Here is a 57671-nt window from a genome sequence, read left to right as displayed (position 1 = left end):
TATTATCGGTCATTTGCCGATGCTTATACGCAGAAGGATCAATCCTTATTCAAATTTACGCTGCGCAGTGCAGTTGAAGAAATTGCTGAAGCAGAAAATGAACACCTCTGGACAGAATGGATAGCTCCCCATCAACTAGGATTGCTGTATAGGACAGAGGGAGCTGATCGTGAGAGACAAACGATTCTCAAGATCAAAACGATGGCCGAACGGGCGAGGGCCTGGATTGAACAATATTTGACCTTTACGGTGACCATCGGTATTGCGAATATCGTGAAACAAACGGAAACACTACCCGTTTCCTTCCTTGAAGCACGCAAAGCATTGGACCGTAAAATATCGGTAGGTCCAAATGGCGTACATATCTATGATTCTCGCTGGGACATGCTTACCGAAGGAAGAGGTTTGGATACGTTGCAGATGGATTTGCGCGAGGCTGCGCAGCTATTCCGCATTGGTAATCCAGAATGGGAGATGCTGCTGCAGCAATCGTTCGACACCATGGTAGCTGGTTTCTACACCAAAGCAGAAATGACGAGCTTACTGCGTAATTTCAAAATGCAGTTGCATCGCGAGATGCAGGAGCTCCCGCAGGAGTTTCAGGAGAAGTGGCGCGCAGGAGGCTTCCTACAAATGAATGCCTTAGCAGATGATTTCGAATGGATCGGGGAAGCTCAAGCAAAGCTGTTGCCGCCTCTTAGAGAGTCGCATAGTGAACTGCAAGATTTGCGTATGAATCGTGAACAATATACATTAGCTTCTAACGTACAAGCTTACTTAAGCGCTCATTACGGCAATCCTGATGTGTCGTTAGCCCAAGTTAGTGAAACTTTTGATGTCAACACGAAGACATTAAGTCGTATTTTCAAAGAAGAAATCGGTGAGAAGTTTGTCGATTACTTAGCAAGGATTCGAACCGAACATGCGAAGCAGCTTCTTGAAGAAACGGCTGATCCCGTTCAAGTGATCTCCGAAAAAGTAGGTTATCTGTACCCGATGTCCTTTATCCGTGTATTCAAGAAAATCGTGGGGACGACACCTGGTGATTATCGAAAAGAGTATGAGGAACGTAAGGGGATTTCGACCTAATTATCCTAATCAACTTTCTTATTTATATCTTAGAAACCCGGCCAATGGCTGGGTTTCTTTGCATTTACCGCAGTTATGTATACGAGAAAAGTGAATATTGCTCGGAGTGGTTGAGAGAAGGTATGTTGGTGTCAGCCAAAGGCATAACACAATTGACACAAGGAGGTATGACATTGGAGACAAGTCCAATACTCGAAACACGAACGAATGCCAACATGAAAGCAAGTCAGAAGCCATCATTGAAAGCGCGAACCTTTTGGATGAGCCGCCGAGTTCGGCAAAACATTCCGCTCTGGATCATGTTTCTACCGATCGCGGCCTTTTATCTCATTTTCAAATATACGCCGATGCTTGGACTTGTGATTGCGTTTAAAAACTACAATTTCTATGAAGGGATTTGGGGAAGCCCGTGGGTGGGCTTGCAGAATTTCCAACATCTCTTCACACAAGCACAATCCGTTCAGATTATTCGCAATACGCTTGTTTTAAGTGTGCTGACCGTGTTCGTGAGCTTTCCATTTCCGATTATACTTGCCATTCTATTGAATGAAGCACGCAAGATGTGGTTCAAACGCATGGTGCAGACGCTCGTCTATTTACCTCACTTCTTTTCATGGGTCATCGTTGGGGGAATCGTCGTGACCTTGTTTTCGCAAAGCGGGGTTATTAACGCGGGAGTGACAAAGCTGTTCGGAGAATCCTATGCTTTTCTTTTTCATGAATGGTCGTGGGTTTCCATCTTTCTTGGTTCGGGCATTTGGAAGGAAGCGGGCTTCAGCGCCATTATTTATCTAGCCGCATTGACCACCATTGATCCGAGCCTCTATGAAGCAGCAAGTATGGATGGCGCGAATAAATGGAAGCAAACGTGGCACATTACCATTCCAGGTATTAGTCCAACGATTATCCTCATGCTCATTCTGGCAATGGGACATGTCATGGAAGTTGGATTTGATCAAGTCTACGTGTTGCAAAATTCAATCGTTTCCAATGTTTCGGATGTGATCTCAACCTTCATTTATCAAACGGGTTTGCAGGGCGGCCAATTTAGCTTAACAACAGCTCTCGGTTTGTTTGAATCTCTAGTAGGACTTGTGCTTGTTGTGATGACTAACGCAATCGCGAAACGGTTCAACCGTCAATTATGGTAAAGGGAATGATGTGTGCATGAAAACGACTTCAGGTGAAAAAGTATTTTATGGCATTAATTATGTGATTTTGGCTGTAGCCGGGCTGCTCTGTCTACTCCCCTTAATACATTTGGCTTCGCTATCCTTAAGCGGTAAAGATGCGGTATTGTCAGGTTTCGTAGTGCTCTGGCCGGTAGATTGGTCTACGGAATCGTATTCTCTTCTGTTCAAAGGGACGCCGATCATCCAAGCTTTTACGAATAATGTGATCATTACGGTTGTTGGTGTTGCTCTGAGCATGATCTTTACAGTGCTGGCAGCATATCCGTTATCTAGAAAAGTATTCTATGGGCGTAAGTATCTAACGCTAGCTATCGTGTTTACGATGCTGTTTCAAGGTGGATTGATTCCAACCTACTTGGTCATTAAGCAAATGGGGCTCATTGATTCCTACGGCGCCTTATGGCTGCCATCTTTGGTTAGTACGTTCAATATGCTCATCATGCGATCCTTTTTCGAAAATATTCCCGAAGAGCTGGAAGAAGCGGCTCGGATGGATGGCTGCGGCGAATGGAAGCTGCTGCTTCGGATCATTTTACCGCTGTCGATGCCGATGATTGCGACGATCGCGCTCTTCTACGGCGTACAGTATTGGAACTCTTTTTTTAATGTGATGATCTATGTAAACAGCCCTGAGAAGTTAAATTTAACTGTGTTGATTCAGCAAATGATCAAGAGCCAATCGCTCGTGACAGATATTAATAATCTGGGTCCTGAAGCTGTCGTTAATGTGACACCGGAAGGGATGAAGGCAGCGGGCGTCATCATCATGATCATTCCAATGCTTATCGTATATCCGTTTCTGCAAAAGTATTTCGTTAAAGGGGTGATGATCGGCGCCATCAAAGGGTAATGGCAGTAATGGACAAGACGTATTAGAATGTAAACAGCGATACTAATTCGGGAGGTCACCACCAATGAGACAAAGAACATGGACAAAACGGAATACAACGGCAACAGCAGCGATCGCGACAGCGCTTGCTCTGGTTGTCGTAGGCTGCAGCACGAAAGATGATAAAACGTCAACGACGAGTCCAAGTGCGGCAACTCAAGCTACACCGGAAAAGCGTGGTTCCATCACTGCCTCACTTTATGATCGCGGAAATATCCCAGCAGAAGAGGGGACAATTATTAACAATCGTTGGACGAAATGGGTGAACGAAAAAGGACCCGCAGATGTGAAATTCGTTCCGATTCCACGGTTTGAATCACTGCAGAAATATAACGTATTATTTGCCTCAGGTTCAGCACCAGATCTTATTTTCGAATTCGATAAATCGTATTTAGGTCAGTTATATAACCAGAAGCAATTGATGCCGCTTGATGACATCATTAATAAATATAGTAAAGAGTACAAAGCGAGACTTGAGAAGTATCCTGCTCTGAAAAAGGCAACAACGATGCCAGATGGCAAAATGTACTTCTTAGGCCGCCCTTATAACTTGGATCCGAATCATTACTTGTTCGTTCGTGCCGATTGGCTCAAGAAGCTGAATCTGCAAGTACCGAAGACAACGGAAGAGCTGTTAGCTGTCGCGAAGGCCTTCACTGAAAATGACCCAGATGGCAATGGGAAGAAAGATACGCAAGGTATCGGACTTAGCTTCATTTCAGGTATCGTTTTGAACCATATGTTTGGCAATGGCTTCACACTCTTTGGAACGGATCAATATCCGTGGAATCTGAAGGATGACAAGGTTGTTCATGATTGGGACAGCTTGAAAGCGGCGATTGCTTATCAGAAAACGATTTATGAAGCTGGCTATACGGATAAGGATTTTGTGACAGATAAAAATGGGGCCAAATCCGCGCAAGATTGGATGGCTGGTAAAGTGGGGATCATCGGAAGCTCCCTTCCAACGAAGAACTATGAGACTTTGAAGAAAAATGTGCCGGATGCCGAAATTATTTCGATTGCCTTGCCGAAGAGCGAGTTCGGTCAATTCAGTCCGTTATTGAATAATCCAATTGCTGTCACTGGTGCTGTGAACGCTGCAGCTAAGGACCCAGCAGCCATTGTGAAAGAAATTGATTTCATGTCCAGCGACGCGTTCAAAACTACCGTGAATAATGGGATTGAAGGCGAACAGTACAAAAAAGGAGCGAACGGCTGCCCAGAGCCAATAGATGCGGAGAAAACGAAGAAAGAAGTGAGCTACATTGCTGACTTGAACATGCTGGCGTCGTTAGCGAAGGATTCCTGTACAGGTCTTGAAAATAAAGCGAATCCAACGCCGATTGAGAAAGACATGCTTGAGGTACTGAAGCAAGGACGCATCGCGTATGTCGATCCGAGCCGCCCAATGCCAGGTGTGACGCATCGTGATTTTTTACCGCTTCTCCCGCAGGATTTGGTAGCGATTAATACGAATGCGAATAAAACGATTGTCGATTTGGCGACCAAAGTGATCGTAAGCGGGAACAGTTACACGATGGATCAATTCATTCAAGAAGCGAAGGCTGTATGGGAAAAAGCAGGCGGACCGAAAGTCGATGCTTTCTATGATGAGTGGTATCAAGCTAACAAGAAAACAGCCTTGTTGATGAAAGATTTGTATGAGATCAAATAAGATCATCTCCTGAAAAGTGGATAAGGAAAGTGTCTCCTTTGAGGCACTTTCCGTGTTTTCAGGCGGTGTGGAGGAGAAGCGAGATGAAACAAATGATGGCGTTAAAAGATGTCGCAAGTCGTGTTATTCATCAAATGAAGACACTTGGCAATGAAACCCAAATAGCGGAAGAATGTCCCATTAGCATCATTGATATGGGGACCTGGGAATGGGCTCAGGGAGTAGGTTTGTACGGATTACTTCGCTACTATCAGGAGACTAGTGAAGGTAATGGTTTAGCGTTCTTGATTGAATGGTTTGACCGTAACATAGCGGATGGTCTCCCCGAGAAAAACGTCAATACGATGTGTCCCATGCTGACATTGACATATGTCTATGAACTTACAGGGAATCCGGCGTACTTAGCGCTCAGCCAGGAGTGGGCCGAGTGGATTATGACGGATATGCCAAGAACGGAAGAGAACGGACTTCAGCATATCGTGTCTGGTCAAGCCAATGAGCAACAACTGTGGGACGATACATTGTTCATGACGGTATTATTTTTGGCGCGAATGGGTACTTTGCTCGGTAGACAAGATTATTTGGATGAATCCGTGCGGCAATTCCTCGTGCATATCAAATATTTGACGGATCGTAAGACGGGTTTATGGTATCACGGTTGGGCGTTTGAAGGCCGGCATCACTTTGCGAACGCACTTTGGGCACGTGGCAATTGCTGGTATACAGCAGGCATTGTCGATTATCTCGACATCATCCAAGATCTGAACGGCGGGGTGAAGATGTTTCTGTTGGATGCGTTATTATCACAGGTTGAGGCACTGGAGAAGCTTCAACATGAGAATGGGATGTGGCATACACTTCTGGATGATCCAAACTCGTATATAGAAACATCGGCTACGGCAGGCTTCGCGTATGGGATTCTGAAAGCCGTTCGATTGGGATATTTACCTCCGCGATTTAGAACAATGGGAGAGTCTGCTTTAAGGGCCGTCCTTGCAAGGACGAAAGAGAACGGTATCGTTACCGAAGTTTCATATGGGACGGGGATGGGATTAACGTTGGATGCTTATCGGGAAATCCCGTTATGTCCGATGACGTATGGTCAGGCGCTTACGCTGATGCTTATAACAGAGGGGATTAAGCTTGAATCCAGCCAATCGTAGACATGGAGAGGTGAGAGAATTGATTAACATGAAATCGAATATACACAAATTGATGAATGAAACTTTTTTATACGAAAATAACGGGGTCATTCTGGAAGACGGTATGGTTAGATACAATAAACCTGGGCATACGCGAGAAATTGCTCATCTAGGCTATTGCCATGAAGGCAGGCAAACCGCGCAATATTATACATTTGGCATGCTGTTGGGACAACTGGATGAGCAAGCTGGGTTACACATTCTTCAATCACTTTCCAAGCTGCAACGGACAAATAAATCGGATCCGCACTATGGCGGTTTCAGGTGGTATCAGGAAGAGCAGCACGTGAATGATACGAATGCCGCTTTCTTCATTCTTAGACCGCTTGTCATGTTGTATATGTGCCATCCAGATGTTATACCGGCCAGCCACCGGACGGTTATTCATGAGATGTTGCACCATGCGGCTGAGTGGTTCCGTAAGGAATGCGAAAACCCGATTCTGTATTACCCGAATAAAATCGTGAGTGATGGGGCGCTGCTCCTAGCGATTTCGTCTTTACTTAATAATCCTGTTTATTTGGAAGAAGGCATCCGTTTCTTTGAACGGTGGGAGGCGTATACGACAAGTAGAGGCTGGGGCTGGGGTGAAAATATCAGCTTGGTTTATCTGTCTGTGATCTTAAATGCGCTTCAAATTTCGATTAAAGTGTTAGCAGGACAGCAGCATCCGCTTGAGGGGCAACTTCGCAATCGAATCCAGAACATCTACCAGTTTCTTAGGTTTCAGGATGGCGAAGAATTCGTCCCCACGATCCGCAGTTATAACTTTAGCGGTGAAACCACACGTGATGATATGATTTGGACCATTGCGGGCATTGTGGACGTAGAGGCGTTACAACCACAGAAATTAACGATGACTCATTTGCTAAGCTTACTTTTATTTCAAGACGAGTTATCCGAGTGGGCGGGAGAGGGTACCCCTCAACTAACTCCCAGGATATGGGAAGAACCCATTTTCGATAAGAGTTCCGCATACTATTGGATTGGCACTAGCTCGCGACTCGGCAGCATTAATCGCTTTCCCGTCATCCCTGGCAGCTATCAGTGGCCCGATTGGGGGCTTGGTTGGCAATCTTTCCCTGTCAGCTTCAGTGTTACAGCTGAGCAGGTTTCATTCTTGCGCTGGTATGTTGATCTGGGTGATGAGGTTCGCACACATCCAGGAGAATCATACCGAACGTCATATTTAGCACCGGCGTTATTCAAGGAATCGTTCTTTCCCGACATTCAGACGCGTTCGGCGCAGTTTGAACATTGTTTGCTCACGGTTCGCAATATGTCGAATGTGAATCACTGTGTAGCTGAGATTGCTGATGAGTGGGTAATTCATCGCTATGCTGGCGCCATCGAAGAAATCGTTACAACGGTAGAAGCGAGACATTGGCTACTGGTGAGATATGCACATATGACCATTGCGATCACAGCTTTGAATGGAATTACGAGTGATGCTGCGGAGAGACAGGCAATGACAGTAGAGATTGTGCACGAATCGGAACGAGTTAAGTTAAGACAGGTACTGCACACAGGTGAGGCAGGTCTTGTTCAACAAACCAGGTTGGAAACGGGATGGGCCGTTCTTTCCCTTGAGCACCTTACTCATCAAGATGACATTCTTGATTACTTGGAAGAAGTACGAATTGAAGATCTTAGTTATGCAGATGGCAAAGTCCCACGCACGAAATTCACAGAAATCAGACAGATCCAATTAAGCATTGCAGGCATGGAAAAGGTCCATTTACACATAGATCCTCATGAATAGAGCCTAGTTGGCCTCCTTAAGCGATATACGGGAAAGTTGAATATTGCTTAAGGGGGGCTTTGCGTCTTATGTTTACTTCCAGAAACAACATTATACTTGAAAAGGTGGAGAAATAATGAGAAGAGTCATCCTGAAATCCAGATTTGTATGCGCTTTCTTAGTATTCGCATTACTGGCAGGACTTTGTCTGCCAGCAGCGGTACCTAGCGTCATGGCAAGCTCGGACGATGTATTATTCGAAAATTTTGATACAAGTACGCTGGGTGTAAAACCCGCCAATTGGACAGGAAACCCGCCAGCTGCAGATGTTTCTGCGCCAGTACCTTATATCGCTAAAGCATCTGTCGAGAATCTGGCTGATTACTCAACGCCATTGCTGAAATTCGAGAAGAACGGCAAATCTACAGGCAATCTACTGATAGAGCGAGCATTTGTAAATACGAACAGTCAATCTGTGTTTACCTACAAAGTGAGAGCTGAACAAACGACAGGAGCCGTATACTTGCCCACTCCCAAAAGCGGCAATGTGATGGCTAAATTCGCGATGAATGGCGGAAATTTCCAATATATGAAGAAAGGAGCGTCAACTTGGACGACCATTCAACCTTATTCAAGTGCCACTTGGTATGAGGTAAAGCTGCTGCTGAATTCAGATGTGGATACATTTGATTTATTCATTAACAATGAGAAACGACTTACGAATGAACCGATGATGGAAAGTGGAGCCGTAACTTCCTTTTATTTGGGACTCTATAAGGATACGATCGGAACTGCTTACTTTGATGACTTTCATATTTATCCTTTTATACCGGTGCAATCCATTGCAGTCACACAAGCGGTGTATGAGGTAAATGTAGGTGCTATTCAACCACTTAACGTGATCTTCACACCACCAACAGCAACCAATCAAACTTTGATTTGGTCATCGAGTGATACCGCGATTGCAACTGTCACGCAGACGGGCGTCGTTACCGGAGTCGCTCCCGGCACAGCGATCCTTTCTGCCAAAGCAGTGGGCAATATTTCGGATGCAACGGTTGTTGTGAACGTGAGTGCTGTTACTCCGGTTGGCGGGGAAGTTGGAGATCTCTTATCCGTTTCATTTGATGGGGAAACAACGGGAACGAAGCCTACGGGGTGGAAAGTACCAGCGCCTTCAGCGGCGGTTAGTCCGGCACCAGTTCCTTATATATTGGCAGCAACGATAGGGGAAATAGCAAATTACCCAGGTAAATTGTTAAAGATTGAGAAGAACGGAAAATCAACGGCCTCCTACAGTATTGATAAAACGATCACAGGTGCAAGTTCGAAAGTAACCATGACGTACAAATTTCGTGCGGAACAATCAGATGCCGTCATTTATTTGCCCTCTCTGAAGGGGGCGGATACAGGGGGGACTGCATTGAAATTCGCTATATACACAGGGCAATTTAGTTATATGAAGCAAGGGGCAACCGCTTGGACAAGTATCCAGCCGCTCACCAGTGGTGAGTGGTACCAGGTTAAGCTGATGATGGACACGGATGCGGCTATATTCGATTTCTACATTAATGGAAATCAGAAATTGTCTCGTGAGCCTTATGATATCGGTGGCGTGCCATCTGTGATGTATTTGGGGATTTATAAAGACAGTATCGGTACTGCTTTTTTCGATGACTTTCAAATGTATTCGTATCATGCTGCTGTGAGCGCATCCATCAGTCCAGATGACATCCATTTGGTGAAGGATGATAGTCTACAACTGCCACTAACGTTTACACCTGCAAATGCAACGATACAGAGCGCTGTATGGTCCTCCAGTGAACCGACTGTTGCTTCGGTGGATAACAATGGGGTTGTACAGGGGCTGCAACCAGGAACGACACTCATCTCAGCACAACCTTATGAGAATATTCCACAAGTAACTGTGACTGTCCATGTCTATGAGGTACCAATTACCGGGATTTCTGTTGCTGCTGTCCCTGGCGATGTCCCCGTTGGATCCAGGTTATTTCTTGATGCTACGCTCACACCTCCTGATACAACTGAGCAGCAAATTATATGGGGAACAACGAACGCTGCTATAGCAACGGTAGACACCTATGGGGAGTTGACTGCGATAGGTGCCGGCACAACGAGCATTTATGCGACCAATAAGGAGGGTACGATACAAGGACAGACAATTGTGACTGTTGTGAACAGGTCCGTCGCACACGAACTGTATATCTCGCCGGATGGGAATGATACGAATCCAGGTACATTGCAATCCCCTTTTAAGACGATTACCAAGGCACAGACAACTGCAAGAGCGTTAAATGCCAGTATGCAGGGCGATATCAATATTTATTTGCGTGGGGGAACTTACACCTTAAGCGATACACTTCGATTTGATGAGTCAGACTCGGGCAGCAATGGCTACTTTGTGACGTATCATAATTATCCAGGTGAACATCCTGTCATTAGCGGTGGGCAAGTGATTACAGGCTGGAACGAGTTTGACAGTGAGCGGCACGTGTTTCGGGCATTCGTCGGAACGGAATTTCAAACGAGACAGCTTTATATTAATGGGGTACGTGCGATCCGAGCAAGAAGTGCAGGCGGGTTGATTAATGCTAAAAAGACAGCTACAGGGTACACGTCCGATGATACTTTCCTTGCTAATTATCATCGGATAAGTGATCTTGAAATGGTTTTCAATGATTTATGGTCTAATTCACGAGTGAAAGTGGAGTCAGTGAATGTGAGTGGCAGCAAAGCGCAGATTACGATGAAAGATCCAGGCTGGACAGCATCTTCGGTGCGCGGTTTATCTTCTATTACCGTTCCTGTGTATTATGAGAATGCATTTGAATTACTGGATGAAGCTGGAGAATGGTACTTCGACTCATCGGACGGTTATCTCTATTATAAGCCGAGAGCTTGGGAGGATTTAACTACGGCTGAAGCCATAGCGCCTATTTTGGAACAATTAGTAGCGGTCATTGGGCAATCAGTGGATCAACCGGTGCGCAATCTTCAGTTTGAAGGCCTGCAATTTATGTATACGACTTGGATGAGACCGAGCACAGATAAGGGACATTCGGATGCCCAGAATAACTATTTGCGTTATGCGGGAACGTCAGATGAGCTTCCAGATGCGGCTATCGAAGTAGAGCTTGCCAATACGGTTAATTTCATTGGGAATGACTTTGCTAAGTTAGGAATTACAGGTCTAATCCTGCAAAATGGCGTACAGAACAGCCTGATCGAAGGGAATCGCTTCTATGATATTTCTGGCAGTGCGATATCGGTAGGTCAGCCGAGTTCGAAGGATCGTCTATATTATAACCCAACAGATCACGGCATGGTGATGAAAAATGATGATATCCTTAACAATCTGATTTATGATATCGGCGTTGATTTCAAGTCGGCATCTGCTATTTCCGCCGGTTTTCCGCTTGATATGGACATTAGCCATAATGAGATTTACAACATTCCGTATAGTGGAACGCATATTGGGTACGGGTGGGATAAGGATTTTGACCCGATTACCAAAAATATCAAGATTCAAGATAACATGATATATGATCTTATGGGCAAAGGTATTCGCGATGGCGGAGCCATCTACAGTCTAGGCACGAATGGTGCCAATCCGCAGGATAAGAACATAGTATCCGGCAATTATATCCGCAATCAAATGGACGATAGTGCCGCATTGTATGCGGATCAGTCATCTGCTTATTGGCGATACGAGAACAATGTCATCGATTTGAAGGAATCGAACCCGTGGCATGGTTCCAAGCGGTGGGCGCAGGCATGGACGAATTTAATCCATGATCTAGATTTTGTGAATAACTATACGACAGAATCATATTACGTCAATAACGGGATCAACAATACGTTTGAAGGAACGACGGTCGTTCCTGACGCTAACTGGCCAGCAGGTGCCAAGGCGATTATTGCACAAGCGGGGATAGAGCCAGCTTATCAGGATATACAGGCAGGTATTGTCAGCCGTTGGTCGACAGAGCATCTAAGTCTCAATGTTGGCTCCACAAGTACGGTGAGCGTAAATGCGCAAAACGGGAAAGATCAGCAGCTTAGTTTGGAAGGCAGTCAGTTGTATTACGAAACCAAGAATCCCAACATTGCTACAGTGGATGCACAAGGGCATGTTACAGGCATTTCTTCAGGTAGTACCCAAGTTGTTATCTATATCGTGAATGGTACGGTTATGCGTGAGCTTGAAGCGGATATTTATGTCGGTGATGTCTTAACGGATATCCGACTGACAGACACAACGGGCAATATTCTCCATGTCGAGCAAGGGACGACAACCGAGCTTCATGCGTACGGGAACACGTCATTCGGTAATCGTACAGAGCTAGATCACGTGTCATTTACTTCATTAACACCTGAAGTTGCTACAGTGAGCAGTGATGGCACGCTAACAACGCTTCAAGCGGGTTCGGCGATTCTCTTACTGAAGGGAGATTTTTTAGGACAGCAGCGAGAAGGTTATTATCATGTGAGGGTGTGGAATCATACAACCACGGATAATTACAAGTTGCGCAAAGAAATCAACGATATAGAGGGCTGGTATGTGTACCCGACTGCTTTGAATAACGTGTCTAGTGATACTGACAGTATCACAATTACAACACCTAATAGTGGTCACGCCGTGTATCAAGGACGTACTTTCATGAACGAGTTTATCGATTTCAATCTAAAAATCAATGCCACGACAAGCTGGTATGCCCTTCTCTTCGGAAAGCAAAGTAATACCCTTGGTTATAGTCATGGAGATGAAGACAATTACCTGATGGTTGTTTCGGAATCAGGCATTGAGCTTCAGCGATACAATAAGGGACAAAGAACGGTGATCTACGGCACGATCGCTAATTATACAAGCTTAGCAGGGCCTGCGATCCCGAATACGACGATACTTCCTTTCAATCAGGAGCGCCATCTTCAGCTCGGGACTTTCAACGAGGAGAATGGGGTCCGCATTATTCTGAAAGTGGATGGCGCAGAAGTGTTCAATTATTTGGATACAGCTCCGGAAGCCATTCGCAAGCCAGGTTACTTAGGACTTATTTCGAGGAACGGCAGTATGACATTCTCTAAAACCGATGATTCCGCTCAACCGATTGTTGGACTCATCATGAGTGGGGTAGCAGATATGGTGGTTGGTGAGACAACGATTGCTACAGTGAAGGCGATGGATGACACTGGAGAACTGATCGAGCCAATTACAGGGGTTACTTTCGAAAGTGACCAACCTGAAGTTGCAGGTGTTGGCACGGATGGAACGGTTGAAGCCATAGGGCAAGGCACTGTGCGTATTACAGCTTCTTATGCGGGGTCAACTGTGACAATTGAGCTTGTGGTTCGTGCGGGGGATGATCCGACGGAGTCGTAAACAGTTGCTTCTACAGCTTACCATTACAGCTTCTTGATCTAGATGAGCTTATTACAGTTTCGCTGGATTAAAATTAAAATGCTTGTTCCCTTGAATTCTCCTTTTCTAATCAAGTAAAATTAGTGTTTCTAAAGAAAATTTAGATTCTTGAGGAGCAAGCAATTTTGATAAGAGATGAGAAGAAATTAAACGCGACCCAGAATCCTTTTGTACTCATGCCCATCTTGTTGTTGATCTGGGGTTCAGTTGCAGCAGTTAGCAAGCTTGTATTAAATCGATTGGATAGCTATCAGGTTTTATTTTATATGTACGGCATGGGTGTGGTCATATTTGCAGTCATTTTAGTTATCAAAACGTGGGGGAAACCATTCAAGATTTGGAGGCTTTCGGAGTGGCTGCTTGTGCTCGCCTGCGGAGTATGTACGTTCTTATATGACTTTCTCTATCTAAAATCATTAGAGCTCATTCCAGCCGTTGAAGCGTCCATGCTAAATTATTTATTTCCTATTTTCATCGTTATCTTTGCTATTCCAATCCATAAAGAGAGGTTGAATACATTTAAAATCCTCTCCATCTTCATGGGTTTTGCGGGAACAATTCTACTGATTACGAAGGGCAATATCAGTAATTTCAGTTTTACGAGCCTGAGAGGCGATGTGTTGGCCATTCTTGCAGCCGTGTGCTGGGGATTATTTACGAATCTTGTGAAGAAAAACAAGAAAGACATGCTCACGAGTACCTTTGTGATGACCTTCATAGCCTGGCTATTGTCCATTGGGGGGATGCTGGTTTATTCACATGGAAAGCTGCTTCAGTCGATGGATTTTTATGGTGTTTTATGGTTATGCCTGAGTAATATCGTTTTCGGATTCTTCTTATATTTCAGGGCATTGAAGTACTCGTCAGCGTCATTAATCGCGAGTTTTACTTTTTTTGCCCCATTTGTAACACTTGTGTTTATTATGATTTTGTTGGGAGAGCGGCTGACTTGGCTGGATGGCCTTGCAGCTGTTCTCATCTTATTCAGTGTACCGGTACAGAAGCTAGGGGATGTCATTAAGAGGCGAAGGGGAGGACTTTTATGAAAATAAGCTGCCCACAACCACCTTAATCAAATAAATGGAAAACCTCCCGTTAATTTCAGCAGAATTAGGCTATTGCGCACTTTAGATGGATTAACTACAGCTAATTCTGCCATATTCGACGATTTCGATAGTATTATGGCGAATTAGCTACAGGAAATCCATTTATTTGTGAATTTCGCAAGGAAGGGATGAAATTAACTACATGAAATCCATTTATTTGCCTGGAGTGAGTCAATTCGGAGCAGGCAACATGGCCAGAAATGACTTCGATGCCGCCGAAAGGGGGACTCCGCGAAGTGTGGCTATCCCTATTTGACGCGCAGGGGGTGGGGAAGCTAGCGGAATTTCGATTAAATCGCCAGCAGCGAGTTCCTCGGCTACATAATTGCCGATGACGAATGCAAGGCCAAAGCCTCGTTTGGCGAACTGGACAAGGAGATCGATGCTACCCAGCTCGAACTCAGGTGTGAGAGTTACGCCTTCAGAGGTGGCGAAGTCATCGAGATGTCGCCGTGTACTTGCTCCATTTTCCAATAATAATAAGGGATAGTTGTGTAAATCTTCTAGCGATAACGAAGTTCCTGCTAGATGCGCATAGCTTTTTCCGCCGACAAGGCAGTCTTGAATGGCAGAACTCTCGCGAAAGTCGATTTGTTTGTCCGAAGCGGGAAGGCTGACGATTCCAAAGTCGATTTTACCCTCTTTAAGAAGTGCAATGGTTTCAGGTGTTGTACGGTTCGTTACGCGGATTCGCACGCCAGGAAATTGCTCGTGAAAAGCCTCTAGATACGGCAAAAGATAATACTTGCACAACGTATCGCTCGCCCCAATATTGATTTCCCCGCTATGTAAGCTATGCATGTCTGCGATGGCTTTTTCGCCAATTTTCATGAATTGAAATGCTTGCTCGACGTAACGAAATAATACTTCACCTTCAGCGGTAAGCGTGACACCTTTGGCCGTACGAAAAAAGAGTTGCCCGCCGAGCGCTGCTTCCAATTGCTTAATCGTATGACTCACCGCGGGTTGTGTAATATGCAGTACTTCTGCCGCTTTCGATAAACTTCCCGTATGGGTTGTCCAATAAAAGACACGGTACCACTCCAAATTAACATCCATTCACATTACCTCACTTTATATCTGGTATAACTTATATCAATTATTCTAATGTCATATGGGCAATTATAATAAGCATTGTCAGGTAAAACAAGTGTAGGAGGCGTTCGATGTGACTGTAACTGCGATAGTTGGTGCGAATTGGGGAGACGAAGGTAAGGGGAAGATGACGGATGTCTTAGCGGCACAATCATCTTATGTTGTTCGATACCAAGGAGGGAGCAATGCAGGTCATACGATCATTAATGACTATGGTAAATTTGCGTTGCGGATGCTGCCTTCAGGTGTGTTTTATTCCCATGTGACGAATGTAATAGGGCCGGGAACGGCACTTGATATCGATATCATGCTAGGCGAATTAGAAGAACTTGCAGCAAGAGGTGTCCCTAAACCGAAGTTGTTCATCTCGGAGCGGGCACAGGTTGTATTGTCTGTACATCGACTTTTCGACGAACTTGAAGAAGAGCGGCTCGGCGCTAGAAGTTATGGATCAACGAAGCGTGGGATTGCGCCATTTTACGCGGATAAATATGCAAAACTCGGCATTCAAGTTGCTGATTTATTTCATAAATCTCGCTTGAAAGAACGACTCGAGCATTTGCTTACGGCGAAAAATGTGCTACTCCAACATCTATATGGACGTGAAGCCATCCAGGCCGAAGAACTGTTGACACAGCTGTTGAGTCAGGCTGAGCGAATAGCACCTTATGTGTGTGACACAACAACGCTGCTTCAAAATGCCAATGCAAATGGAGACCTCATCGTAGTGGAAGGTCAACTCGGTGCTTTACGGGATCCGGATCATGGGATTTATCCGTATTCAACATCGTCATCGACGCTTGCTGGTTTTGCCTCTGTTGGGGCAGGGCTGCCAGCTAGATCTATCTCAGAGGTCATCGCGGTAGTCAAAGCCTACTCGAGCTGCGTTGGTGCAGGACCCTTCGTCTCCGAACTTGTGGGCAGCGAAGCCGAGGAATTACGTCGTCGCGGAGGCGATGCCGGTGAATATGGTGTAAACACGAAGCGTCCGAGACGTATGGGCTGGTTCGATGTCGTTGCAACCAAGTATGGCTGCATGATTCAGGGGGCGACAAGTGTCGCTTTAACAAATCTGGATGTGTTAGGTTACTTGGATGAAATTCCAGTCTGTGTCGGTTATGAATTGGCGGAGGGTACCATTGTTGATCAGTTTCCAGTCAATGCGTTGATGGATAAGGCTAAACCTGTTTTGTCGCGATTACCAGGTTGGAAATGTGATATCTCTCAGGTTAAACGGATGGAAGACCTTCCAGATGAGGCAAAGCACTACATTCAATTCGTCGAATCTGCCATCGGTTTGAAGATTTCAACGGTTTCTGTCGGGCCTAGACGCGAGCAAGTGATTCAGCGATAATTTCAGCAAGTATACTTTTAGCCGCCGCGAGGTAGCTCTCTCATAAATCGCGAAACATTGGGAAAAATAACCACCAAACATGTTTCGGAGGGGTTTTATGAAGAAGATGATGGTGGTTGTGTGCATGGTTGGGAGTGTCGTGGTTCATCCCGTTCAAAGTGATGCTGAAGTACTGATGCCGTGTAGTGCCGTTCTTGAATCTGTCGTTGCGGATCAAGTGAATGCCAAGGGGGCAGCTCTCGTTTACAAAGTGAAGCTAACGCCAAGTTTTCCGCGAACAAGTATTAGCATCCATGCGAATCATTTACCAGTGCTATCTGCGACTGGAGAATATGATGGGTATGAAGGGTTTGCTTTTATTCCAAATGAGATCAGCTGGCGATTCAAACTGTTCCCAACCCCTGAAGAAGGCGGTCCGACGTGGGCTGGAAGGATTGACGATATAACGGCTGATGTAACGAATAGTACGATGGAAGTTCGTTTATCGAATTCCAAAACGGGGAAATTAGGGCCAGTGATTTTAAGGAATAGGATGAATGCTTGTAAGTAATGGAAGGGTACACGAAGAATAGATTCATATAGGGGGATTTTACCATGCCGGAACATACCATTGAACAAAGATTAGAGTCACTTGGAATCACGCTTCCTAAGGCAAGTGAACCCTCAGCGAAATATGTGAATGTTGTGAAAGTGAACGGATTACTATATGTTTCTGGCAAGGGTCCATCCGGCAGTCCTAAAGGAAAATTGGGACAGGCGTACACAACACAAGAAGGTTATCACTTTGCTAGATTAACTGGTATCGAGATTCTTGCTGTTCTGCAATCTGCCTTAGGTTCTCTGGAGCACGTTAAGCAAGTTGTCAAACTGCAAGGATTCGTGAATGCTGTTCCTGAATTTGAAGAGCATCATTTGGTGCTGAATGGATGTTCGGATCTGATGCTGGATGTGTTCGGTGAAAAGGGGAAATCTGCCCGATCGGTCTTCGGAGCAGTTTCACTTAGAGATAACCTGCCGATTATTGTGGATTCTATTTTTGAAATAACGGATTGAGAATTCGAATACCTTACTATGAATGAGCGGGCGGTCCCATGATAAATCATGGATCGTGCCGCTCTAATTTATTTAGTGAAGCATAATGGTGGAATCAATGATATCATTGGGATAAGCAGTTATTGACCGTTGGGAAATTAAATGAACATCTCTATTTATTTTTCAAATAAAGTTTGGAGGTATTAAGAATTGAAAAAAGCAAGATGGAAGCTACTTACTTATGTACCTTTTCTAGCAGTTATCGTTATCATTGGCATCATTCAGTCTTTCATGTTAGCTAATGAAAATGTGAAGCCATATCCAGAACCATTCGGGCGCGCAACGGAATTACCACAGTTGGCCACCTATGGTGAATCTGTACAAATGTTTGATGATAGCAGTTTCACCTATATGGCCGGGAAAACACTAGAATTCGTCACGATTGATGAAGAGGGACGTAATCGTACGGAGAGTCGTCCTTTACCAGATGTTGGCAGTGTCCGTGACTATAAGATGATAGATAAGGATCATATGATTTGGATCGGGGACGGCAATAAACTGTATGAGAGTGAATGGAAGAGTGGTTCATGGAGTTCGAAGAACACACTCATGGAGAACGAGATCCTTCGTGTGCAAACAGTGGTTGGTCCCAAAGGGAATAGCGTTATGCTAGCGTACAATGATTCAACGCTGTATGTCGGTGAATTTCATCCGAATACCCGGCTTAGCTGGACGAAACTTGATATAGCGAATGTGAAGCAAGTTCATGGTGTATGGGATACCTCTGGGAGTAGCCTATCTCTTGTTTACGCCGTCAGTAAAGATGGCAGCGAATCCTTTCACTACGTGAAACTAGCAGAGACATCCTGGAAGCCACTTGTGCAGATGAAACTGAAGGACGTGGATTATGCAACGAGCAGCTTGGATGATATGGCGCTAGGTGTAGATGGTTCTACATTTATTACCGCGTATACAACGAGCTCACGCAAATCTGGTAAAAGCACCTTACATATGCTCACTTTCCCAGCGAATCAACCGGATAAGATACAGGATGAGGTCCTTAATCTGCCTGTTACAAAGGGGAACGATTCCGATACCATTTTGCATCCTACATTTACGCAATCATCTACTGGTGAAAAAACGCTTGTCGTTTCGTCCGTGTATGAGAAAAATAGGCGTCAAACGAGTCAAGAGGTGTACACGATTGGCTTTCAGGATGGTAAAATGTTGAATGCTACGCGGATTAGCCAATTCGGTGGTTTTGCCGTATATCCGATGTTTGCTTCGAACAAGGGGAGTTCACTAGCCATATGGCTCGATGCTGTAAACGCAGAGACGTTTCGTGTCTACTATGCTACTGATCAGCTTCCTTATGCGGAGCGAATGAACAGGATTCATACAGAGGACATTCAACAAGCTGCTGGGAATTTACCGTTGTTTTGGGGGATTGGCGTACTCACAGCACTAATTAGCTTAAAATGGATCCTATTGCCTGGCCTTTATTTAATCGTGCTCAGTGTATTTTGGCAATATCATTATGACGAGCATGCGAAGCGGCACTTTGGCCTATCTATGGCGATGTATCTCGTTGTCAAAGCGTTATTTATTGGCGATTATCGGCAACCGATTGCGCTGCAGGTAATGCCGGATTTCTTGCAATCAGTTTGGGTTAGCTTGATTTTACTTGTTCTGTTAGCTGCAATTTCTTATTGGTTGACCCGCTTATGGAGAAAAGGTTTGACCGAACGGAATGTTGGACTTGAGATGTTTTACTTCGTAGTTCTTGATGTTTTCATGACGAATATGTGGTATTCATTCTTTATGTCACCTGCAACCCTTTCATGATGTTCGTGTAAAAGAATTGAAAATAATGGCATTCATTGTTATGATAGAGGAACTAATAAACGATGTGTGACTGGCGGAGCATGGGGAACCATGAGGGAGCATATCGATAATGGCCGTACGCCTGGGCAAGAGGTAAGGGGAAATCCCCTTACCTCTTTATGTTTGAACTTAACTTGAGAGGGATGATAAGATGAGCGCGGAAACCGTAATCTTGGATGGTAATCGAGTGGCAGCAGACATGAAAGAGGCGCTGAAAAGTAGAATTGATCAATTAGCCGGGAAGGGGATCACTCCTTGCTTGGCTACGATTCTGGTCGGTGGAGATCCATCGTCAGCTACTTATGTGAAAATGAAAGGAAACGCATGTAAACGACTTGGTATCAGGTCGATTCGAATTGAACTTCCCGAGCATACTTCGACAGCAGATTTGATTGCTGAAATTCAGAAGCTGAATGTTGACCCAAGCGTTCATGGAATTTTATTACAACATCCAGTACCTCATCATATTGACGAAAGGGCTGCGTTTGAAGCGATTGGTATCGAGAAAGATGTTGATGGCGTAACAACGCTTGGATTTGCTCAAAATGCCTTTGGCTTTGCCGATTTCCCTTCTTGTACACCGGCGGCGATACTTGCTATCATGGATTATTATCGCATTTCAATGGAAGGCAAGCACGCTGTTGTTATAGGGCGAAGCCCCATTCTCGGAAAACCCGTTTCCCTGATGTTACTCAATCGGAATGCGACAGTAACGACATGCCATTCGAAGACGGCGAATTTATCAGAGATGGTACAGTTAGCTGATATTGTGGTAGCGGCAGTTGGGAAACCGAAATTTGTGCAAGGGAATTGGATTAAACAAGGGGCCGTCGTGTTGGATGCGGGGTATAACGAAGGCAACATTGGGGATGTTGATTATGAGGCCTGTAAGGATAGAGCATCAGCAATTACCCCTGTTCCTGCAGGAGTAGGACCTGTCACGATAGCCACCTTGTTGAAACATACCGTCGATGCGGCAGAAAAGTTAGCGTAATTGAAGTCGAGAAGGGGGAGCAAAATGAAATTGTTTCACGTCAGTGAAGAAAAAGCTATTTCTATTTTCAAACCTAGACTGCCTTCAAGAAAAGATCTGGACCCAACCAAAGGCTTAGTGTGGGCGATTGATGAGAAATGTTTCCCCAATTTCCTAACGCCTCGGAACTGTCCGAGAGTTACTTTTTATGCCAATGAGGCAACTACAGAGGAAGATAAAAAGCACTATTTGTCTTCAAATGTCATGCAACACGTCGTGGCAATTGAGCATAAATGGTTTGAAATCATGAAGAATACAACATTATATATCTATGAATTTGATTCATCAGATTTCTATGAGCGAGATCTTGGAGCGGGTTACTATGTGAGTGAACAATCACAAGTTCCCATACGTCAATTTGAAATAAATGATCTATTCGGTGAGCTTTTTAAAAGGAATATCGAAGTCCGGATCCTAGCAAATTTGTGGGATTTATCGGATAAAATACAGCAATCGAGTTTTCAGTATTCGATGTGTCGGATGGGCTTTGCCGAGCAGAGGTCATCTTGAATTCGGAGCAGATTTATGAAAATTGTGTAAGAACATATGGGGGGATTATTTTGACTTTGACAATCTATGTTGTGGATGCTTTCACGGATCAAGTATTCAATGGAAATCCGGCTGCTGTTTGTTTAACTTCTGATCCTCTTGATGATGAGTTAATGCAACGAATTGCTTCAGAAATGAATTTGTCAGAAACAGCTTTTTTATTTCCTCTTCAAGACGGGTATTCCCTTAGATGGTTTACGCCTAATTCTGAGGTTGATTTATGCGGACACGCTACATTGGCTAGCGCGCATATGTTGTGGGCAACGGGCATTATACCACTGAACCAACAAGCAAGTTTCTTTACCAAAAGTGGATTATTAACTGCAGTAAAACATGATTCTTGGATTCAACTCAATTTTCCGTCAGAACCTGTAAACGCATGTGAATATCCTTCCGAATTGGTGGATGCACTTCAAATTGATCCTCTATATGTTGGACGGAATAGATTCGATTACTTCATTGAAGTTGAGTCTGAAGACATCATTAAGCGTCTAAGTCCTAATTTCTCTTTGTTGCGGACGATTCAAACAAGAGGGATCAATGTGACAAGTCGCTCGAAAGAGTATGACTTTGTTTCGAGATGTTTTTTCCCAGCAGTCGGTGTAGATGAGGATCCTGTAACCGGTTCTTCACATTGTGGTCTTGCGCCATATTGGGGCGAAAAATTAAATAAAACAGATTTGTATGCGTATCAGGCATCCGCAAGAGGCGGTATACTAAAAATTATTTTACATGAAAACAGAGTTCTACTGTCAGGCCAAGCAGTAATGGTTATGAAGAGCGAGTTGTTCATCTAGCATAAGGAGAGGTAGAAATGGCGCGCATTTTATTTATAAATGGTGGATCCGAGGGACATATCAATCCAACGATCGGAGTCGTGCAGGAGCTGATTTCCCGTGGCGAAGAGGTTGTGTACTTTTGCATAGAAGCATTTAGAGAGCGAATCGAGAAGACGGGGGCTACCGTACGAACATTTGACGACCAAAAGTTTATAAAAGCCTTCATCTCAGGTGGTAGAAACTACATGTTGGAGAGAATTAACGGTTTATTACTTACCGCAGACATTGTTATACCAAGCGTGCTTGAACAGATCAAAGATGAGAAATTCGATTATATCATTCATGATTCCATGTTCGGTTGTGGACGTATACTTGCTCAACTTCTTAAACTTCCTGCAATTAATTCTTGTACGTCTTTTGCGCAGTCCAAAGAATCCATTGATCAGGAGATAGAACAATTCTTAAGCAACGTTTCTGCTGAAATTACTAAACCCATTTATGATCAATTTCAAAACCTGACCATGATGGTGAAGGGGAAATATGATGTAGAGATCCATTCTCCTTATGAAGTATTATGTAGTCCAGCAACGCTTACAATCGTGTATACCACTAGGGAGTTTCAACCGAATGGTGAATCGTTCGACAAGTCCTATCAATTCGTGGGGCCATCGATCTCAATGCGATTACGCTCAGAAAACAATGATTTTGAAGAAATCCAAGTTAAAAAACCTATTTATATCTCTTTGGGAACCGTATTTAACCGATCCATTGATTTCTATAAACTTTGTATAGCAGCATTGGGGAATACGGAACATACCATTGTCATGTCCATTGGGAACAACGTTCAAATATCTGACTTAGGCGAAATTCCACCTAACTTTACTGTGAAACCCTATGTTCCACAAACCGAATTGCTGCCCTACACGAAATTATTTATCACACATGGTGGCATGAATAGTACGCATGAAGGTCTCTACTTCGGGGTTCCACTCCTTGTCATCCCACAAAGCGCTGATCAGCCGATGATTGCTAGCCAAGTCGAAAGTATCGGAGCAGGTGTGACTTTGCAAATGCAAATTTTGAGTGCTGAGCAACTATTGGAAGCGGTGGATCAGGTGTTAAGTGAGCCATCGTTTGTGACTGCTGTTGCACAAATAAGGGAATCTTTTCGAGAATCAGGTGGGTATCGTCAGGCTGTTGATGAGATTTTTAGGTTTAAAAGGGAATATGGGATTAAATAGAATGGAGACCCTCAGCATGAAGCCGGGGGTCTATTTTTTTCGAAAAATAGATTCCTGATTATGGTAAAATATGCTGTGTGGATTTTAAATTTGTAAATGGAAGGTGTGTACAATTAGTATGTCTGATGAATTAAGCAAAGAAATACTGGAAGAATTGAAGAAATTAAACGAAAAAATCGATCAATTGCAAACGTCAAAAGGGTTGTCGACACCAATGAAGTTTGTTGCCATATTGTTAGGGTTCGTGGTAATTGGTCCTACGATTACAATTTTAATATCTCGGTTGTTTAATTAACAAATAGTCACAATCCCTGATTGTGTTGGCATAATGACTACGATTTGAAATGGAGATTCAACAAATGAGAATGCATACAGATCCCAAAGGAGATGCCTACGCGCAAGTCATCGATTTGGCGATACGAAACTCGGAATGTTTTGTACTTAGCGAAAGACTATGGCATCTTGCAGATGGGGAGCAGAAGCTATACACAAGCGTGTTAGTAGCGTTAGAGCCTTACTTGGTGAAAACAATCATCATCCAAGGCGAGAATATCGAAGATGTTATTCAAATTAAAGAACAATATCGCAGTCATGCTTTTTATACCGCGGGAACTTATTATTTGTATAGATGCTGTGGAGAAAGCGGGAATCTGCTGAAGCAGATGGCCAATAAGTTGTCGGATTGGATCTTCCCTAAACTTCCGGAAGACTTATGTTTTTTGAAAGAAGGTGGCGGAGACTACCTGTACTCGATTGTCCATGAAGATGAGTATGGGATGGATGTAACTGAGGAAGAAGCAATGGGATTGATGGATCAAATGACAGGACTTTTTCTAAGAATAGAGGCTCACAAGAACTTTGATCGTCTACTAGACGATGCCATTAAACATAAAACGGATAGGCTATATATTAGTCGACATCATGTAACGGAGTTGCCCGAGAAAATTCGGGAGCTTACAGAGCTGCGAGAGCTAGTCATTTTTGAACAAGATCTTTACTACTTGCCTGAGGAGCTATTTGAGTTAAGTAAGCTAGAAAGTTTGACCATCCAAACAGCTGATTTGGCGTATATTCCAGCATCCATCGCGAAGTTGAAGAACCTTAGAGTACTTTGCATACAATGCGGAAGCTCGGATCGACCGACTCCGGGATTTCAGATAAAGTCGAAGGAAGAAATCAGCCTGAACGCCTTACCAGCAGAAATTGGAGAGCTTGAGAAACTGGAACAGTTAACAATACAATATACCTCGATTCATGAGTTACCGGTCGAAATAATGAAGCTGAAGAAGCTGCGATTTTTAAACGTAGCCATGTGTATGATGGATCTGAAGCCTGATTTTCTCAATGAAATGGAGCAATTGGCCTATATTAATTTGTCTCGAGATTCGTTATGGGAAACTGAGTGATAAGAGGAGAGAGAGGAGCTTGCCATGAGGCAACTTCTTTTTTTTGTGTGATGAGGTGTAGATTGCTGGTTACAAGCTGTGAAGCGGAGGGAGGGAGTGATGGAGGAGACGCCAAACGAATAGATGGATTTTTTACAGTTAAATTTAGGGGATTCCCCTTCAAACACAGAATAGAAGGAAAAAACGCAGTTAATTTTAACCATTTAACCCGATCTCAACAAAAGTGGCAGTTTTAACTACATGTTTTACAGTTAAATCGATTATTCGAGAAATTTTCTAGAAAATAAATGGATATTTTCCAGCTAATTCAAATTTATCGAGCGGAACCCCAGATTTAATTACAATAAGTCGAAACAATCAATCACCAAATGAGTCAAATAATGGAAGGGTTAACCACGCATCATGGAATCTGTTTATCGAAGGAGGTAAAGATGGCCTATTTCCGTTTGATTGTTTTGGTGCTGTTCGTTGAAGTTACGATAACAGTGGCAGTGAGTTTCGGCATTTACTTTGGATTTTCGATCTATCCGTATACGCTGACAACGTTAACTCCATCAGGGGCTGCTGTTCAGTCAGCTGGTTTTAACGCAACGATTCCTTTGTATATGCCTTCACTTGTTGATTTGAAAGTTCCATATTCGCTGCTAAGGGGAGCCACTCCAGCTTGGGGAGTAGCAGCATTCCTAGTCTCTGCAGGCTTAATGGGCATACAAAGTTTTATTCGAGGAATGTACCTAGGCGGTCTGAAAGGATGGGTGTTGAACCAGGGGAAAGTCCCACTATTCGCAAGTGGGCGCAAATATTTTGGCGATATGATTGCATGGACGATTTTTCAATTCGTGACTGGCGCGGCGATGATCTTCTTCGCAGCTGCTTTTTTTCCAATTGGCATCATCTTGATCATTGTTTTAATGTGTTATTCACTCACGCCATATTTAATCGTTCTCGAAAATATCAGCTTCAGTACTGCTTTGGCAAAGGCTACGGGTACGTTTAGGCGAAATTTTGGTGCCATGCTGCCACTCGCGTTGCTTGCGATGATTTGCACGCTACTTGTGAGTTTGTTCCGTTCACTAACACCACCGTGGGGATACGCAGTACCGTTGCTTGCATACGCATGTGTGGGAACTATGTTGATCGATAAGCTTATGCAAATACTAGCAGAGAAGCTTAGGATTACCCCTGAGCAGCAGAGTACGATTCAGCCGACTGATGAAATTCGAACTCGCGGCTTGGTCAACGTTGTAGTTGTGCTGCTAATTCCAGTATTACTCTTTACAGGAATATTTACTGCTTCTGGAAAGCACTTAAGGATGTTCGACTTCGGTAGTAAAAAACAGATCGAAGGTATTTCGTATCTGACAAGTTTCTCCGATGTGTACTATGCGTCTAAGACGAGGTATACAGCGTATTTGTGGCAGTCAGCCGAATACAAGATAGCAATCAAGCTTCCAGATATAACCGGCGATCGTAAGCCTGACGAATTGCGAGGCATAGCAGAGATCACGTGGCAGATGGATGAGAATATTCGTACAGCACAAGGGAACTCAACTCAAATCGACGTGAAGCCAATCATGCACAAGAGCCAGTTGATGTATAGGCTAGTCAAAGAGACCACTATGGATGGCCATGTTTATTATTCTAGTTTGAGAGGCTCATCTTCGATTCTGCCAGGTGACGTGGAGCCGCGTGAGCCATTATCCGTACAAATCATGGTTAGTGGAGATGGCAGTCAAATATTTGTTATACAATACCCAACACGCTTCGATATTTCGCCTGTATTCCGGGTTTCGGATGACGGGAAATATGTGATCACAGGAACCAGTCCAGTGAATCCAATGGATTTCCACACCTATTGGTTCACTGCAGATCAACGAACCGATCACATGTTCAATTTACTGGCTGCCAAAAACCAATTGAATGACACCGCAATGTTTAACCGAGCTTACCTTGCACTTGCTGCTGCTATGCAGGAAGGAGATGGACGTACGGTCGTTAATCTGCTTGAGACGATGCGGAAGTCCGGTGTAGACGTGAAAGCACCTGAATGGGATATCCAGACGTGGACGGATAACTTACATCATCGATATCAAGATGCAAGCTTACCTAATTTCCTAGAGCTGCTGTCAAAGGCAGGCATGCAAGGGGGATATGAAGTCACAGAGACATCTGACAACAAGGAGGAAGAGGTTGGTGCTTACCATCTAGAGGTACCGTTCCCTGATGGCGTTGTACCGATAACGTTCAAGGAATCTAAGGTAGATGGCAAGCTGTTGTCTATCCATGTCATGGAGTAGAAGATAATTGGATACGAGAGTGCCTCTAAAGCCAAGTATGTGGCGGGGCACTCTTTTTCCATATTAAAAAAAGCAATAAAACAATAACAAAACGCTAAAATTCAATAATGTTTTATTGTAAAACGATAAATTATATGGTAAATTCAAATCAATAATTATGAAAGAGGTGCTTTTGGTGAAACAAGGATCAACATTATTTTTGAAAATCGCAGTCGTACTTATTGGCCTCCCTGTACTTGCACTGTGCATATTCGTGGTACCGGAGTTTGGGAGATATGCCGTAGAGTTATATCCAGGAAAGACTTATCTGCAATATCTCTTTTACCTTGATATCTATGCAACGGCGATACCCTTTTACTTTGCCTTATATCAGGCTTTCAAGCTGTTAAGTTATATTGATAAGAACGTTGCCTTCTCAGAATTATCTGTAAAAGCATTGAAAAATATCAAATACTGTGCAAACACAATCAGTATCTTATATGTGCTAGGCTTGCCGCTCTTTTATCTCATTGCGGAGAGAGACGACGCCCCTGGTCTCATCGTTATTGGTTTGAGCTTTATATTTGCTTCCAGTGTAATTGCTGTTTTCGCCGCTGTTCTTCAAAGGCTTTTGCAAGAAGCGATCGATATTAAATCAGAAAATGACTTCATAGTCTGAGGTGAATGAAATGGCGATAATAATCAATATTGATGTGATGCTGGCTAAAAGGAAAATGAGCGTGACAGAACTTTCGGAAAGGGTTGGCATTACGCTAGCTAATCTGTCTATTTTGAAAAATGGTAAGGCCAAAGCGATTCGAATATCTACGTTGGAAGCGATATGTAAGGCTTTGGATTGTCAGCCTGGGGATATCTTAGAATTCAAAAGTGACGAGGAAACGTAAGACTAATACGTTTGGTTAATATACATGGAGGAGGGATACTAGTGGACAGTAACAACCTGATCATTGAACATATGGGCAATCCCCGTGAGCTTGAGCGAATGTTTCGAAAAGAACCTGAAGCATTCAGGAAAACATTCGCCTACGCCTGGGAACAAAACCCGAATTCACAGGTGCTTGCCACTTGGAATGAGAGATTGCACTTCAAAGAAGATGTACATACAGAAAAGGCGTCCTTGTTTCAAAAGGATTTCTTTATCATGGGCATTTTGGCGATACTGGCAGGGATCATCACACGGATCATTTTCCATTTTGTTGAACAAGAAACAATAGCTCCAATCAATCTTGCTTTTGGCGTGCTACCATTTATAGCGACTTACTTTGTGTGTAACAATCCCCCACGGCGAAATGTTATTTATACACTTGCAGGGCTGTTTCTTGTCTCCGTCATTTATGTGAATATACTGCCACTCAAGCAGAATGACAGTATCCTGTTATCTTATATTCATCTTCCCATCTTCCTATGGGTATTAGTGGGGCTAGCTTTTACAGGAAATGAATATAAACATGGCAGCATTCGGTTAGCCTATCTGAAATTTAATGGTGAACTTGGCATACTTTACGCGACAATGGCCATAAGTGGTGTATTATTAACAGGTTTAACTATGCAGTTATTTAGATTTGTGGGCATGGATATTGCTGATTTTTATTTCAAAAATGTCGTGTTATTTGGAGCTGTTGCGCTATCCCTTGTGGCGACCTATCTCGTTTCTCGCAATCTTAAACTTGCCAAAAATATCGCGCCTTATATCGCTAAGATTTTCAGTCCACTCGTGTTGGTAACCTTGTTGGTCTATCTCATAACGGTTATAGGGGTTGGGAAAAATCCGTTCATGGATCGGGATTTCTTGCTTTCCTTCAATGGCATACTGCTTTGTGTACTAGCCGTTACCATTTTCTCCATTACAGAAAGTGGCACAGATGCGAAAAAGAATATTTCAGATTATATAAACTTTGCTTTACTTGTGCTAGCACTTATAATTGATAGCGTGGCCGTATCAGCCATCGTGTTCAGACTTTCCTCTTATGGGATTACGCCTAACCGAATTGCTGTTCTAGGAGTCAATATATTGATTTGGGCCAATCTGATTTGGATTATGGTTTCATATCTGCTTTTCTTACGAAACAAAACAGGACCCTCTGCCATCCAAGACGCTGTTACGAAGTATTTGCCAGTCTATGGGATTTGGGCTGCTTTTGTTGCATTTACGTTTCCTTTCATTTTCAAATAAAATAGTGATACCAATGGAGTGTAACCGACATGGGAAGAGAACGTTTAAGACCTATTTACAATGCTGGTGAATCACTGTTGAAGGAAATTCAACGTACGCAGGTCCCTGTGGATGGGGTTGCCATTTGGAGTTTGGGTCAAGCTGGGGCGTTGATTAAAGGCGGCAGTTCAGACGAAGTTATTTGTATTGATCCCTATCTAAGTTATTCAATTGAATTGGAAAATCCTGATACGGAATTTAAAAGGGAAATTCCTCCGCCGCTTACGCCTCAGGAGCTAGATGTAAACATCGTATTGCTCACGCATTTCCATAATGATCATATGGATTTAACTACGGTCAAGGGTGTTTCTGAGGCTCATCCAGAGACAACATTCGTGGCACCAGCTTCACATGTGAATTTATTGCATGAAGTTGACGTGGATGCAAGCCGAATCATTGCTGCCAAGCAAGAGCAGATGATTTCTCGAGAAGGCGTAACCATTACCCCTGTTGCGGGAGCGCACACAGCGTATGAGACCGATCAGGATGGGAATCAGTACTATTTGGGTTATTTTATTGAAATCAACGGCGTGAGAATCTTCCATACGGGAGACACGGTTGTCACACCAGAGTTGATTGAGCATGCCAAGAAATTTCAGCCTCATGTAACACTTCTGCCGATTAATGGAGGCGATTATGCACGTACTTCCAGAGGAATTGTAGGCAATATGAACTTCCGTGAAGGGGCAGATTTCGGCGTTGAGATTGGGTCGGATCTACTAATTCCTATCCACTTTGATATGTTTTCCAATAATCGTGATAATCCGGCTTACTTCGTTGATTATTTGTTCCACACGTACCCTGCGCAGAAGTTCCATATGATGTCCGCGGGAGAGCGATTTATCTATTTTAAATAATTGATTTAGATTGTATGGAGAAAGGACTGCCTTATGGTAGTTCTTTTTTGTGTTTCGTAAGGTGATTTTCTTAGAATAGATCATATTTTTGTATAAATAAAAGATCCACTTCGTCGTTATTTCTTGGTATATTAAATAGGGAGAAATGAACTTATACGCCGTTAGGGAGGAATGTACATGTACACATTTGGATGGTGCAATGGGATTCAAGAAGCGGAGAGACTTGGGCGATTGGGCTTTGATTATATCGAATGCGCGCTCGTAGCATTAAATTTAGAGGATGAGGCAGATTTCGCCGTCAAGCTTCCCATGTATTTGAACAGTCCGCTTCCCGTACAGGCATTCAGTATATTTTTTCCAGGAGACTTGAAAGTAGTCGGTCCAGAAGCCGATGAGGAAAGAATCCGACGATATGTGCATAAAGCTGCAAGCGCTTTAAATAAAATCGGGGCCAAAACGGCTGTTCTCGGCAGTGGAAAAGCACGTCATTTTCCTGAGGGTTGGGAACGTAATCGCGCAGAGCAACAGCTTCTTCAACTACTCGCACGAATCGGAGATGAGTTCGAAGGAACAGGTGTTACACTAGCCATTGAGCCCTTGAATCGTAAGGAATCCAATATCATTAACACGGTTTCGGAGGCAGTGATGTTGGCCAAGCAGGTGAATCTTCCGACGATTCGAGTTTTGGCAGATTTCTACCATATGGATGAGGAGCAAGATCCGATTACCACCCTGATTGAAAATAAGGATTGGCTCCAGCATATTCATCTTGCGGATACGGGGCGGTTGTCACCTGGCACAGGTCAATATCCTTATGCTCAATTCGCGGCGGCATTGAAAGCATCAGGCTATGCGGGGATGATTTCAGCGGAGTGTACAGTTCATGATCCTGAGAAAGAATTCGCGGCAAGTTTGGCTTTTATGAGAGAGAAGTTCATGTAGTGTTCCTATCGAATTGAAAAGGATTTAGCCAAGAGGGGTCGAAATATATAATACCGAGTAATTAACTATGATTTCATTTTTCGGGAATTAGGCAGATAAGGTTGTGACGCATTTGTTAAAAGATAAAATTCTTAGAAGAGAACCAGGTATCATAACTTACGGTATGACACCTCCTAAGGAAACACATTCGCTAGAGAAAATGGCTGAAATTTCACACAAACAGTGTGAGCGACTTCAGAAACTTCAAATAGATGGCTTAATTCTCTATGATGTTCAGGAGGAAAGTGATCGTATCGATGAAGATCGTCCTTTTCCTTATTTACAGACGGTTGACCCGACTACCTACAGTAAGACGTATTTGAGCAATTTACATGTCCCGAAAATTATTTATCGATGTGTGGGGAAATACACAGAGGAACAGCTGGCAGAATGGATTCAAGCTGATCTTGATGAGGGGCGATTCTCCGTATTTGTGGGGGCTTCCTCCAGTAAACAAGAGGTTCAAATGGGTCTGCCAGAAGCGTATGCGTTAAGCAGAAAGCTGAATGACAAACTAACTTTAGGGGCCGTCGTCATCCCTGAAAGACACATGAAAAAAAATGATGAACATCTCAGAATGATCAACAAAATAGCGAGTGGCAGTCGGTTTTTCATTTCCCAAGCGACCTATAACGTTGAAGCGTCGAAGAACTTCTTATCGGATTATTATTATCATTGTAAAGAAAATAAGCTCGATATGGTGCCGATCCTCATGAATATTGCGCCGTGCGGCTCGACGAAGACGCTTGAATTTATGAAATGGCTTGGTATCTCCATTCCGAAATGGTTGGAAAATGATTTGAAGTATTCGCAGGATGTCTTGGATAAATCCGTATCGGTTTCCCTACAAATATTTGAAGAAATTTTCGAATTTGGCCTGGAAAAAGGGATTCCGATTGGGTGCAGTGTCGAAAGTGTCTCCACGCGAAAAGTTGAAATCGAAGCTTCGATTCAATTGGTGCATGAGATCAAAGCTATGATGGCGAAGAAAATGAGATCATCGTTTGTTTTTTGAGTGTACGCCAGAAGAAGGAGCAAATCTGCGTTAGCAGCTGCTCCTTGTTTTTCATTTTAGCTAACTAAAGGGGAATCTCATTGATCATACAAAGTTATGTGAACGAAATGACAGAGGTTTTACAAGCATGTGGTTTTACGGAAAGCGAAATTCTAACAGGTTTGGCCTATATAGAAGGCAACATCTTGAAAGATGAATTGATCGTAAGCGTAGCCCCTAAAGATTTCAAATTACTGCAACGGGAACAGCGTCGCAAAACATGGGCATTGCTATCAACGTTGAGGAAGAAGAAAGTAGATTCTGAAAGGATCGGAAGATACTTATCACTTTTTATACACATAGGTAAGGACAGTTTTCTAGAAACTAGCGCCGATTTCAATATGGAGGACGCCTTGTGGCGAAGAGGATGTTTACGTCTTGTCACCCAATATGAAGTTCCTTACACCATCGTTTGGGAATGGATGCTAGCGAAGAGCAAATTTGTCGATTATCGAGGAAATCCAGAGTCGTATGCCTTGGAATTTGTGGAATTACTGGCGCAAAGCGAGCCTGACCTATTGCACAAGTTGTATCCGGATCAGGATGTTGCTGTGCAGCCATATATCGCTGCTTTGTTAACCAAGCATAACGGTGAAGATTATGAAGCTTTAGCATGGTTTGAAAACCATTTTCACCAACTTGCCTCTGCTGATCTTTTGGATACAGATAAAAGAAGTCAATTGAGAAATTGTGTTTATTTGGCTGTTACAGTTAAGAATCACAGTCGTGTTGCATTCGAATACTTGAAAAAGCTGATTAATGAGGACCCGAATGCTTTTGTAACTAATTGTAGAATGGCCTTTTATCATAATCGTGACAAGGAATTACGTAAAATCCCTGGTATGTTGGAAGAGTTTGGAGCTCTTCGTGAGCACTATCTCATTAACCTGGCTGAGCCTGGTCTTGGAAGTCGTGACGGGTCTTATGATGATGTTTTGAGAGAAGAATTCGCTGATCGACCGGAGAGCTTTAGGAAAGCAATTGAGATGTCACATGGTTTGAAAACCATTCATTTGTGCCGAATCGTCTGGGAAAAAGATGAGGAGAAGCCTTACTTAAGCGAAGCTCTTCGGGAATTTGCAAGTTATTTGGAAAGCTTAATTCCGAATGATCCTCAATTACATGCCTACTTCCGAGGAGAGATCCCTTTTAGTGATGTTGAACGTTACTTACGTCATCTACATGAGACTTCAACAGGGTCTAATTATCGTAGACTGCTTGATTTGAAGGATCTGCGCAACCTTTCCGAGATGTTCGACAGAGGATTATGTTTCTTAGCTTATGCCGACATGGAAACGTTATGGATCATGGGCAGCTGGATGTCGGATAAAGGATTCACCGTGACAGAGCTTGCTGATCGAATGACTAACGCAGGTGGTGATAGCAGCATCTTGCTCCCGATGATTGTTACGAAATCTTATGCACAACATTCCTCGGGGGATGAGGCCTACAACCAGACAGGATATCAGTATTTAAAATCTTATATACGGGTTCAAGGGGAAGTCATAGTAGCCCTTCTTCAGGACTCGGAGGATAATAAATATACGAAGAAGTTTCTTCTCGAAGAGCTTTACCAATCTAATAATGAAAAGTACATACCTCTCATTTCCACGTATCTGAAGGATGATAATAAAGTGGTAAGGGATACCAGTATCACTTTGCTTAGGGAATATCCTGCAGCTTTGCCTTTTGTGAAACCATATCTTATTCATAAGAAGCCTGCAATCAGAGAGTCAGCTGTGCAACTCTTGAGCAGCTGGAATGATGAGCCTTCTCATGTAGAGCTCGAGCTATTGCTACACTCAGAAAAGAATGAAAAAATCAAAATGCTTATTCTAAATATTTTAAAAGAAAAGCCGGAGATCACACATCAAGAACCGATTAGCCAAGACGATATCGCATCCTATTGCATGTCCAAACTCATACATGCTAAGCTTCAACAACTAGACTGGATTCCATTTGATGAATTACCGCTTATCCGATTAAAAGCGAATCAACAAGTTATTGAACCTGTCATTAGCCAATATTTGTTCTATACGTATGCCATTCAGAATGAGATCGTTATGAATTGGGAAGCTCGGTCGGTGGCAGAACATTTGGAACCAGAGGACCTTTCTCAAGTTGCTTGGTCTCTATTACAGCACTGGCTAGAATCAGGTGCCGAAGTTCAAAAGAAATGGATTATGGCTTTTGCGACCATGTTTGGCGATGAGCGATCGATTAACCAACTTCACTCTTGTATTCTGAAGTGGCCATTAGAGTCGAGAATAGCTCTAGCGGCAGACACAGTGAAAGCATTAGTGCTTTCAAAGAAGAATTCTGGCTTACTTATTGTTGATCAATTGGCTAGAAAGAGCAAGTTTAAGCAATTAAAGAAAACAGCTCTGGAAGCTTTAGCTAAAGCTGCTAAAGAACTTGATATCGATCCAGAGGAACTTGCCGACCGCATCATTTCTAATCTAGGTTTCAATTCGACTGGTCAGCAAGTATTCCAATTTGGCGATTCAGAGCTGAAGCTGATACTTACGAATAAGTTGGAAATCCGAATTGAGGATGCAGGAGGCAATACCTACAAATCCTTGCCGACGCCAAGGAAACATGAGGATGGAAAGCAAATTAAATCAGCAATGGATGACTTCAAACAGTTGAAGAAAGAGCTGAAGCTTGTTAAGGATTCCATCACTATCCGCTTAGAACAAGCGATGTCTACGCGGCGATATTGGACGAAGCAAGCGTGGGAATCGCTTTTTAAAGAGAATGCCATCTTACATTTCTTTGCACGCTCTTTAATATGGGGGACGTATACGGAGGGGAAAGAATTGCAGAATACCTTCCTCTATCTGGATGACGGGAGTTATATTTCTGCGGATCATTGTGTAGTTGTTCTGGAAGAGAATAGCTATATTCGACTTAGTCACCCGCTAGAATTGAAACAAGCTTCCCTTGAATTATGGAGAGAGCAGTTGGAAAAACTTGAGATTACTCAGCCTGTCGCACAACTTGATCGTAAGGTGTTTAGACCTGAGCAAGGTGAATCTCTGCGTATTGAGCACTTTGGTGGCGTGCAAGTAAATGGATTCTCGTTACTAGGGAAGTTAACAAAGGCTGGTTGGCAGCGCGGCTCCATCGTAGATGGGGGAGGTTATGATGAATTTTTCAAAGAGAATGAACACCTTGGGGTTGGCGTGAATTTAACCTTTAGTGGAACTTCGGCAGGGTATGAGGATGAAACTGTGACGGTATATGATCTTGTCTTTTATATAGCAGGTAAAGTGAAGAGGGGCCCTTACATTTACAGTAACATCCAAGAGGAAGAGTTGATACGCCCATCGGATATTCCAAATTATTTTTATAGCGAAATTCTGTATGATGTAGATCAAGCGTTGTCAGCACGAGTTGGCTTTGTGGAAGATTGGAAGTAAAATAGGGTTGAAAAGAGTTTTTCAAATCGGAGAGGATGAGTTAGGAATGGCCATAAACCATGAATCTCAAATTGGAGAAGTTCTGTCAACCAGTCGTTATGCAACACATTCTTTTAGTAAACAGACTTTCGAGGGCATTAGGCTCCTGGCTGGACTAGGGGTGGAAGGTGATGCACACATGGGAACGACGGTAAAGCATCGCTCTCGTGTTGCGCAAAATCCGAATCAACCGAATCTTCGCCAGGTTCACCTCATTCATTCGGAGTTATTCGACGAATTAGAAGGTTCAGGTTTTCATGTAGAGCCTGGTCAATTGGGTGAAAACATTACAACACGTGGCATAGATTTACTTGGACTGCCAACTGGAACAAAGCTAACCATCGGTGTGGATGCTGTCATTGAAATTACTGGACTCCGCAATCCATGCGCGCAAATCGATCATTTCCAGACGGGGCTGTTGCAAGCCGTATTGGATCATGATGCAAATGGCAACCTCATCCGAAAGGCAGGAGTGATGGGGATCGTGTTATCTGGTGGCGAAGTTCGAGTTGGAGACGAAATCCGCGTTATCCTACCTGTAGAGCCCTATCGTCCGCTCGAACGAGTATAGAGAATGAAAGGAAATCGGGATGAAAACAATTGGATTAATTGGTGGTATGAGTTGGGAATCCTCTTTGCTCTATTACCAAATCATCAATCAGCGGGTAAAGGAAAAATTAGGTGGGCATCATTCGGCCAAAAGCCTCATGTACTCGGTGGATTTTCATGAGATCAAGACGCTTCAGCATGAGGGTAAATGGGAAGAAGCGACAAGTGTCATGATCGATTCCGCTCAAAAACTGGCATCTGCCGGTTCGGATTGCATCGTCATCTGTACGAATACGATGCACAAGATGGCCAAAGAAGTTGAAGACGCCGTATCGATCCCGTTGCTACATATTGCGGATGCTACTGCCATAGAAATCGTAAAAGCTGGAATTAAGAAAGTTGCTTTACTCGGCACAGCCTTTACGATGGAACAAGATTTCTACAAAGGAAGACTTATAGACAAATATGATCTTGAAGTACTCGTCCCTCCTGCAGACTCGAGGAAAATTGTTCATGATATTATATACGAAGAGTTATGTCTCGGAACGATAAAGGAGGATTCCAAGCAATCCTATGTAGAGATCATCCGAGATTTAGTTAATGAAGGAGCAGAAGCAGTTATTTTGGGCTGTACGGAAATTACGCTATTAATAGCTCAGCAAGATGCGACGGTTCCTTTATTCGACACAACGAAAATTCATGCTGAATATGCGGTTGATTTTGCATTAAGGGATGTTGAACATGATTTATGAGATAACGACACGGTGGGATGAAGCGCTTTGGGAGAAAGCGGAGCACGTATACAATGAAGCCTTTCCTGAACATGGTAGAAAAAATCGTGCACTCATTCGAAGCATGTTCGAAAGAGGGATTTGTATGATGCACACTTGGAGCCTTGATGGAGATGTGGTTGCAATGGCTCTTACCGCGTTGAATACCAAAGCACGAATTCTTATTATCGATTATATTGCGGTTCTCCAAGAGCAGCGAGGCCATGGTGTAGGTTTGGCATGTATGCGTGACATTCGAAATTGGGCAGAGAACGAAGCAGGATGCCTGGGCATCGTCATTGAGGTCGAGGCGGAAACTTCCAAGGAAAATACGGATCGGATTCGATTCTGGGAAAAAGCCGGATTTCATTTGACCGATTATGTGCACACGTATATATGGGTTCCTGAAACCTATCGGGCTATGTATATGAGCTTTGGGGCGTTCGAACAGCAGGACGGGAGACAATTGTTCGATTATATTACCGAGTATCATGAGAAAGCCTATCGTGTAAAAGGGTAATGAGAATAGCCCACTCCTTGATTAGGAGGGGCTATTTCTGATAATCTTTTTGGTTGCGCTATATTTGAATAGCATACGTAATAGTGGGGGTACCGCAAAGAATATGAAAAAAGTGCGAAATAACTGATAGCCAACAACGACGGATAAATTAGCATTAATCTCGTGAGCGATGATCCCCATCTGGTCCATTCCACCTGGCGCGAGACTGAGTAAAGCCGTTGATTTGGAGATGGCATGCAGCTGCATGAAGATAAAACTGAGTCCAAATGAGCCTAGAAGAAGCACTAGACTACTGCCAATTGAAAGCGAAATGATCTGAACTTTGTTGTTGAGTTGGGCTGGTTTGAGCATTAATCCTACCTGGATACCAATCATGATCTGTGCTGCATTAATTAGACTTGTTGGCAGTGCCGGTCCATGAAGCCCAAGGAGTTGAATGATTGCCGTACTGAAGGTAGGACCGAGCAAGAAGGCAGTTGGAAATTTGATTTTATGACCTAGAAGTGCGCAACTGATACTGACTACGGCGAAAATGAAGATCTTCGGTGATAGGGCACCCCAGCTTGCAGTCGTTGTCGTTACCGATTGAATCAGAGTTTGGGCGGTATGCTGATTACCCATAATCGGACTAAACACCAGTAACGGCACACTGATAACGATCATCATGAGGCGAATGACTTGTAAAACGGTCACGATAGTTAAATTGATACCCTCTGTCTCTTCAGCCAAAATAACCATTTGAGTAAGCCCGCCAGGTATGCTTCCGAGCAATGCTGTTTTGAAGTTAATCCGAGATAGCTTGGATATGACGTAGGCAAGTAATACGCAGAGTAGCATTAAAAGCAGTGTCATGAGCAGCATGGAAGGCAGTTGAATCGCCATTTCATGTAAAGCTGTCGCAGTCATGGAGAGACCAATCGTGTATCCGACAATGATGAGTCCTGCATTTCTAATCGGGGTAGGCCATGCATATCGCTCTTTGAACACATTGGAACCAATCAATACCGCGATCATCGGGCCAAGCAGCCATGGGATGGGAATATGTAGAAGTTGGAACACGTAACCACCTAACAGGGCAGTAATGAGAGCTACAAACAGCTTCATGGGTTTATTTAAGGAAATCTTATTTATTGCCATGGATCCAATTCACCACCTTGACAGAACTGTACTTATGTTAGCACAGTTCTACTATGCGTTCAAATAGGTCACATGTAAGGCTAAAACCAACACGGAAAGTCGAGGTAATTCATTGTGATTTTAAGAAGGATGTATCGTGCGGAATGGCAAACAGGGATGAAGGAAGTAGGTGTAAAAGCACTAGAACTAGACAAACAAGCACAATTGCTGGTAGCCCAAGGTGAGCTAATGACAGCTGCAGCCTTCGTCTGGCGGGACAATCTATTCCTGTACTATGAGTGCATGAGCCGAGAGGTGTTACCTGATGAAGTGGCTGGAGCTGCTGTCCCTTTTTTGAAGGAATGGCCTGGGCAGGCACAACCTCGGAAGTGGATCTTGATGATTGATGTGTTTCATTTTAATGAGCCTGCAAGCGCTGAGCACTGGTTGAGAAAAGAGCCCGTGTTATCCCGGGTGGGAAGGGTTGCACATTTGAAGCCTGAGATGATGAGCAGTTACATCTATTATCATTATCAGCTGCAAGAGGAACGTGCTTTCCATGGGGAAAAGTATGAAATGATTGCGATGCATGAGAACCTTCTATTCGGGTATCAAGAATTTCCCAAAGTCATTGAGGAGCCTGTTGTGACTGGGCGTCTAAGCACGAAAGGGACCCCTGAGAATTGGAACGATTCGCGGATGGATCTGCATTTTCAGCCATGGGAAGAGGATGGTCATTTGTATTTTAAACCGATAGATCAAGTGTTTGCTTATTATGTGGGGGATTTGAAGGAATAAGGAGGATAGTGCGGTGAATTTTAAATTAATGGATTTACGAAATCATCTTAATGAGTTGAAAGAAGTAGAAAACAATGCGTATTATGAATTTCTAAAGGTATCGTCAATGAGTGTAGGCTTATATAAATTGAATAAAGGTGAACTGGATAAACAAAAACCACATACAGAAGATGAGGTTTATTTCATCATTGAAGGTGAAGCATCGTTTCAGAATGGAGATACAATTACACAAATAAGCAAAGGGGACGTTCTATTCGTAGAGGCTCATAAGGACCATAGATTCTTTGATATTACGGAAGATTTAACTACTTTAGTTTTCTTTTCGCCTGCAGAACACGCCAATAAATAGTGTGCGAATGTAAAAAGACACCTGAGGGGTGTCTTTTTTAGTGAGGTGAACGTTTCGGCGGAAGCACAGCAGCTGCGAAAGGGAACTACGTTCCGTAACATTGGCGTGGTGCAGAGATATCGTGCTCCAATGCGGAAATAGTCCATAAAGGACGGTGTAGATAGTCGAAATAATCGACTAACTCGCAAGAATTCGGCGGCTCTGGTCTGAGATAGTCGAAAAATTCGACTAACTCGCAAGAATTCGGCGGCTCTGGGCTGAGATAGTCGAAATAATCGACTAACACGCAAGAACCCGGCACCTTCGGGCTGAGATAATCGAAATAATCGACTAACTCGGAAGAAGCTGGTGCCTTTGGGCTGAGATAGTCGAAATAATCGACTATCTCACAAGAACCTGGCACCTTCGGGCTGAGACAGCCATGCACTTATCTAGCCTCACTCTTATTTACTTATAAAAACATTATCCATATAGTAGACGCCAGTTGCATCAGCTGCAACGCCTACTTTCAACCGGCTGACGTCTGACGCTGCTGTGTTTTTGAAGCTGAATTGATTGGCTTTTTTGCGCCATTGACGTATAAGTCGAACTTTCAATTTAATTATTATCTTCCCTCCTCTGATGCAGTATGGTTACAATTGTAAATGCTTTGAAAGGGGAAGAAGTCTAATTTTTTTGGCAACAAGTTATGGATCTTCGGATATTCGTACACGCCTGTAACCTTCAAGCTCAGTGTATGTCGACGAATATGGGCTTGACATTCCCTTGGATCCCTTGTAAGATATTGAAAAATTCATATCGAAATATTAATGAATGGGACAGTAATTCCTAACAGACAGTCACAGCGAGCCGGGTCAGTGTAAGCCGGTACGGATGTTAAGAATGAAACGGACCCAGGAAATGGTTTGCCGAAAATGGGAGTAGGTAAATCCGGTCTTACGACCGTTACGAAACAGAGGGGTTAAACCAGAGGTTTAACACTTAGAGTGGTACCGCGGGAATGTTTCAGCTCTCGTCTCTTTTATAGAGACGGGGGCTTTTTATATTTTCTAGAAAAAGATAGGAGAGACACGCTATGTTAAATTATAAGCTTTATTTTGCAGGGAAAATCACATCGTTACTTACTGGTTTCGAGGCCCAGGACATTATGGCATGGATGGAATACCCAGCGAATCCGGATCAAGGGGATCTATCTTTACCCTGCTTCCGACTAAGTAAGACCCTTAGTAAATCACCACAAGTCATTGCTGAAGAGTTAAAAACAGCCCTAGAAGACGAGCACATCGACGAGATGAATGCCGTTTCCGGGTATCTAAACATTTTTCTCAAGAAGTCTACGTTTGCTGAGTCTCTTATTGATCATATCAGCCAAGCTGGAGAACGCTATGGATCTCAGAAGTTGGGTCAAGGCAAGACGGTGGTGATCGACTATTCCTCGCCGAATATCGCGAAGCCCTTCCATGTTGGTCATTTAAGATCCACGGTAATCGGTAATGCGTTATATCATATCCACGCTTTTCTTGGATACAATTGCGTGGGGATTAACCATTTAGGCGATTGGGGAACACAATTCGGGAAGCTGATTGTTGCCTACCAACTGTGGGGTAGCAAGGAGGCTGTAAACGAGAGAGCTATCGATGAGCTTCTCGATCTGTATGTGAAATTTCATGAGGAGGCTGAGCAAGACCCAACATTAGAAGATCAAGCTAGATCTTGGTTTACGAAAATGGAGCACGGTGATCAAGACGCACTAGCTTTGTGGCAGTGGTTTGTGGAGATAAGCCTCAATGAATTTCAGAAGATTTATAAGCTGTTAGGTGTTCAATTCGACACTTTTCAGGGGGAAAGCTTCTACAATGACAAGATGGAGCCTGTCATTCAGGAGCTGAAGGAGAAGCAGCTTGTGGAAGTAGATGAGGGTGCTTTATTAGTAAGGTTAGATGCCTATGGCATGGCACCAGCATTAATGCTGAAGAAAGATGGCAGCTCCCTGTATCATACGCGTGACCTATCGGCAGCTATATATAGAGCGGATAATTACGCATTTGAGAAATTGATCTATGTGACGGATTATGCTCAAAATCTTCATTTTCAGCAGTTGTTTAAGGTTGTTGAATTAATGGGTTATACGTGGTCCTCCAAACTTGAGCATGTCGCATTTGGCCGTGTGAGCATTGAAGGGGGAAGCTTGTCGACACGTAAGGGGAATGTGATTAGACTGGAGAACGTGCTGGAACAATCTATTCAGAAAATAAGGGAAGTCATCGAAGCAAGAAATCCAAACTTGGCGAATAAAGCTATAGTTGCTGAGCAGGTTGGGATTGGAGCCGTCATATTTAATGATTTGAGTGCAAATCGAATTAAAGATATTGATTTTTCGTGGGAGGAAGCTCTTAATTTCGATGGTGAAACGGGGCCCTACGTGCAGTACACCTATGCAAGAACATGCAGTGTGTTGAAGAAAGCGATATCGTCTGACTGGCATGCGAAGGAAACATACGAGGTAGACGGTGCCAATTTGCAAAATAAAGAGGCCATGGCGGTTGTGAAAATGCTCTATTTATTTCCGGAAAGAGTAGAGCAGGCCATGGTAAAGCTGGAGCCTTCGATCGTATCGCGTTATCTCATTGATCTCGCTCAAGCGTTTAATCGTTTTTACCACGCTTGTTATATCCTAGTAGAGGATGTACATGTACGTGAAGCACGACTAGCACTGGTCCAATGCGTTCAAATTACGTTGCGTAATGGCTTGAAACTGATCGGTTTACAAGCTCCTAATGAAATTTAATGACATTAATCATTAATGCTGTTAATTAAAATGTTCAATAATGAATTGGTAAAAATCCTCATTCATGAGAGATTTTCTTAGGGGGAATACTACTGGGCAATACAGGTTTGACCTTTAAGGAGCTGGTTTGTCGTGTTAAAGCGAACTGCTGCGATTGTTTCGACATTCTTATTGGCAAGCGGATGCTTAGGAAGTACGGCTACGCCCAAAGATCCAAACATGGAAGCGAAGCAAGTCACCCCTTTTGTCCAGATATCTTCTCCACCGATACAGCCCTATCATTCGACTCCAAAGGAACAAGCAGCATCAGAAAGCAAAGTCTCTCAGGTGACGCTTGCTGCAATCGGGGATATCCTCATCCATGATAAAGTTTATATCGATGCTAAGCAGAAAGATGGGACGTATAATTTTAATCACATTTTCGCGGGGGTATCGAGCTTATTACAAGCACCAGATATTCTTGTTGCTAATCAAGAAACGATGATTGGTGGCAAGGAGCTGAGTCTATCCACGTACCCTGCATTTAACAGCCCTCACGAAATTGGAGATGCTCTGAAAGTAGCAGGGGTGGACATTGTTACGGTTGCCAATAATCATGCACTAGACCGAGGCGAGAAGGTCATTCAAAGCGCGCTCACCTATTGGGATACCCTTGGGATTCCCTACACGGGTGCATTTAAATCCCAGAACGATCGGGAACATATACGGACGGTCAAGCGAAATGAGATCACGTTCTCCTTCTTAAGTTACACCTACGGGACGAATGGGATATCAACACCGAAGGGTAAGCCGTTCTTGGTCAATCGGATCGATGATTCGCAAATTCGTACGGATGTGGAACAAGCCAAACAATTGTCGGATGTCATTGTGGTTGCACTCCATTGGGGGAACGAATATCAACGATTTCCGGATGCCAGTCAGACAAGTCTTGCTCAAAAGCTAGCCAACATGGGGGTTCATATCATCATTGGGAACCATCCGCATGTCTTACAACCGCCTGCTTGGGTAGAAGGGGAGCAAGGGCATCGAGCCTTTGTTGTTTATTCGCTGGGCAACTTTCTATCCGCTCAAATCAACTTATATAAGCAAATAGGTGGCATGGCAACCATTGACGTGTTGAAAACCACCAAAGAGAATACCACTAAGATTGAGCTCATGAAACCCGGCTTTCTTCCAACCTACACGTATAGCCAGCAAGGACGTCATTTTCAAATTATTGCAATGGATAGGTTAACCAATGAACAACTCATTCATGCTAAAACTCACTATGAAATGATAATAAAACATATGAGATCGAATATGCCCGAACTGGTCATTAAGTCATCAATGTGAGAAATCAAAAACACCGCTCCTAACCAGGGCGGTGTTTTGCTTTGCATTCCATCACGATGAGGATTCATCCTGCGGAGTCGCTTTAGCGAGATTCAACTTCAAAGCAGCTTTCTTGGCTACTAACTCTTTTGCGATGTCTCTTTGTAGTCGATCACAAGTCTTAATCTCTTCGTTCAATTTATTCACGCGTGACATTTTGCTGCTCAAATCACTGTGTGACTGGCTTAATTTCATATCTCGCTGAATCTGATTAATTTTGGCTTGGGCTTGTTCTTTCTTTTTCTTCGCGTTGACCTGTTTGCTTTCAAGGTCAGCAATTTCTTTTGTTAACTGTATAACAATTGTTTTCGTAAAGCTAATGGCCATTCCTACACCCCGTATCCATTTCATGTAGCTGAGTCATCATTCTACTATAAAAGGGCGCGTTAAGCGAGAAATACCCTATCATTTATCATTCTGTTCGTTATTTCCACCCTTTTGCAGTTATGGTTTGCTTTTTGCGATTAAAAAGTCTCTTGAACAAGCTTACTTGTTTTTTACGTCTGAGAGTGAGGCGAACACCTTCGATAAGCAGCAAAGACCTTAATGAATCGCGACGATTAAGTGTGTGTAATCTTTTAATAAACTGCTCGTCCATGTCGATCATCCTCCCAAATGGTTACACAATAGTTAAGAACCTCACTAACAAACCTAACTCTATTATAAATTCACTAGGCGAAAATATTTGTCAAACCGTAGATGAGAATAAGACTACTTTTGTCGAAATCGCATATGATTTTATGAAATAAGCAGATGTCTGCCTGGTATTGGCTCCAGTTTTTATTGAGCTGTCTAGAATTTTTTAACAAATAGGTTTACTTTCACGACCATTCCGCATATAGTTAAAACACGGTGTTTCCTTTGGTAAACTTTTTGTCCCACTGGAAACTTTATTTTTACCCAAAATGTTTCCCTAGGTAAAAAAAATTGTAAACAAGCAATTTATAATAGGAGGTCATAGCGATGTTTCAGAAACCAGATAAAAAGCTATCGAGACGTAATCTTTTGAAGTTAGGAACGACAGGAGCGTTTGCAGTGATAGGGAGTGCCTTATTGAATCCGTCCTCGTTATTCGGTAGGCCACCGATCGCACAAGCGCAAGATAAACATGATATTCACCATGCGATGAAAGAACAATTACATGAGGGTATGAAGCATGGCTATGTGCCAAGCACCGAAGTAACAGAAGGTTTCAAAGCGGCGCAACATGCGCTGACCGCTTTTGATTACGGCAAAGTGAGTAAGCTTCCTGACGGTAGAACACTTAGGGAATATGAGATCGCAGCTTATGAGGCTAATGTAGAAATTGCGAAGGGTATCAAGTTTCCTGGTTGGACGTTCAATGGGACGATACCTGGTCCTACAATCCGTTGTACCGAAGGCGATGTCCTTCGTGTGAAATTTACCAATGGGACTTTGCATCCACATTCCATTCATTTTCATGGCATGCACCCAACGAATATGGATGGACTTGAATCTGTACTTTCTGGGGATTCGTTTACGTATGAATTTGAAGCCAAACCAGCTGGTATGCACGTTTATCACTGCCATGTGGCTCCCTTAGCCAGACATATCCATAAAGGTCTCTATGGCAATTTCATCATTGACCCGAAGAAGCCAAGAGCTGCTGCCAAGGAATTCAACATGCTGATGAATGGCTATGACCTGGATCTCGACGGGGAAAATGAAATCTACACAGTGAATGGTTACGCTTTTGCCTATCAGCAGGAACCGATTAAAGTGAAGGTAGGGGAGCTAGTACGTATTTACTTAAGCAATCTGACTGAATTTGATTTAATAAATTCCTTTCATCTTCATGCGAACTTTTTCAACTATTACGCAACGGGGGCAGATCCTGAGGCTCGGCCAGCATACACCGATACCATAATGCAATGCCAGGGTGAACGTGGGATTCTGGAAATTGTGTTTCCTCTACCTGGGAGATACATGTTTCATGCGCATCAAAGCGAATTTGCTGAACTAGGTTGGATGGGATTCTTCATTGCTGAATAAGAAAGGAGGCGACGTACGATATGAGTATCAATAATCAAACCAGTAAGCCAACATCTTCCTCTAAAATAAAAGCTATTCTTTGGGGCCTTCTGCCCTTGATCTTGCTATTAGCCATTATTACAACGATTGCCAAAGTAGGTACCGGGATTGAGAACGAACCGGCTGCTCCGATCGAAGTCTTGAATGTCGAAAAAATCACACTAAATGATGACGGTATTCAAGTGAAAGTACTGAACTCAGGGCCAGAAGAAGTAACCATCGCTCAAGTCGTCGTTGATGGCGCATTTTGGAATGCTTCTTTCTCACCTAGTGATACGTTAAAAAGATTCGAACGAGGCATGATTCATATTCCATATCCGTGGGTTCAAGGAGATCCGCATGAAGTGAAACTCATCACGTCGAATGGATTGATTTTCGTAGGTGAAGTGGCAGTGGCTGCTGCTACGCCTGAAGCGAATGGGAAGCTATTCTGGCAATACGCGTTAATTGGTTTCTATGTGGGGGTAATTCCCGTAGGGCTTGGCCTATTATGGTATCCATTTCTTCGTAGATTCTCGGTTAGAGGCATGCACGCGATTCTTGCACTGACCGTTGGTCTGTTGTTCTTCCTAGTCATTGATACCTTTGGCGAAGGCTTTGAGATGGCTGCTGAAGCGCCTGGCGTCTTCCAAGGCTCAGGGCTAGTATGGTTCGGTGCATTGCTGAGCTGTTTATTCCTGATCGCTGTCGACCAGTCAAATGAGCGTAAGTTAAGTAGTGAAACATATGCTGGCAAACGTGTAGCTAACAAAATCGCAACAGGCATCGGGCTTCATAATTTTGGAGAAGGTCTTGCGATCGGTTCTGCTTTTGCAGTGGGGGAGGCAGCATTAGGGACTTTCCTCATCATTGGTTTCACCCTACACAACATTACAGAGGGCGTAGGTATTGCAGCGCCACTGCTGAAAGATCGCCCAACGTGGAAGACATTTGTCAAATTAGCATTAATCGCCGGCGGACCTGCTATAATAGGTACATGGGCGGGTGGCTTCATATTTAACGATACATTAGCTGCACTCTTCTTCGGTATCGGTGCGGGTGCGATTCTGCAGGTCATTTACGTTATTTCGAAAATGATTCTGAAAGAATCTGAGAAAAAAGGTTTATCTCCGGTATCTTGGTTAAACTTCAGTGGACTAACAGCTGGGATTTTGATCATGTATGTAACTGCGTTAATGGTGAAATTTTAAAGTTTCACAATGATGGGGAAGGGTGGTGACTCACATGCTATCAGGAATTGGCATACCAGGTCTTATTGTAATCGTAGGTGTTGCGTTACTTTTATTCGGACCAACGAAGCTTCCGCAACTAGGTCGTGCTTTCGGAACGACCATCAAGGAGTTTAGACAAGGAACGAAGGGTTTGTTGGAAGAAGAAGAGACGAAAGATAAGCAGAAGGATACACATTAATTTTGATGAGATAACAAAAGGGCTGTCCAGTGGTAGCGTGAGCTACATTTCTGGGCGGCTTATTTTTATACTCTTAACCCATTAGCTGTAAAAGGTACATCTAATTTCCTCCATTTGCGCTGGAATATGAAAATAAATGGGAATTATGTCGTTAATCATCCTCATAATTGTATTTTCGATGAATAACCTCGGAATTAGATGTAGGTTATCCAGTTATTCTTTCATAAACTTCGGAATGGTGAAATTTAACTGTAGATTTTCCATTTAATATGTAGCAGTGGTGGTGGTGGGGGCTATATTCTATCATTCATACCTTGGATTTTACTGCACGTTGCAGTAGTATATATGGCAGTATATACCGTAAGCGAGTTAAGAAAGAAAAACGACTAACTGATGGAGCAAAGTAATGAAATCACTAGAACACTATTGGAATAAATCATATCAAAGGCTCGGACTCAAACCAACTTTCGATAATTGGTTGGACAAATACTGGAAAGAATACATATCGACAACAAGCGATGCAGATCTTATTGTTGATCTCGGTTGTGGTGTCGGTAATAACGCCAAATATCTTGTAGAACACGGACTTTCGCCAATCGCTTGTGATATCTCCGAAGAGGCTATTCGTACATTGAAGTCATTCCTTCCAGATATTCAAACGCTTTGTTTGGATATGACGGAGGGTCTTCCTTTTCCAAAAGATTCTGTACAAGTCCTAATTGCTGATCTCAGTATTCATTATTTCGATGAAGCGACTACACATGAAGTCATCCGAGATCTCCATAACGTGCTGAAAACAGAAGGTATTTTACTATGCAGGTTGAATTCAACCAATGAAATGAGTAATAAGGGAAATGTCATGCCAACGACAGATCGCTATTTAATGGAATCGGAAGGGATTTACCGAAGGTTTTTTGATCGCGAAGAGATAGAACGATTTTTTGATAAAGAAAAATGGACTTACCTGCATATGGAGGAGTATGAAATGGATCGATATACCAAAAAGAAGATGCTGTGGGAAATTGCGTTGAAACCACGCTGGTAAGCGGAAAGTCATGATAAAGCAATAAGTGGTCAATTTCCGCATGCAGGATCGTAAAGGATTTGGTGCAGGATGAGCGAACCTCTAATATATACATGTGTATCATCAAGTTGGACCATAATATCGAAGCAGAAAAGGGGATTCCAATGAAACAGATTGGCATTGCACTTATTGGTTGCGGGGCGATTTCCGGCTTACATTTGAAAGCTATTTCACAAATACCGACAGCGAAACTAGTGGCCGTAGTTGACACGAACGCCGAATTAGCAGCTCAAACAGCTGAAACGTATGACTGTGCGTATTACACCGATTATCTCGAAATGTTGAAAAATCCAGATATTGACGTCGTTCACATATGTACGGCACATTACCAGCATGCGCCAATGGCGGTTGATGCACTTCATGCGGGTAAGCATGTTCTTACAGAGAAGCCGATGGCTGAAACGAAAGAAGCCGCACTAACGATGTTACGTGCAGCAGAAGCGAATCCGCATGTACAGCTTGGCGTTATTTTCCAAAACCGATATAATCCGGCCTCCCAAATCATGAAGAAAACCGCCCAATCCGGTGAATTAGGGAAGTTACTTTGTCTCAAAGGAATTGTCACTTGGTCCAGAGATGCGTCCTATTATCAAACAGAGTGGAAAGGGAAATGGGCCACAGAAGGCGGTGGCGTCCTAATTAACCAGTCTATTCATACGTTGGATTTACTGCAATGGATAGGCGGCGAAGTATCTAGTATTAAAGGAACCATGTCGACGGATTCCCTTGAGGGAATTATTGAAGTAGAAGATACCGTTCATGCACACCTTACATATCGAAGCGGAGCAACGGCTATTTTCTATGCAACGAACGCGTATGGGATAAATTCCCCTGTTGAGATTGAGCTTGTCTTTGAAAAAGGGAAACTCGTACTCACGGGTGATACGTTGTATCGGGTGATTGATGGTGTGCAAACGATGCTGACTTCACCAGAAACGACGAATCTTGGGGCCAAATCGTACTGGGGAATCAGTCATGGTACTCAAATTGCTGATTTCTATGATCATCTCTTATCGGATCGCAGCTACGGTTTGAATGGACCGGAAGGCTTTAAGGCGTTCAATCTCGTCATGGATGTGTACGAATCGGCTAGATCAGGGAAACGAATTAGTTATCTATAACAACCAGGTAGAACTGGTTCTAGGTTTCAGCTCGAAACTCCGTTCCATCGTCACGGAAATAGAAGGCAATCTCATCAGTGATCGTACTCATACGAATGGATATTCTTGTGAACTCTTCAATGATTCCGCGATCGACTTCACAGAAAACACCATTCTCATCTGTTTGCCACACGGATACCGTTGTTTGAGATAGCGCGGCTGTAAATAGATCTCCATCGGATGTCAAGGTCATCATCATGAATATCGCCCTCCCCTTCGGTCGCCGCCGCAAGGCGGTTGGATCGTCAATACCGTTTCTATTCGTTCAGTTATTACTTGAGTATATTCGCAGTTATGTACGACATGCGAATTTGGCGAGATATGTTCTTATTGTACTATGTAATTCTGGTCGTTACCCTTAGGTAACGGCTTTTTGCTGTTCCAAACAAGAATTGGCCAAATCATCCATCACGGTTTATCTACCAATTCAAATGGTCATAATGGGGAAGGGATGAGAATAAGGAGGGATACACATCATGCCAGATGATGCAACGATTCCTATTGACCCGAATGTTGAAATAAACCTTGAACGAATCATGATGGATTTAGGCGGCAGCGACGATGTCATCATTCGAGAGATACAAGATGATGGCACTTTGAAAGTAGCAGCTGCAGTTGTGTATATCGATGGACTTTCCGATACCTTGGCTATTAATATGTATATTTTCGATGTTTTAAAAATGATGGTAAGGAATGTCGCACAGGACGCACATGGAGACAGTTTGGATACAGAAACATTGGCCAAAGAACTGTTAACAGGATTAGGTTCCATTCAAACCGTTGCAGATATGACAGCTCTGTATGAGAATTTACTTTCAGGCGAAGCAATTATTTTATTTAATCAGCAGCATCACGCGTATCGCGCAGACATACGTCAATGGAAGGGACGGGATGTCACTGAATCCACCAACCAGACGGCCGTTCGTGGTCCTAGAGAAAGTTTTACCGAGACACTTCGCACCAATACGGCGTTAATCAGACGTAAAATTAAAGACCCTAGACTGTGGCTGGAGACGATATCCATGGGTCGGATGACGAAAACCGGCGTCACGATCATGTATATTAACGGGATCGCCAAGCCATCCGTAATCGAACTAGTTCGGTCTAGATTAAAAGCTATTGATATCGATAGTATTTTGGATAGCGGATATATCGAGGAATTGATCGAGGATAATAAATTTTCACTCTTTCCAACTGTTTATAATTCTGAGCTCCCAGACTCCACGGCGGCCCAGTTATTAGAGGGAAAGGTGGCGATTCTCGTAGATGGTACACCTAATATCTTGCTGGTACCTACGCAGCTCGTTACTTTTTTTCAATCAGCAGAGGACTATTATCAACGAGCCTATTATGCAACTCTGCTTCGGATTCTTCGATTTAGCACAGTGTTCATTTCCTTGCTATTGCCATCCATTTATATCGCAATAACGACATTTCATCGCGATATGCTGCCAGCTTCACTGCTAATCGGACTGGCGGCGCAACGTGAAGGGGTGCCGTTGCCCGCATTCGTGGAGGCATTAGTCATGGAGTTGACCTTCGAGATTTTGCGAGAAGCGGGCCTTCGTATGCCGCGAGCCATTGGACAAGCCGTATCTGTTGTTGGCACACTTGTCATCGGACAAGCTGCGGTAGAAGCGGGAATTGTCTCAGCAGCCATGGTAATTGTCGTTTCAGTTACGGCCATTTCAACATTTACGTTGCCAGCGTATAGCATGTCGATTCCAGTGCGTCTGCTTCGGTTTGTATTTATGGGAGCTGCAGCAAGTTTTGGATTATTCGGGATTGCCATGGGGATGTTTGTGTTATTACTTCATTTGTGTGCTCTTCGTTCTTTCGGAGAGCCTTTTATGTCTCCATTTTCACCATTCCGCAAAGCAGATTTAGAGGATTCGCTGGTTCGTTTACCAAGATGGCTTATGTTTAAGCGTCCTGAGACATCACTAGATGAAGGCAGCGAAAGAATACGAAAGCGTTAGCAGGGAGGCGCTTTAGGTTGAAATATAAATTAACTGTCTTGATTCTTTGTTTACTCATGCTAACAGGCTGTTGGAGCAGACGTGAATTAAATGAGCTGCTTATTGTCCTTGGCGTCGGTGTGGATTGGAAGGATGGCGAATATTTGGTGTCCTTTCAAGTCGTTAATCCAAGTGAAATATCTGCCCAGCGAAGAGGGGGAGATCGGCCACCTAGCACGCTCTATCAAGGTAGAGGGAAGACACTATTTGAGGCAGCCAGGTCATTAACTGCGGAGGCACCACGGAAAGTCTACATGGGACATTTGCAGATGTATATCATTGGAGAGGAATTGGCGAAGCGGGGGATTAAAGATATTCTCGATAATTCAGTCCGTGATAATGAATTGCGAATGGACTTTAATATCGTTGTAGCAAGAGGCGATATGGCAGAGAATATGTTGAAACTATTTACACCTGTCGAGAAATTACCTAGTTATAGTATGCAGCAATCCTTACAAACCTCACAAAAGTCATGGGCGCCGACTGTTGCCATGACGATGGATGAAGCGTTGAATAAGCTGTCTGGTAAAGGCTTCGAACTCGCGTTGACAGGTATCAAACTAATTGGTGACACGGCCATTGGCGACACGAAAACGAATGTAGAATATTTTCAGCCGCCTAGCCGATTCCGCTACACGGGGATTGCAGTTTTCAAAGATGACAAATTAATTGGTTGGTTAAATGAACAGGAAAGTAAAGGGTATACGGATATCACCAACAATTTAGATAGCACATCTATCGAGATTGCCTGTGGTGAGCAGAGATATACGGGAATTGAAATTACATCCTCGGATTCTAAGTTAAAAGCAAGCGTACAAGACGGGAAACCTAAGATAGATGTGTCCATTCGTGCGGAAGCAAATATCGTGGATAGACAATGCAGAAATATCGATTTGACAGATCCTCAAACAATCAAACAACTAGAGCAAGAAACCAAACAAATCATACAGTCAAATGCGGAAGCGACCGTTGCTCGAGCGAAGAAAATGAAATCGGATATCATTGGTTTCGGTAATCAACTCGGTAAGGATCAGCCTGCGTATTGGAAAGAAGTTAAAGAAACGTGGAATGATGACTTGTTTCCGCAAACCATTGTTCAATATAAAATTGAATTGTTTATAAGAAAAACCGGTACCATTGGGAATACAACTATGCAATAGAAGCGGTAGAGAGGATTGGATCAGGAATGGCGTCTGTATTTACTGTTCTTGCGTTAGCCGCAGGTACATTCTGGCTAGAAGCGCCTAAGCTAATACGTCATAATCATAGACGCGAGCTTATTATTTTCATTATGTTCCTATTAATTGCTAGCGTGTTGTATATTTTGCTTACATTACAACTTGTAATTCCAAATCCATTCAAAATTCTTGCTTGGATGTTCGGTTGGGTGGGTTAACTGGGTTGGATGCAGTGACAGGGAGGTACCTATGAACACATTTAACAATGCTAGTATATCGGTACGCCAGTTTACGATTTTGATCATTCTTGGCGTAATTGGGGATTCGATTCTAATTATGCCGACGATCCTCGCAGCTTCTTCCAAACAAGATGCGTGGTTGTCTATGTTGTTTGCCATACTCCTTGGATTCGTAGCAGCGGGTATTTTTGCGGGTATCGCAAACAAACTTCGTAGGCGGAGACTCTTTAATCTCCTAAGGCTGAATCTGGGGGTTTGGATTGGTAGTGTAATCATCGTACTATTTTTGTTCGAATTCTATATGTGTTCGCTAACATTGTTAAGTGAAATGAGTCAGTTTATGACAACGCAATTAATGCCAGAAACACCTATTAATGCGATCATCGCTGTATTCATTTTGGTCATTATTATCGCCTACAGGTATGGTGTTGAAGCGTTTGCACGAATGGGAGAACTGCTATTTCCAGTATTTATGCTCTTATTCCTAGTTCTCTTTGTTTTATTACTGCCGCAAGTGGAATTCTCAAACTTGAAACCTATTGCAGCAGAAGGAATGGGAGTGATTGGGCGGGGAGCAATGTTGGCTTTTGTAACTGCTTTTACAGAAATGATTGTACTACTTATGCTTGTATCCAATGTAATCGGTTCTACATCACTAACCAAACCAATCTTTATAGGTTATGCAATCGGCGGTGCCATTTTATTTATCATTGTGATCCTGTGTGTCCTTGTGTTAGGACCCAATTTAATGGAAACGAAATATTATCCCACCTTCGTACTCGCACAGAAAATTACGATTGGTCATTTTTTGGAGCGGTTAGAAGCTGTTATGGCTTTTCTATGGTTCATATCGGTGTTTTACAAAACGTTACTCCTCTTTTTCTCGTTAACTTCAGGTCTTGCAGAACTATTTCAGTTAAAGGAGAGTCATATGCTGACCATACCGGTAGGTATGCTGCTGCTCGTGGGAACAGTTGTGGGTACGCCTAATATTACGGAATATAATGCGATTCTTGAGTCCTACTATGTTTATTTCGACATTACTTTCTGTGTCGTGATTCCCACATTGGTGCTCATTTTGTTTTATATCTTTGATCTCCGAGATAAACGTAAAAAGGGATCAAGTAACGACACTGAGTTGCTGACGGAATCGTGATGGTTCTATTATCTCTCAAATGAGCAAAGAGTGCTCCGCTTTCATACCATGCCTTTCTGGACAAGGAACATAAACTATCTAGAACTACTATATTGAGAGAGTGGTGCAGATGGGGAAAGGGCTTCTCGCAGAAATAGCGATCAATTATGATTTGTCAATCAAACAGGTTGAACGCATTCGTAACACTTCACGTTCTTATGTCATGAAAATCACAACAGATCAAGGCAGCTTTATTTTGAAAAGGATGAACATGGATGAGTACCGTTTGCAATTTATATTGGAAACTGAAGAATTTCTTAAATGCCGCGGCATTAACATTCCAAGCGTGTATCAGACAAATGAGAACAAGAATTACGTAAGGTATAAAGGCTATTTCTATGTCCTCCAGGAGTGGATTTGTGCCGTACCGTATCCTCTGAGTAGCTTAGAACATGTAATTCGGCTAGCTGATTTACTGGGGAGGATGCATGCGATTTCCAAGGAGTATCAATATTCCCAAGATCTAGTCCGAATTGGGGGGACAAACTGGGAGCAAGAGTATAAAGAAGCTCTTCATTTTTTGGGTAAGTGGAGAGATGTGAATGCATGTGTGGATGAACCCTGGCGCAAAGCTGTGTTAGCCTATGTTGATTTTTACATGAGAACGGGTGAATTTGTAAAAGAGAATGTTAGGCAGCAAGAGTGTTGTAATGTTTGTGGGGAAACTCACATTGATGTAGTGATAAGCCATCATGATTTTCATACTCAAAATATATTACTGGATGAAATAGGGAATATTTATATGATTGATTGGGAATTTGTTCGATTTGATTTGCCTTCCAGGGACATCAATCGATTGTTATACGCCATGATCAAGAAGTCGAGAGCTTGGAATCATCATGCTTTTCTTAAGGTCATGCGAGCTTATCTGAAAAGGAACACGTTGTCTAAGCGAGAAATGAAGTTGCTCTATCTGGATTTGGCGTTTCCTCACAATCTGTGCCGCAATCTGATTTGGGGCAAATTTAACCATATGACTGTGAATCAAATCAATGAACTATTGCAGAAAGACATGGGAAAAACGCAATATATGATCGAGTCGTATCTCAACCAATAGCAACGATCAACAATGCGATGAGAATAAAAAAGATGCCTCACCAACCATATAGGCTGCGAGGCATCTGTGTTTATTAATAAGCTAAAGCGAATAATCCATGAATGTGTGAAAGATAACGAACGTTACTTGCTTCCTTCATAAGTGAAGCAGGTAAGCCCTTCAACTGTGTGTTCTTACCGCCGATTGTGCCAATGCCATCTTTACGGCCAAGGCTACCTAGAGTTCCAGAGAACACAGGTACGAATTTATCCATAACGCCGCCTTTAAGTTGAACGGACAAATTGTAACCAACCGTCTCACCCATTTGCCAAGCAAGTTGAGCAGTTGGAGGATATGGTCTTTCGCTTCCTTCAGGGAATACAACCGCGCAGTCACCTGCCAAGAAGATATCCTCGTGTGATGTGGATTGTAGTGTCGAAGTTACCGTAGCGCGGCCGCGATCTTCCGCGATCCCACAGCTGCCGACAACTTGGTTGCCTTTGACGCCGCCAGTCCAAATAATCGTGCTCGCCTCGATCGTTTGCCCGCTTTTCAACGAAACTGAATTACTCGTAGCTTCAGTGATCGCAACACCCGTCAAGAAGGTAACGCCACGCTTCTCAAGACTTGTGACAGCACGCTCAATGAGTACTGTTGGGAACACAGGAAGAATGGCTGGGCCTGCTTCCACACAGTAGATGGAGATATCATTGAAATCAATGCCTTTAGCACGGCAAACTTCAGGTAGCTTATCTGCAAATTCACCGACAAGCTCAACACCAGTTAAACCACCGCCACCAACTACAATCGTTGCATCCGCCTTATTCCCAGAAGCTTTATAAGCGTCCAAGCGAGCTTCAACATGAGTACGAATCCGGTTAGCGTCAGAAGCTGATTTCAGAATTAAACTGTTCGCTTCCAATCCAGGAATGCCGAAGTAGTTCGTTTCACTACCAAGTGCAACAACTAGCGCATCGTACTTATGTACAGCACCGCTGCTTGTAAGGACTTGTTTCTCATTCGGCTTAATCTCTTGGATCGTGTCAACCACGATATTAACATTTTTGTCGCCAAGAAGTTTCTGAAGAGGTAGTGCAACGGCCTGTTCTTTAATTGTGCCGCCAGCTAATCGATGTAGCTCGGTAATGATTTGATGCGTTGAGAATTTATTGATGATTGTAATGTTAGCTTCTGAAGCAGATAAATGTTTACGAGCAGTTAATGCAGTCAAGAGACCACCGTACCCGCCGCCAAGAATTAATATTTGTTTAGCCATCGTTACCATCCCTTGTCCGGATTAATTTTTTCGTTCAGCGAGTACGTTCAAGAATGCTTGAGCAAATCGAAGTGTTTTCTGCACTTCAGGGTCTTTCAGCATTTTCAACATACCGAATAGACCGATGGTTGTACTAACATCAGTTTGTGACCGTTCACCAGCTTCAATAGCTGCCGATGCGATGTTTTTTGCTTTTTCTTGTACGGGCTTAACGAACTCCCCAATACCTTGGGCAAAATCATTAATGAGTACTTTGTCCGTCGCCACGTTTTGTGCGAAATCGTAAGCTTTGGTAAGCATGTTAACCATTTCAGCTAGTTTAGGGAGATTATCTACCAGAAGTGTTAACGATTCTTGCACCTCGGGTTTCAGTAATTGGTCAAGTACGTCTAATGATTTGGGTTCAGTTACAAGTGAAACGGGTACTTCTTGAACAGTTGATGTCTGTGACATATGACAGATCCTCCTTTGTCTAGAAAAAAACGTATTACATTATTCTACACCTTTTGACAATAAATTTATAAAGGCAGATATTTCAAATTGGTGAACAAATCCTATATTTGTACACAAATAGGACCGTTTGCACCTTGAATAAGGAAGGGATGCTATATACGTTGAGCGTAGGGCATCCCTTTCTGTTCATTACATGATTGAATTCTGATGTATCTACACGGTTTGCTAACGAGAATGTAGTTAAAAGTTAGCCTGCAAAGGATTTATCTTATTAACAGCGAATACAATAATTGTAAAATATGTTGTGAATGAGGAAGGATGTACACGATGATATTTGGGATATTTATCTTAGTCGCTATAATTGGCATCATTGCTTCACTTGTCATACCAGGTGCAGGCTCAAGTGGTGGGAACCGCAGGTCTCAGTCGAATTTCAACAACCACACGACGACCATCAATCCCATGCTAATGGATAATCAAAGTCAGCATCAGTTGAATAACAATCAACCAGAACATAATTACGATTCGAATGGTACATCAACGGACTACAATCGTGCGAATTGTGACAATAGTAGCTCAGGAAGTTCAGACAGCGGAAGTAGCTGGAGTTCAGACAGTGGCAGTAGTGGCGGATACGATAGCGGTGGTGGTGGCAGCAGTGACAGTGGGACAAATAGCAGTGATTAGAGAATCCTTCGGGGTTCTTTTTTGTTATTGTGAAATTCGCGAACCTTCG

Annotated in this window: 51 protein-coding genes, 1 riboswitch and 1 other annotated feature (1 of these 53 running past the window's edge); of the genes, 43 read left to right on the top strand and 8 right to left on the bottom strand. The window is 43.2% G+C overall.

What is annotated here, in order from left to right; translation table 11 throughout:
- The 8 genes from GC096_RS39335 to GC096_RS12395 form a co-directional block, all read left to right on the top strand.
- Positions 1 to 1089, top strand: partial view of a helix-turn-helix domain-containing protein gene (locus GC096_RS39335; protein ID WP_171630545.1) — the 3' end only. The gene continues 1182 nt to the left of window position 1, outside the view; the window shows 1089 of its 2271 coding nt (coding positions 1183-2271); its start codon lies beyond the left edge, outside the window; it ends in the stop codon at positions 1087 to 1089.
- 215 nt (positions 1090 to 1304) lie between these two features.
- Positions 1305 to 2240: an ABC transporter permease gene (locus GC096_RS12425; RefSeq protein WP_376769499.1), complete on the top strand. Its 936-nt coding sequence runs from the start codon at positions 1305 to 1307 to the stop codon at positions 2238 to 2240.
- A 16-nt stretch (positions 2241 to 2256) separates the two neighbouring features.
- A complete protein-coding gene (locus GC096_RS12420; protein WP_171630544.1) occupies positions 2257 to 3132 on the top strand; it encodes a carbohydrate ABC transporter permease in 876 nt (291 codons plus the stop codon).
- Positions 3133 to 3196: 64 nt separating this feature from the next.
- On the top strand, positions 3197 to 4849 hold the full coding sequence (locus tag GC096_RS12415; RefSeq protein WP_171630543.1) for an extracellular solute-binding protein: 1653 nt from the start codon (positions 3197 to 3199) through the stop codon (positions 4847 to 4849).
- Positions 4850 to 4932: 83 nt separating this feature from the next.
- The gene (gene bglB / locus GC096_RS12410; RefSeq protein ID WP_171630542.1) at positions 4933 to 6012 is read left to right on the top strand and encodes a beta-galactosidase BglB; all 1080 of its coding nucleotides are present in this window, start codon (positions 4933 to 4935) and stop codon (positions 6010 to 6012) included.
- 28 nt (positions 6013 to 6040) lie between these two features.
- Positions 6041 to 7813, top strand: coding sequence for a hypothetical protein (locus tag GC096_RS12405; protein WP_171630541.1), 1773 nt, complete (start codon positions 6041 to 6043; stop codon positions 7811 to 7813).
- Between the two features lie 115 nt (positions 7814 to 7928).
- Positions 7929 to 13193, top strand: a complete 5265-nt coding sequence (locus GC096_RS12400; RefSeq protein WP_171630540.1) for an Ig-like domain-containing protein — start codon at positions 7929 to 7931, stop codon at positions 13191 to 13193.
- 164 nt (positions 13194 to 13357) lie between these two features.
- A complete protein-coding gene (locus tag GC096_RS12395) occupies positions 13358 to 14278 on the top strand; it encodes a DMT family transporter (protein ID WP_246302727.1) in 921 nt (306 codons plus the stop codon).
- Between the two features lie 231 nt (positions 14279 to 14509).
- Here the strand turns inward: GC096_RS12395 and GC096_RS12390 are convergent, their stop codons facing one another.
- Entirely contained in the window at positions 14510 to 15397 is an 888-nt protein-coding gene (locus GC096_RS12390; RefSeq protein ID WP_171630539.1) for a LysR family transcriptional regulator, read from the bottom strand.
- A 109-nt stretch (positions 15398 to 15506) separates the two neighbouring features.
- Here GC096_RS12390 and GC096_RS12385 point away from each other — a divergent pair, with 109 nt between their 5' ends.
- From GC096_RS12385 to GC096_RS12290, 20 genes are all read left to right on the top strand, one after another.
- Positions 15507 to 16787: an adenylosuccinate synthase gene (locus GC096_RS12385; protein ID WP_171630538.1), complete on the top strand. Its 1281-nt coding sequence runs from the start codon at positions 15507 to 15509 to the stop codon at positions 16785 to 16787.
- 97 nt (positions 16788 to 16884) lie between these two features.
- Positions 16885 to 17337 (top strand): YoqH family protein, encoded by a 453-nt coding sequence (locus GC096_RS12380; protein WP_171630537.1) that lies wholly within the window; start codon positions 16885 to 16887, stop codon positions 17335 to 17337.
- A gap of 44 nt (positions 17338 to 17381) precedes the next feature.
- Complete coding sequence (locus GC096_RS12375) at positions 17382 to 17840, top strand: RidA family protein (RefSeq protein WP_171630536.1); 459 nt, start codon at positions 17382 to 17384, stop codon at positions 17838 to 17840.
- Positions 17841 to 18029: 189 nt separating this feature from the next.
- Positions 18030 to 19664, top strand: coding sequence for a hypothetical protein (locus GC096_RS12370; protein WP_171630535.1), 1635 nt, complete (start codon positions 18030 to 18032; stop codon positions 19662 to 19664).
- A 56-nt stretch (positions 19665 to 19720) separates the two neighbouring features.
- Positions 19721 to 19798, top strand: a riboswitch (ZMP/ZTP riboswitch).
- Between the two features lie 56 nt (positions 19799 to 19854).
- Entirely contained in the window at positions 19855 to 20697 is an 843-nt protein-coding gene (locus GC096_RS12365; protein ID WP_171630534.1) for a bifunctional 5,10-methylenetetrahydrofolate dehydrogenase/5,10-methenyltetrahydrofolate cyclohydrolase, read from the top strand.
- Between the two features lie 24 nt (positions 20698 to 20721).
- Positions 20722 to 21246: a DUF6886 family protein gene (locus GC096_RS12360; protein ID WP_171630533.1), complete on the top strand. Its 525-nt coding sequence runs from the start codon at positions 20722 to 20724 to the stop codon at positions 21244 to 21246.
- A gap of 50 nt (positions 21247 to 21296) precedes the next feature.
- Complete coding sequence (locus GC096_RS12355; protein ID WP_171630532.1) at positions 21297 to 22082, top strand: PhzF family protein; 786 nt, start codon at positions 21297 to 21299, stop codon at positions 22080 to 22082.
- A gap of 17 nt (positions 22083 to 22099) precedes the next feature.
- Positions 22100 to 23305: a macrolide family glycosyltransferase gene (locus tag GC096_RS12350; protein WP_171630531.1), complete on the top strand. Its 1206-nt coding sequence runs from the start codon at positions 22100 to 22102 to the stop codon at positions 23303 to 23305.
- 359 nt (positions 23306 to 23664) lie between these two features.
- The gene (locus GC096_RS12345; protein ID WP_171630530.1) at positions 23665 to 24711 is read left to right on the top strand and encodes a leucine-rich repeat domain-containing protein; all 1047 of its coding nucleotides are present in this window, start codon (positions 23665 to 23667) and stop codon (positions 24709 to 24711) included.
- Between the two features lie 431 nt (positions 24712 to 25142).
- Positions 25143 to 27008, top strand: coding sequence for a hypothetical protein (locus GC096_RS12340; protein WP_171630529.1), 1866 nt, complete (start codon positions 25143 to 25145; stop codon positions 27006 to 27008).
- A 175-nt stretch (positions 27009 to 27183) separates the two neighbouring features.
- Entirely contained in the window at positions 27184 to 27666 is a 483-nt protein-coding gene (locus GC096_RS12335) for a DUF2975 domain-containing protein (protein ID WP_171630528.1), read from the top strand.
- A gap of 10 nt (positions 27667 to 27676) precedes the next feature.
- The gene (locus GC096_RS12330; protein ID WP_171630527.1) at positions 27677 to 27892 is read left to right on the top strand and encodes a helix-turn-helix domain-containing protein; all 216 of its coding nucleotides are present in this window, start codon (positions 27677 to 27679) and stop codon (positions 27890 to 27892) included.
- Positions 27893 to 27933: 41 nt separating this feature from the next.
- Positions 27934 to 29181 carry a DUF4153 domain-containing protein gene (locus GC096_RS12325; protein ID WP_171630526.1) on the top strand — a complete coding sequence of 416 codons (1248 nt, stop codon included), beginning with the start codon at positions 27934 to 27936 and terminating at the stop codon, positions 29179 to 29181.
- A gap of 29 nt (positions 29182 to 29210) precedes the next feature.
- Positions 29211 to 30077: an MBL fold metallo-hydrolase gene (locus tag GC096_RS12320; RefSeq protein ID WP_171630525.1), complete on the top strand. Its 867-nt coding sequence runs from the start codon at positions 29211 to 29213 to the stop codon at positions 30075 to 30077.
- A gap of 177 nt (positions 30078 to 30254) precedes the next feature.
- A complete protein-coding gene (locus tag GC096_RS12315) occupies positions 30255 to 31019 on the top strand; it encodes a sugar phosphate isomerase/epimerase family protein (protein WP_171630524.1) in 765 nt (254 codons plus the stop codon).
- 103 nt (positions 31020 to 31122) lie between these two features.
- Positions 31123 to 32073, top strand: coding sequence for a methylenetetrahydrofolate reductase (locus GC096_RS12310; protein WP_312886253.1), 951 nt, complete (start codon positions 31123 to 31125; stop codon positions 32071 to 32073).
- Between the two features lie 80 nt (positions 32074 to 32153).
- Entirely contained in the window at positions 32154 to 35534 is a 3381-nt protein-coding gene (locus GC096_RS12305) for a DUF4132 domain-containing protein (RefSeq protein ID WP_171630522.1), read from the top strand.
- A gap of 46 nt (positions 35535 to 35580) precedes the next feature.
- Complete coding sequence (locus tag GC096_RS12300) at positions 35581 to 36144, top strand: MOSC domain-containing protein (RefSeq protein WP_171630521.1); 564 nt, start codon at positions 35581 to 35583, stop codon at positions 36142 to 36144.
- Between the two features lie 19 nt (positions 36145 to 36163).
- Complete coding sequence (locus tag GC096_RS12295) at positions 36164 to 36874, top strand: aspartate/glutamate racemase family protein (RefSeq protein WP_171630520.1); 711 nt, start codon at positions 36164 to 36166, stop codon at positions 36872 to 36874.
- Entirely contained in the window at positions 36864 to 37412 is a 549-nt protein-coding gene (locus GC096_RS12290; protein ID WP_171630519.1) for a GNAT family N-acetyltransferase, read from the top strand. The genes GC096_RS12295 and GC096_RS12290 overlap by 11 nt, the downstream gene beginning before the upstream one ends.
- 21 nt (positions 37413 to 37433) lie before the next feature.
- Here GC096_RS12290 and GC096_RS12285 read toward each other — a convergent pair whose 3' ends face one another.
- Entirely contained in the window at positions 37434 to 38549 is a 1116-nt protein-coding gene (locus GC096_RS12285; RefSeq protein ID WP_171630518.1) for an AbrB family protein, read from the bottom strand.
- 114 nt (positions 38550 to 38663) lie between these two features.
- On the opposite strand from GC096_RS12285, the gene GC096_RS12280 reads away from it, so the two are divergent.
- Positions 38664 to 39326, top strand: a complete 663-nt coding sequence (locus GC096_RS12280; RefSeq protein WP_171630517.1) for a hypothetical protein — start codon at positions 38664 to 38666, stop codon at positions 39324 to 39326.
- Between the two features lie 13 nt (positions 39327 to 39339).
- A complete protein-coding gene (locus GC096_RS12275; RefSeq protein WP_171630516.1) occupies positions 39340 to 39675 on the top strand; it encodes a cupin domain-containing protein in 336 nt (111 codons plus the stop codon).
- A 443-nt stretch (positions 39676 to 40118) separates the two neighbouring features.
- Here the strand turns inward: GC096_RS12275 and GC096_RS12270 are convergent, their stop codons facing one another.
- Positions 40119 to 40271, bottom strand: a complete 153-nt coding sequence (locus GC096_RS12270; protein ID WP_171630515.1) for a hypothetical protein — start codon at positions 40269 to 40271, stop codon at positions 40119 to 40121.
- Positions 40272 to 40475: 204 nt separating this feature from the next.
- Positions 40476 to 40698: a binding site (T-box leader), on the top strand.
- 52 nt (positions 40699 to 40750) lie between these two features.
- Between GC096_RS12270 and argS the strand changes: the two genes are divergently transcribed.
- Positions 40751 to 42463: an arginine--tRNA ligase gene (gene argS, locus GC096_RS12265; RefSeq protein ID WP_171630514.1), complete on the top strand. Its 1713-nt coding sequence runs from the start codon at positions 40751 to 40753 to the stop codon at positions 42461 to 42463.
- Positions 42464 to 42595: 132 nt separating this feature from the next.
- On the top strand, positions 42596 to 43795 hold the full coding sequence (locus GC096_RS12260; protein WP_171630513.1) for a CapA family protein: 1200 nt from the start codon (positions 42596 to 42598) through the stop codon (positions 43793 to 43795).
- 51 nt (positions 43796 to 43846) lie between these two features.
- Here GC096_RS12260 and GC096_RS12255 read toward each other — a convergent pair whose 3' ends face one another.
- Together GC096_RS12255 and GC096_RS12250 are read right to left on the bottom strand one after the other, a co-directional pair.
- Positions 43847 to 44185: a hypothetical protein gene (locus tag GC096_RS12255; protein ID WP_171630512.1), complete on the bottom strand. Its 339-nt coding sequence runs from the start codon at positions 44183 to 44185 to the stop codon at positions 43847 to 43849.
- Between the two features lie 73 nt (positions 44186 to 44258).
- Entirely contained in the window at positions 44259 to 44432 is a 174-nt protein-coding gene (locus GC096_RS12250) for a hypothetical protein (protein ID WP_157257061.1), read from the bottom strand.
- A 365-nt stretch (positions 44433 to 44797) separates the two neighbouring features.
- Here GC096_RS12250 and GC096_RS12245 point away from each other — a divergent pair, with 365 nt between their 5' ends.
- The 5 genes from GC096_RS12245 to GC096_RS12225 all read left to right on the top strand — a co-directional run bounded on the left by GC096_RS12245 (position 44798) and on the right by GC096_RS12225 (position 49501).
- Positions 44798 to 45847, top strand: a complete 1050-nt coding sequence (locus GC096_RS12245) for a multicopper oxidase domain-containing protein (RefSeq protein WP_171630511.1) — start codon at positions 44798 to 44800, stop codon at positions 45845 to 45847.
- A 20-nt stretch (positions 45848 to 45867) separates the two neighbouring features.
- Positions 45868 to 47076 carry a ZIP family metal transporter gene (locus GC096_RS12240; protein WP_171630510.1) on the top strand — a complete coding sequence of 403 codons (1209 nt, stop codon included), beginning with the start codon at positions 45868 to 45870 and terminating at the stop codon, positions 47074 to 47076.
- Positions 47077 to 47110: 34 nt separating this feature from the next.
- Entirely contained in the window at positions 47111 to 47296 is a 186-nt protein-coding gene (locus tag GC096_RS12235) for a twin-arginine translocase TatA/TatE family subunit (protein WP_057313821.1), read from the top strand.
- 406 nt (positions 47297 to 47702) lie between these two features.
- Positions 47703 to 48341: a class I SAM-dependent methyltransferase gene (locus GC096_RS12230; RefSeq protein ID WP_171630509.1), complete on the top strand. Its 639-nt coding sequence runs from the start codon at positions 47703 to 47705 to the stop codon at positions 48339 to 48341.
- Positions 48342 to 48484: 143 nt separating this feature from the next.
- Positions 48485 to 49501 carry a Gfo/Idh/MocA family protein gene (locus GC096_RS12225; protein ID WP_171630508.1) on the top strand — a complete coding sequence of 339 codons (1017 nt, stop codon included), beginning with the start codon at positions 48485 to 48487 and terminating at the stop codon, positions 49499 to 49501.
- A 19-nt stretch (positions 49502 to 49520) separates the two neighbouring features.
- Here GC096_RS12225 and GC096_RS12220 read toward each other — a convergent pair whose 3' ends face one another.
- Entirely contained in the window at positions 49521 to 49739 is a 219-nt protein-coding gene (locus GC096_RS12220) for a hypothetical protein (RefSeq protein WP_171630507.1), read from the bottom strand.
- Between the two features lie 277 nt (positions 49740 to 50016).
- Between GC096_RS12220 and GC096_RS12215 the strand changes: the two genes are divergently transcribed.
- The 5 genes from GC096_RS12215 to GC096_RS12195 all read left to right on the top strand — a co-directional run bounded on the left by GC096_RS12215 (position 50017) and on the right by GC096_RS12195 (position 55227).
- On the top strand, positions 50017 to 51519 hold the full coding sequence (locus tag GC096_RS12215) for a spore germination protein (protein WP_171630506.1): 1503 nt from the start codon (positions 50017 to 50019) through the stop codon (positions 51517 to 51519).
- 17 nt (positions 51520 to 51536) lie between these two features.
- Entirely contained in the window at positions 51537 to 52718 is a 1182-nt protein-coding gene (locus GC096_RS12210; protein ID WP_171630505.1) for a Ger(x)C family spore germination protein, read from the top strand.
- 26 nt (positions 52719 to 52744) lie between these two features.
- The gene (locus tag GC096_RS12205) at positions 52745 to 52954 is read left to right on the top strand and encodes a hypothetical protein (RefSeq protein WP_171630504.1); all 210 of its coding nucleotides are present in this window, start codon (positions 52745 to 52747) and stop codon (positions 52952 to 52954) included.
- 31 nt (positions 52955 to 52985) lie between these two features.
- Positions 52986 to 54131 (top strand): GerAB/ArcD/ProY family transporter, encoded by a 1146-nt coding sequence (locus GC096_RS12200; RefSeq protein WP_171630503.1) that lies wholly within the window; start codon positions 52986 to 52988, stop codon positions 54129 to 54131.
- Between the two features lie 109 nt (positions 54132 to 54240).
- Positions 54241 to 55227, top strand: a complete 987-nt coding sequence (locus tag GC096_RS12195) for a CotS family spore coat protein (protein ID WP_171630502.1) — start codon at positions 54241 to 54243, stop codon at positions 55225 to 55227.
- A 73-nt stretch (positions 55228 to 55300) separates the two neighbouring features.
- On the opposite strand, the gene GC096_RS12190 is transcribed toward GC096_RS12195, so the two are convergent.
- Both GC096_RS12190 and GC096_RS12185 read right to left on the bottom strand, forming a co-directional pair.
- Positions 55301 to 56482 carry an NAD(P)/FAD-dependent oxidoreductase gene (locus GC096_RS12190; RefSeq protein WP_171630501.1) on the bottom strand — a complete coding sequence of 394 codons (1182 nt, stop codon included), beginning with the start codon at positions 56480 to 56482 and terminating at the stop codon, positions 55301 to 55303.
- 21 nt (positions 56483 to 56503) lie between these two features.
- A complete protein-coding gene (locus GC096_RS12185; protein ID WP_171630500.1) occupies positions 56504 to 56935 on the bottom strand; it encodes a DUF1641 domain-containing protein in 432 nt (143 codons plus the stop codon).
- Positions 56936 to 57262: 327 nt separating this feature from the next.
- Between GC096_RS12185 and GC096_RS12180 the strand changes: the two genes are divergently transcribed.
- On the top strand, positions 57263 to 57622 hold the full coding sequence (locus GC096_RS12180; protein ID WP_171630499.1) for a hypothetical protein: 360 nt from the start codon (positions 57263 to 57265) through the stop codon (positions 57620 to 57622).
- Positions 57623 to 57671: the final 49 nt, after the last annotated feature.

Source organism: Paenibacillus plantarum, from assembly GCF_013141695.1.
GTDB classification, from domain to species: Bacteria; Bacillota; Bacilli; order Paenibacillales; family NBRC-103111; genus Paenibacillus_E; species Paenibacillus_E plantarum.
Note: the sequence above shows the minus strand (reverse complement) of the source record. Positions and strands in the feature narration are given on the sequence as shown.

Coding starts and splice junctions, on each gene's coding strand:
- GC096_RS12425 (WP_376769499.1), top strand. CDS start 1,305: ATGAAAGCAAGTCAGAAGCCATCATTGAAAGCGCGAACCTTTTGGATG.
- GC096_RS12420 (WP_171630544.1), top strand. CDS start 2,257: ATGAAAACGACTTCAGGTGAAAAAGTATTTTATGGCATTAATTATGTG.
- GC096_RS12415 (WP_171630543.1), top strand. CDS start 3,197: ATGAGACAAAGAACATGGACAAAACGGAATACAACGGCAACAGCAGCG.
- bglB (WP_171630542.1), top strand. CDS start 4,933: ATGAAACAAATGATGGCGTTAAAAGATGTCGCAAGTCGTGTTATTCAT.
- GC096_RS12405 (WP_171630541.1), top strand. CDS start 6,041: ATGAAATCGAATATACACAAATTGATGAATGAAACTTTTTTATACGAA.
- GC096_RS12400 (WP_171630540.1), top strand. CDS start 7,929: ATGAGAAGAGTCATCCTGAAATCCAGATTTGTATGCGCTTTCTTAGTA.
- GC096_RS12390 (WP_171630539.1), bottom strand. CDS start 15,397: ATGGATGTTAATTTGGAGTGGTACCGTGTCTTTTATTGGACAACCCAT.
- GC096_RS12380 (WP_171630537.1), top strand. CDS start 16,885: ATGAAGAAGATGATGGTGGTTGTGTGCATGGTTGGGAGTGTCGTGGTT.
- GC096_RS12375 (WP_171630536.1), top strand. CDS start 17,382: ATGCCGGAACATACCATTGAACAAAGATTAGAGTCACTTGGAATCACG.
- GC096_RS12365 (WP_171630534.1), top strand. CDS start 19,855: ATGAGCGCGGAAACCGTAATCTTGGATGGTAATCGAGTGGCAGCAGAC.
- GC096_RS12360 (WP_171630533.1), top strand. CDS start 20,722: ATGAAATTGTTTCACGTCAGTGAAGAAAAAGCTATTTCTATTTTCAAA.
- GC096_RS12350 (WP_171630531.1), top strand. CDS start 22,100: ATGGCGCGCATTTTATTTATAAATGGTGGATCCGAGGGACATATCAAT.
- GC096_RS12345 (WP_171630530.1), top strand. CDS start 23,665: ATGAGAATGCATACAGATCCCAAAGGAGATGCCTACGCGCAAGTCATC.
- GC096_RS12340 (WP_171630529.1), top strand. CDS start 25,143: ATGGCCTATTTCCGTTTGATTGTTTTGGTGCTGTTCGTTGAAGTTACG.
- GC096_RS12330 (WP_171630527.1), top strand. CDS start 27,677: ATGGCGATAATAATCAATATTGATGTGATGCTGGCTAAAAGGAAAATG.
- GC096_RS12320 (WP_171630525.1), top strand. CDS start 29,211: ATGGGAAGAGAACGTTTAAGACCTATTTACAATGCTGGTGAATCACTG.
- GC096_RS12315 (WP_171630524.1), top strand. CDS start 30,255: ATGTACACATTTGGATGGTGCAATGGGATTCAAGAAGCGGAGAGACTT.
- GC096_RS12300 (WP_171630521.1), top strand. CDS start 35,581: ATGGCCATAAACCATGAATCTCAAATTGGAGAAGTTCTGTCAACCAGT.
- GC096_RS12295 (WP_171630520.1), top strand. CDS start 36,164: ATGAAAACAATTGGATTAATTGGTGGTATGAGTTGGGAATCCTCTTTG.
- GC096_RS12290 (WP_171630519.1), top strand. CDS start 36,864: ATGATTTATGAGATAACGACACGGTGGGATGAAGCGCTTTGGGAGAAA.
- GC096_RS12285 (WP_171630518.1), bottom strand. CDS start 38,549: ATGGCAATAAATAAGATTTCCTTAAATAAACCCATGAAGCTGTTTGTA.
- argS (WP_171630514.1), top strand. CDS start 40,751: ATGTTAAATTATAAGCTTTATTTTGCAGGGAAAATCACATCGTTACTT.
- GC096_RS12255 (WP_171630512.1), bottom strand. CDS start 44,185: ATGAAATGGATACGGGGTGTAGGAATGGCCATTAGCTTTACGAAAACA.
- GC096_RS12250 (WP_157257061.1), bottom strand. CDS start 44,432: ATGGACGAGCAGTTTATTAAAAGATTACACACACTTAATCGTCGCGAT.
- GC096_RS12245 (WP_171630511.1), top strand. CDS start 44,798: ATGTTTCAGAAACCAGATAAAAAGCTATCGAGACGTAATCTTTTGAAG.
- GC096_RS12240 (WP_171630510.1), top strand. CDS start 45,868: ATGAGTATCAATAATCAAACCAGTAAGCCAACATCTTCCTCTAAAATA.
- GC096_RS12235 (WP_057313821.1), top strand. CDS start 47,111: ATGCTATCAGGAATTGGCATACCAGGTCTTATTGTAATCGTAGGTGTT.
- GC096_RS12230 (WP_171630509.1), top strand. CDS start 47,703: ATGAAATCACTAGAACACTATTGGAATAAATCATATCAAAGGCTCGGA.
- GC096_RS12225 (WP_171630508.1), top strand. CDS start 48,485: ATGAAACAGATTGGCATTGCACTTATTGGTTGCGGGGCGATTTCCGGC.
- GC096_RS12220 (WP_171630507.1), bottom strand. CDS start 49,739: ATGATGATGACCTTGACATCCGATGGAGATCTATTTACAGCCGCGCTA.
- GC096_RS12215 (WP_171630506.1), top strand. CDS start 50,017: ATGCCAGATGATGCAACGATTCCTATTGACCCGAATGTTGAAATAAAC.
- GC096_RS12205 (WP_171630504.1), top strand. CDS start 52,745: ATGGCGTCTGTATTTACTGTTCTTGCGTTAGCCGCAGGTACATTCTGG.
- GC096_RS12200 (WP_171630503.1), top strand. CDS start 52,986: ATGAACACATTTAACAATGCTAGTATATCGGTACGCCAGTTTACGATT.
- GC096_RS12195 (WP_171630502.1), top strand. CDS start 54,241: ATGGGGAAAGGGCTTCTCGCAGAAATAGCGATCAATTATGATTTGTCA.
- GC096_RS12190 (WP_171630501.1), bottom strand. CDS start 56,482: ATGGCTAAACAAATATTAATTCTTGGCGGCGGGTACGGTGGTCTCTTG.
- GC096_RS12185 (WP_171630500.1), bottom strand. CDS start 56,935: ATGTCACAGACATCAACTGTTCAAGAAGTACCCGTTTCACTTGTAACT.
- GC096_RS12180 (WP_171630499.1), top strand. CDS start 57,263: ATGATATTTGGGATATTTATCTTAGTCGCTATAATTGGCATCATTGCT.